Below are 57,671 nucleotides of genomic sequence, written 5' to 3'. Positions count from 1 at the left end.
CCCGTAATTTCAAAATTCGGGAATTTAACCAACTAGCACAAGCATTAGATCAAATGGTAGAAAGGCTCAAAGATTGGGCTGAAGAATTAGAAATTGCTTGGAAAGAAGCTAAATCAGCCAATCAAATTAAAAGTCAATTTTTAGCAACAACTTCCCATGAATTAAGAAACCCACTTAATATTATTATTAATTGTATTCGTCTAGTACGTGATGGTTTATGTGATAACAGAGAAGAAGAATTAGAATTTCTCAAAAAGGCCGATGATACGGCAATTCATTTATTAGGTATAATCAATGACTTATTGGATATTTCTAAAATAGAATCTGGTAAACTTTCCGTCATTATAGTACCTCTAGATTTACGTCAATTATTATTAGAGGTAATTAACTTACAATCACTTAACATCCAATCTAAAAGACTGCAATTAATTTGTAATATAGGTGATCAACCCATCCCAATTAAAGCTGATATATTAAAACTCAAACAAGTGCTAATTAATATTATCGGTAATGCTACTAAATTTACAGATGAAGGTAGTATTCAAATTAGTACAAATATTTATCCAAATAATCATCAGCCTTATGTTATAGTGTCCATTAAAGATACGGGAATTGGCATTGATCCGGGAGAACAAGGTAAACTATTTCGTCCCTTTGTCATGGTTGATGGTACAACTACGCGAAAATTTGAAGGAACTGGATTGGGTTTAGCAATTTCTCGTAATTTAATTGAACTGATGGGTGGTAAAATTACTTTGGAGAGTTTGGGTTTAAATCAAGGGACAACAGTAATGATCAAATTACCTTTGATTGCACAATTATTGAATGTTAGGAAAAGATTTAATAAAACTGACAAATTTGATTAAATCTAAACCTAAACTTTTGTTACAGCATCCAAAATTTATCCTTTGCAATATAATCATCTTTGATTTTTAATTTTTAATTCTCATGACTTTACCTAACTGGATTACTTTTTCTCGACTGCTGGGAATACCTTTTTTACTCTACGGTTTATACAATCCTACAAATCAAGCCAAATGGATATGTTTAACTATATTTTTAATTGCAGCCTTAACTGATTGGTTGGATGGATATTTGGCCAGAAAATTGAACCAAATTAGTGAATTAGGTAAATTTCTTGATCCTTTGGTAGATAAATTATTGGTACTTGCACCATTATTAGTGTTAGTAGAATTAGGAAAAATTCCAGCTTGGGCAGTTTTTATAATTTTAGCACGGGAATTAGCGATCGCAGGTTGGCGAGTTAATCAAACTACTATCACTGGTGCAAATATTTGGGGTAAACTGAAAACAGTTAGTCAAATTATTGCCATATCTCTCCTAATTGCTCCCTTATCTCCAATTTGGCAAACTCCTATTTTAATTGCCTTTTGGGTATCGGTAATATTAACGATTATTTCAGGAATAATTTATCTCATTCCTCCAAAAATTAGTGAGTAAAATCAAAGTAGAGCATATTAAATGTCTAGAATAGAAGGCTTTAGAGTTAGAAATTACAGAGTTATTCGTGATATTACCTTGGGGAAATTGTGGAATACACAAAGTGCCAAACCATTAACACCAATGACAGCAGTTATTGGTAAGAATGGCGTGGGAAAAAGCACGATTTTTGACATTTTTGGCTTTCTTGCTGATTGCTTGAAAAATGGAGTAGAAGAAGCTTGTTATGCTCATGGTCGTGGTGGGTTTGAAAAAATTATCTCTCAAGGACAACAGGGAAGTATTGAGTTTGAAATCTATTATAAAGAAGATGGTAATGCCCGACCAATTACTTATGAATTAGCCATAGATATTGACTCATTTCAAAGACCTTATGTAAAAAAAGAGAGACTGAGACAACGCAGAATAGGACAAGGTAAGGGACAACCTTTTTCTTTTTTAATTCTCAATGAGGGCAGAGGAATCGCATGGAAAGGTGAACAACAAGGTAAGCAAGATGATTTTGATGTGTTAGATTTAATGGATAAAATCCAAAGAGGTGAAGCAGAAGAAGAAACTAAAGAAACCGAAGTAGTTGAACTTGATGATCCGCGAAAACTGGGAATTGCTACTTTAGGTTCACTTAAACAACATCCCCGAATTTCTATGTTTAGAAGATTTATTGAAGGGTGGTATTTAAGCTATTTTACACCTGATGCTGCCCGCAGTTTACCTCTAGCCGGACCACAAAAGCATTTGAATATTCATGGAGATAATTTAGGTAATGTAGTTCAATTTATGGAAAGAGAACATCCCAAAAAGTTTCAATCCATACTGGAAAAAATAGCGAATAAAATTCCCGGTGTCAATAAGATTAGCACTTACCCAAGTCCAGATGGAAGACTGCTTTTGTGTTTCAACGACAAGGGATTTCAAGACCCATTTTATTCTCAACAAATGTCAGATGGTACACTCAAAGTATTTGCCTATCTTCTGATGTTAGAAGACCCTTCACCACCACCATTTTTGTGCATCGAAGAACCGGAAAATGGACTTTATCATAAACTTTTAGAAACCCTAGCCAGAGAATTTCGAGAACACACTAGAGGTCAGAAAGGTGGGTCACAAATATTTGTGACAACACATCAACCATATTTTGTAGATGCTCTTGAACCTGAAGAAGTTTGGGTATTAGAAAAGGGTGAGGATGGATTTGCTAAAATTAAGCGGGCTAGTGAAGATCCTCTGATAAATAATCTTGTTTCTGAGGGTTTGCCCCTGGGTGGACTTTGGTACAGTGACTACTTGGACGCAAGGTGAATATATGCACTTTGAGATATTAGTTGAGGATATTTCTGGCAAAACTACTCTTGATATTCTTGTTCCAAAAATTATTAACCCCGAACAACACACATTTAATATTCATGCTTACAAAGGAATAGGGCATATTCCTAAAAATCTTACATCTAATTCTGATCCCAAAAAACGAATTTTGCTCGACCAATTACCGCGACTTATTCAAGGCTATGGTAAAACATTTGCCAGTTATCCCCCTAGTTATCATGCTGTTCTGATCATTATTTGCGATCTTGATTACCGATGTTTGAGTGTTTTTCGCAAAGAATTACTGAATATTGTAGACTCTTGTGAACCTAAACCAAAGACACAATTTTGTATTGCTATTGAGGAAGGAGAAGCATGGTATTTAGGTGATTTAGCAGCAGTAAAGACGGCTTATCCAAATGCCAAACTAGCAACCCTAAATTCTTATGCTAATGATGATATTTGTGGCACATGGGAGAAGTTAGCCGACGCAGTATATCCTGGTGGTTGTCAAAAGTTGTCTAAACTTCCTTATCAGGTAATTGGTAAAGAGAAGACAACTTGGGCTGAAAAGATATCTCCTCTAATGGATATTGATAATAATCAATCACCAAGCTTTTGTTATTTTCGAGATCAGCTTCGACGTTTAAGTGAGCAGTAAAGCAAAAAATGGCAATAAAAAACCCTGGCGAAACTGACCAGGGTTAATTAGGAGAAAATTTGAATGACGATTAGATACAAATACCGAAGCGGGAAATTTTAGCTAACCCCCAAGGTAATTAGAACTATAGAAGTTAAAAATAATATTGCTACTACACCTTGAAAGGCATAGGTTCTTTGTTGCGCTTTTGTAGGAAATTCTGCGTAGTAAAGTTTGGGTTCTTTGGCATAGTTGTTAAGAATGCCTTTTTCATCACTGGTGGTATACATAATGTTTTTTCTTGGGTTTGTTACTTTATGTAAACTAATATAACAATATCTTTACAAAGTGTCAATAGAACTTGACAAAAAAATAATTGATGCTAGAAGTAAGTGCTGCTTACCTGGAAGCACCAGAAAAAATCTCGGTGACAGCAGCCATAAAAAAACCCACCTGCGTGGGTTTCCAGTGGAAACTTAGCAAAGGTGGTTGAAAATCAATGAAATTGAAAATTTAGCTACAAACTGTTTTAGCACTTTACAACTTGTTTGTGAACTGCTTGTGACTTTACCCATAACTTTGCCGTCAACAACACTATAACCCTCATTCTTGCGTCAGCTAATTTTGGATGAAATTGACAGCATTGTTAAAATTAAATCAACTAACCCAGAGCCAAACTGACCCCAAGCAACTGCAAACCGTAGGAGATAACGAACCATGATCGCAGCCAAAGACAACGCCCCTCACCTCACTCCAGAAGAATATTTCACTTGGGAAGAACAGCAACTAGAAAAACACGAACTGATCGACGGTCAAGTTTACGCCATGACTGGCGGTAGCGTTAATCATAGCCGCATTGCAATTCGATTTGCGACTATGGTTGATACCCATTTAGACGCTAGTAGTTGCATAATAGGTAACTCTGACCTGAGAGTTAATATTGTTGGCACAAATAACTACACTTATCCCGATATTAGCGTCACCTGCGATGATCGTGATAAAACCACAACCCAATATATTATCTACCCCTGCTTAATCATTGAAGTTCTCTCAAAAACTACCGAAGCCTACGACAGAGGCGGCAAATTCAGAATGTATCAAAATAACCCAGTCTTGAAAGATTACCTGTTGGTTAGTTCCACTGCGATGGAAATAGATTTGTATCACAAAAATGATGCAGGACAATGGATGATTATTAACTATGGAGAAGGTGACACCATTGAACTAAAAAGCATCAATCTCAGCTTCCCCATTGAACAAATCTATCGCGGTTTAAATCTTGAACCAGAGAATGGGAAATAATAAAAGCATTACCTAACTAGGGCTTGCTGAATAAACACCGTGACAAATCAATGACTTGAGGGGGATAGAAGATGAATAGGTGCAAGAAAAAGAGTTAAAACGGGTAAAAACCCTTGCATAAAAGTCTACTAAGATATATAGAAAAGCGCAAAAATAAGAAACAGCAGCCATAAAAAAACCCACCTGCGCGGGTTTCCAGTATAAAGTTAGCAAAGGTGGGTGAAAATCAATGAAATTGAAAATTTAGCTACAAAACGTTTTAGCAGTTCACAAACGAGTTGTAAACTGCTATCAAAACGGGATTGTGTTTTTATAAATGGGCAGTACCAGACTCGAACTGATGACATCCTGCTTGTAAGGCAGGCGCTCTACCAACTGAGCTAACCGCCCGTTTTTCTCACTCAATTAATATAGCATAGCCTTTGAAAATTTTGCAAGTCTTTTGAGAAAATTTTTTTTGGAGATTGGGAAAGGCTGATGTGAACGGGATTGAGCTATACTAATTCAGGGTTTTACTGTTAATTTGATATTTTTAATTTTCTAAGATGCCCTCTGGTCAAACGCACGATCGCATTACTATCTGGTCTATGCCTGTTGTAGCGGGTATAACATTGATTTCCACTCACAGCAGTAATATGACTTTGTTAGTGGCGGGTGGGTTTATGTTTGGGGGGCTGATGTTTGGTCCCGATTTGGATATTTACTCCCGTCAATTTCAGCGTTGGGGTTTTCTGCGGTGGATTTGGCTACCTTATCAAAAAAGTCTGCGCCATCGGTCTTTTTTATCTCACGGTCCGATTATTGGTACAACATTAAGAGTGGTGTATCTGACAACTTTTTTGGCATTGGTGGCCATTGTGCTGGTGATGATTTTCACCAAGTTGGGAAATGTGGCTTGGAACTGGGGGGAAGTGTGGGGAACTGTGGGGAAGACCATCTATATATATTATGGAGAATTTTTTGCCCTATTTCTCGGTTGCGAACTCGGTGCAATGAGCCATTCTTGTAGTGATTGGACTGTTTCTGGTTATAAACGCTTTCAAAAACAGGGTATTCAAGGTTTACTCCCCCGTGGCAAAATTAAAAAACGTAAAGTTAGCCCCAGTCGTCGCAGTGTCAAAAAGCGGTAAAAATATGGAAGTTAATCAGACTTTAGCGGCATTACAAGAGTTAATAAATGTAGTAGCGAAATTGCGATCGCCTGAAGGTTGTCCTTGGGACTTGGCACAAACCCCATCAAGTCTAACTCCCTATATAATTGAAGAGGCTTATGAGGTAGTAGACGCAATTCAAACTGGGGATAAAAAGGCTATTTCTGAAGAATTAGGTGATTTATTATTACAAGTAGTATTACAGGCGCAAATTGCCAGTGAAGCGGGTGATTTTTCTCTGCAAGAAGTAGCTGAGGGTATTTCTCAAAAGTTAATACGCCGTCATCCTCATGTATTTGCTGATGTTACCGTGGCCAGTATGGAAGAGGTACACAAAAATTGGGAAACGATTAAAGCAGCAGAAAAAGGAGAAACTGTAGAAGAGCAAAAACTCAGTCATAAATTAAATCGTTATCGTCGTAGCCTTCCCCCCTTAAATGCGGCCATGAAGATATCTGAAAAAGCTGCTCAGGTTGGTTTTGAGTGGAATAATGTAGATGAAGTTTGGGGCAAATTTCATGAAGAGTTAGGGGAATTTCAACAGGCTTTAGCTGAAGAAACCAAAGAAAGACAAGAATCCGAATTAGGTGATTTACTATTTGCCATTATTCAAATTGCCAGATGGCATAAACTTGATCCTAGTGCGGGTTTACAAGGGACAAGTCAGCGATTTATTCAACGATTGCAAAAAATGGAGGATGTGATTGAACGTCCGTTGACAGATTATAGTTTAGAAGAATTAGAAGCCCTGTGGCAACAGGCTAAAGCCCAACTTGGTCATTAGACATCAGGTGAATTTAAATATTCTAGGACTTACGCACAAGTCACGGAATAATGAACCACGTTCGCGGAGCGTCCCGTCAGGGATAGGAACGAAGAGAACGAAGAAAAGAGGGTTTGAGAGATATTTTGCGTAAGTCCTGATATTAATACATCAATATTTTGCTCCATTTCCATAAGGCTACTGAAAAACTTTAAAATAATTTTATTTTTGATAATTTTATTTTTTATTTGCTATTTCAGAGGTTTATCGCTACATATCCGGCTATCAAGGTGCGGTAAACTAACAAAAGCAGTTTTTCACCTCAGAACAATGACAGCAAATAGTCCCACGATTTTGGCTTTAGACTTTGATGGAGTGGTTTGCGATGGACTAATTGAATATTTTGAGGTAGCATGGCGTACCTACTGTCAAATTTGGTCGCCGGTTGACGATACACTACCAGATGATTTAGCTTTGAGATTCTATCGCTTACGTCCTGTAATTGAAACGGGTTGGGAAATGCCTATTTTAATTAAAGCTTTAATTGCAGGTTTTTCTGATGCTCAAATCCTGCAATCATGGACAACTATTACCGCCGAAATTTTAGTAGCAAATAACTTAGAAGCAAAAGCAGTTTCTACACAATTAGATAATTTGCGAGATGAATGGATTGAGAAAGATTTAGATGGTTGGTTAAGTCTACATAGATTTTATCCTGGTGTCATTGAAAGACTGAAAATAACTCTTGAGACTGAAGTTCAGTTATATATTGTCACTACTAAAGAAGGGCGATTTGTCAAGCAATTGTTACAACAAGAAGGAGTTAATTTACCATCAGAAAATATTTTTGGTAAAGAAGTAAAACGCCCAAAATATGTAACTTTGCGGGAATTAATCAAGAAAGCAAATACCCAAACTGTTAATTTATGGTTTGTTGAAGATAGACTAAAAACTTTACAATTAGTGCAACAACAATCAGACTTAAATCATGTAAAACTTTTTCTCGCAGATTGGGGTTATAATACTCAATTAGAACGGGAAGCAGGAAAAAATGATTCCCGCATTCAACTAATCTCACTTTCTCATTTTACTTACGATTTTGCAACCTGGTTATAATTTAACCAATATCTAGCTCCCCGACTTCTTAGACAAATCTGGGAGCTTATTAATAAGATCAATTACCTCTTGATAATTACTGATTCTTTTTTGTTTTTGAAATAAGTTAGCTGCTACTTTTAAATCGCTAATTGCTCCCTGTTTATCACCTAAAGCATTGCGAGTAATGCCTCGATTTTGGTAAGCTTCAGGAAAGTTAGGATTAAGCTTTAATGCTTGGTTAAAATCTCTAATAGCTCCTGGGAAATCTCCCAAATCATGACGGGTAAATCCCCGATGATTATAAACACCCGCATAATTAGGATTTAGGCTAATTGCTTGATTATAATCTAAAATCGCTCCTTTTAAATCTCCCAATTTATAGCGAGATATTCCTCGTTTATAGTAAACTTCAGCAAAATCAGGACGTAACTTTAAAGCTTGATTATATTCTTCAATTGCTCCTTTGATATCTCCTGATGTATGGCGGTTAATTCCTCTATGAAAATAGATGATAGCCTCTTTTTTATCAGCTTGTGCTAACAGCGATGATTTGATTCTATAATCGGAAATATTTGCCGAATTTTTAGCAGTCACTTGGGGGCTATATAAGATAGTTCCTAGTATCAGAGTTGTAATTGTTAATTTCCATTTTTTCATTACGCTATTCTTCCAATTATGAGCAAAAAGTGCCAGGTTTTTGGGTAGTAACGGCTTAAAAATCAGCATTTTTCCTGTAAATATAGGAAAATTTGCTCCCAACAGATCACCTCAACCCTTGCCTTTTCTCTGTCCTCACAGATAACTTTTATAGCTAAGTAAGTTGGCATTAAAAATTCAATCCATGTAACGAAATGTAAAATCTATAAATACATTGAAAATCAATCATTCCACGGTTTTTACAAAACTAGGAATTACCCAACTGGCACATTGGTAAACTGCGTCAAACCGCACAAATCTGGCAAATAAACGGATTTTTGATATCTGATGCACCCTACAATAGATTTTTGGTGTGACACTTGTGTAAGTCCTATGAAAAACAAGAATGGTTAGTTGAAGAAATAAACCCGTAAGTTGAATTTCTGGATTTCTGGATTTCTAGATTCCCGCACCGTCAAAAAATTCCTGAATCTTTTTATCTCGGAGATTACAGAAATTATGTTCTTTTGGTAACTCATTTTTTTGCGGTAATTTACCAATTAAAACCGGAGTTTTCCCAGGATTTTGGAGGGATTCAATTTGGGCTTCTAGTGCTTCAATCCGGTCAACTAAAGCGCGAATTACTTGGGCTTCTGAGTCTGGTAAATTACTATGTTCTAGAGGTGCAACCCGCACTCCAGAACGGTAAATAATGCGCCCAGGGACACCGACAACTGTACAACTAGATGGTACATTTCTCAACACCACTGAACCAGCACCAATACGGACATTATCACCAATTTCGATATTTCCTAAAACTTTTGCACCAGCGCCAACCACAACATTTTCACCTAATGTCGGGTGACGTTTACCGCTTTCTTTACCTGTTCCCCCCAGAGTGACACCTTGATAAATCAGCGCGTAGTTGCCGATAATGGCTGTTTCACCAATCACTACGCCCATTCCGTGGTCAATAAATACGCCTTGACCAATTACTGCCCCGGGGTGAATTTCAATACCAGTTAAAAACCGAGCGATATGAGAAATCAAGCGGGGGAAAAAAGGAATACCAAAACTACGCAACCTGTGTGCAAAGCGGTGGAAAATTAACGCTTGCAACCCAGGATAGCAGAATAAAACCTCCAACCAATTCCGGGCTGCGGGGTCACGTTCAAAGATAATACGAAAATCGGCACGGAGTCTAGAGAACATTGATATAGTACCCTTAGATAGCACAACAAGCCACTCTCCCATATTATCTTGATTTGGTGATTAGAGATGGGCTAGTTGTTAACAGGACTTATGCAACTGGGACGAGCAATGGCTTCCGCGGGCGCAGCTAAGGGATACGTAGTACGCAGTAAATAATTTAATGCTTTATATTGATAGTCTAGATCAAATTTACTATGTCATGATTATTAAAAATTATATTTTTGCTAATTAAAAACAACAATAATTGCATCTTGATTGAATAACTAAAGATTCCTGATCTTACCCCCACTTTTTCAGCCAGCCCTAATTACCAAGTTGGATCACTAAAAAGATGTATGGTTAATTTCTCTTTTCTCGGTGGTACTGCGCTAATACAAGCCCGGACGATTTCTCCATTATCTAATTCTACGGTACAAGCGTGACAAGTTCCCATCAGACAACCCGTAGGAATTGATACTCCAGCCCGTTCTGCTACATCTAATAACGATTCTCCTACTTCAGCATTAACGATCACATAATCTGGTAAAAAAGTAATTTGCATAATCATTTCTCAGTTTTACAGCAGCTTTCAGCCTACCACATCAACAATATCTTTACCAAATGGCAAAACGATTAGTTGACCTTTTCTAGTCAGGACTTACCCAACGGGCACATTAGTAAGGTGCATCAAACCGCACAAATCTGGCAAATAAAAGAACTATGGCGTTATCGTTTGACGTTAAAAGATAGTAAATTTTTAGAAATGTTTGAGTTTTTTAAAATAGAATCTGGACAAGTATAAATACATGGGTTTCCGCTCTTATGAGGTACTTCATTTGCCCCCTCCTCAATCCCCCCGCTGCGGGGGAAGAAAAGGATAAACTTTTGATATTGGAGGGGGTTGGGGCTGGGGTTCTTGTACCTCATAACATCGGGAAGTGCTGTAATTAAATATAGTTTTCATTAGCAAAAAAAGAACAGAGAATTAATCAAACGCTGGGATCATGCACCCCATCATCCTGAAATTGTAACCTATCCTCATCATGTACATAATGGTTCTGAAGACAGTGTCGCCGCAAGCCTTTCACTGTGCCAGTTGCGTACGTCCTGTAGACCTAATTCTTTAAAAAAAGTAACATAAATGCTCTGATTACTCACTTTTAAGGTAAGATGAGTTTAGTTGTGTAAAAAATATCCACTTTACAATAAAACTTAATAATAAGAACCTACAATTATCCCCAAAAATCAATGTTAGATTTCAACACCTTAGCTGAGTTTTCCCGCAACAACTGTATAGGTATTTGTGCCTTTCTTGTCCCAGCCAATATCCTGACAACCTTATTAACGATTATCCTCACGTTCCTAAATCGTCCCCTTGGTCAAGTATGGATATCTACAGGATTAGCCTGTTTATTTGCCAGTGTCATGGTGCTGCACGTTTATACTTGGTTTATGATTGGTGTGGTCATGACACCAACTTATATCTTATTGTCCCTAGCAGTTACTTGTTTATTGACTAATCTTTTACTAATTATCTGGCGCAGAAATTCTCTACAATTGTTTTCTCTTCATAAATAACTTCAACAAAAGTCAAAATTTCAGTAATACCAAAAACTGGATATTTGGCTTTTTTTATTAACAGTCAGAATAGTACCTAAAAATATAAATTACTATTCTGACTATTTTTGATAGCTATTAGTTAACAGCTATTTTTTTACTTTTACCAACGATAACCGTAGTAATTACGGTGATAGTAACCGTGATGAGAATAACAACCATAATAACCTCCACCAACAACGGTTTTTACTTCCTCGGTAACTAGTTCATCAAGAAAACTAGTAGCATCATTAAATAAATCATAACCGACAGGAACTAATGCAGATATTTGGATATTAGCCATGATAATTACTCCTTGATTTGATAAATTGTCTTGACAAAAGACAAATGAGATTAGACTTGCTATGGACTAACCTTATTTCTGATTCTTCCCAAAATAATTGATAAATTCAAGGCTTTGACCTCAATAGATAAGACTTAATTCAACTATTTTTGTCTAGTTATTCATGGTAATTAGCAGTTAAAAATGTTTGTTAATTGACAGTTTTTGATACTTACCAGGAACATATTTTAGAGATGTTTCATGCAACATCTCTACAAAAGATGTCATTTTTATTGTGGATTAGATCTACGGAAAATACCGACTTAATTAAGTTTATTTTGTCTAAAGTACATGAGATAGACAACATATCTAAACCCAATATTCAATTGTCTTTAATTCGTAAATTCTGCCCGTAATTGATTGACAACTCGATCTAATCCCACAGAATGGGCAGCTTTGAATAATAAGCAATCTCCTGTTTGCATAAATGTTTTTAATCTTGTTACCAAATCAGCATGAGTGCTAAAACATTCACAAAATATATTATCAGCACTATTAGCAATAATTTCCGCATCTTGACCATCAACTAATACTAATAACCCATCAAGATGCAAATTTTTGACCATTTCTCCGACTTTTTGATGTAGTTCTGCGGATCTTTCTCCTAATTCTTTCATAGCCCCTAAAACCGCAATTTTCCGCTTTCCTGGTGTGTCAGCTAACAACTGTAAAGCGGCTAACATGGCTTCTGGGGCGGCATTATAGGTTTCATCTAAAATCACGATATCATGAGGTAAAGTGAAGCGTTGACTTCTACCTGTGGGCATATTTACCATGATACCAGATTGTAATAATTGCCAATCAATTTCTAATACCTGAGCTACGGCTAAAGCTGCTAAAAAATTACTAGCATTATGACGACCAGGTAAAGGCAAAGGTAGACCCATTCCAGCAATTTCTACAGTTTCATTATTAATTAATTTTCCTTGAATATCACCACCAGAAAAGCCATAACTAATAACTTTTCCCTGCCAAAATTTCGCGGCCATTTCCATTAATAATGGATTATCATAATTAAGAATGGCGGTACTATGATCTGGCATTGTCGCTAATAATTCACATTTAGCTTCAGCAATTGCTACTTCTGAACCAAGTAATTCAATATGGGCTGTTCCCACATTAGTAATTACCCCAATTGTCGGTTTAGTAATTTCTGTGAGTTCGGCAATTTGTCCCCTACCCCGCATAGCCATTTCTATGACTGCAAAATCATCTTCTTTCGTCAATTCTAAAAGAGTTTTGGGAACACCTATTTCATTATTAAAATTACCATAGGTTTTATGGACTTTTCCTTTTGTAGCCAAAACTGCGGAAATTAGTTCTTTAGTAGTGGTTTTACCTACTGAACCAGTAATACCAATTACGGGAATAGAAAAGCTTTCCCGCCACCATTGAGCAATTTGCTGGTATGCTTTTAAAGTATCTTTAACCCGCAAAACTGGAAACCCCGGATTTTCATAGCCATAATCAACTATAGCCAATATAGCCCTTTTAGCGATCGCTGTGGGGACAAAATCATGTCCGTCAAACTTTTCCCCTCGCAAAGCCAAAAAGACTTCACCCGGTTGCAAAATGCGGGTATCTGTTTGTATTCCAATAGCCAACTGAGCTAAACTAGATACAGATACATTCACAGGTTCAGCTATAAGAACTTCAACCAGTTGAGAGATAGTGGCAGAGACTGACATACTGATAAACGATAAGGTATTTTAAAGGTAATAACCTTATCATTTTTTGTGTCGCGTTGTCATTGAAGATTTATTTTTGTGAAGTTCTATACATTAAACTGGTTTAGATGATTTGTAATACGTATTACTGTTGAAGTCAAGAATCTATCTCTTGTTTAGTTTTGGTGATTAGGTAATCTCTTTTTCTTCAACAGTAGTATTTTCTGGAACTGATTAAATCATTTTTATTGTTCCGTTGTTTTGATATTCTATTGTTGGATAATCTGGCTAATTTCTGCCAAACTTAAATTTAAAACTTGTGCGATACAGACAACTTTTTCAGCAAGCCCTATTTATCAAACCCTCCAAAACTTGTTGTAAATCACTCGTCAACTCAGCCACACATTGTCTAGCAGCAACTCGACTACTTTTATAAACAGGATAACGTTCAGAAACAGAAATTGGTTCACCCACAGTTATCTTCACCTGCTGCTTACCCAATTGGGGACGATTTAAGGTCATATTTCCCTTAATTTTATTAACCATATCCCATAAAAGTAAAGTCATTTCTGCAAATCTTTCCACCGTTGGTTTTTCGCGGATATAAGTTCCAGAAACAGCTACAAAACTCTCAACTAATCTCATGTGCCACATCCGAAAATTTGCTTCTTCAGCAACTCTATCTCCTAAATTTTTCTCAATAGTTGATAATAATTTAATATCCTTAAAATCTTCCCTAAATATGTAATTCCAACCGGCTTGTTCTACCCGTCTACATCTATCATTCCAATGACCTCTAGATGGTAAATCAAAATATTGTTCTGCAATAAATAAAGCAATATTCATCACAGATTGTAAGCGATAAGCTAAAGCCTCATTTCTATCTGTAATTTCCCCATTGGTAATTTTTTCATCTGGTAATTTTTGATGATAGAACTTAGTGTAAAATTGCTCCATTATCCCTAACAAATGTTCAGCTAAACTTAATAATCGGGGATAAAGTACAGTAAAAGAAGTGTCTGTTTTTTCCTGATTTATCAATAAACCACTGGCTGCTTCTAATTCAGTTAATAAATTTGCTATATTATCCCAAGGCTCATTCACATAACTATATTTAATCCCAATTGGTAAAATTAAAACTTCCTCTTCTCTTCCGGCTTTTTGTAAATCCTCTACACACCAAAAACCCATCTGGGCTATACCCGGTTCTAAAGGACTAATAATCTCTGATAAACCATTTGTACCACCTTCCGGCGCAGCAGCCATGGGAAACTGACCGTTAATATACAAATCTCGCGCAGAACGCAACCCAGTCCAGTCAGCTTTACCACGTTGAATGGGAGTTCCCCCCAAATGGGAAATGACCCAACCTACATGATCTCCTGCCCAGAGGGGAATGCCCCGATCATAGATAAAATGAGCATGAGGCGGATATTGTAGCTGTATACCCCCAATTCGTGCTACTTTAGGCAAGATTTGGGACAGTAAATAAGTTAAACAAAGCGGGTCTGCTGTTTGCGGATGACGAAATGCTAACATAAACCGGATTTTACCATCCTGAAATCGTTGATAGCAATTGGCTAAAGTTTCAACGTTGTTTGCTTCAATGTTGCTAATGGGTGTTTTCCACTGCATCCAGTTAGGTAAAACTAAATGTACCAATTTTAACAATAAAGGGTTAAAAGCTGGCGGGATAAATTCTAAAGGTGGTTGGGCTTGATACATTGCTTTAGACAAGGTAATGATCTCCTCAAGTTAGATGTAAAACTATTGTTTCGCGCAAAGACGCAAAGGAGCAAGGACGCAAAGAAATAGATTAATTCATTCTGTGGTCTAGGTTGTAAGTCTTTACTACAAAACTTTTTCGACTACATGGAAATATTTTAGACGTAACTGATTTGAAAAATTAGCAAATAAAGGTAAAAAGAATGCGGTTATCACAAATGTTATTTGTTACACTAAGAGATGATCCGGCTGATGCGGAAATCCCTAGCCATAAATTACTACTCCGTGCTGGTTATATCCGTCGCATTGGTAGTGGGGTTTATGCTTATCTTCCCCTAATGTGGCGAGTTTTGCAAAAGGTTTCTCAAATTGTGCGCGAAGAAATGAATGCTACTGGCGCACAAGAATGTTTATTACCGCAGTTACAACCGGCGGAATTATGGCAAGAGTCGGGAAGATGGGATACTTATACTAAGGCTGAAGGAATTATGTTTTCTTTGGTTGATAGAAGAGAACAACAATTAGGATTAGGTCCAACTCATGAGGAAGTAATTACTACTGTGGCCCGTGATATGATTCGTTCATATCGTCAATTACCTCTGCATTTGTATCAAATCCAAACTAAATTTCGTGATGAAATTCGTCCCCGGTTTGGTTTAATGCGCGGACGAGAATTTATTATGAAGGATGGTTATTCTTTCCATGCTGATGAAGAAAGTTTGAAAAAAACTTACCAGGAAATGTACACTGCTTATAGTAATATGTTGCGGCGTTCTGGTTTAGCTTTTCGGGCTGTGGAAGCTGATTCTGGGGCTATTGGTGGTTCTGGTTCGACGGAGTTTATGGTGTTAGCAGATGCAGGAGAAGATGAGGTTTTATATACTGAAGATGGTAAATATGCAGCCAATGTTGAAAAAGCGGTTTCTTTACCAGCGGAAGCGGAAATTTCACCTTTTACAAGTTACGAAAAACGGGAAACTCCCCTGACTGATACTATTGAAAAACTTTGTAGTTTCTTGAAATGTTCTCCTACTCAAGTGGTCAAAAACGTTTTATATCAAACTGTTTATGATAATGGTTTAACGGTTTTGGTTTTGATTAGTATTCGTGGAGATCAGGAAATTAATGAAGTTAAGTTACAAAATGAATTGACTAAATTAGCTCCTGGATTTGGTGCTAAAACGATTCTGACTTTAACTGTACCAAATGTTGAAGCTCAAGGAACATGGCAAGCTAAATCTTTACCTTTAGGTTATATTGCACCAGATATTAGTGATGATTATATTGCGGTTAATAAACAGGTAAATTCTCAGTTTGTCCGGTTGGTAGATAAAACTGCTGTGGAGTTAAAGAACTTTGTCACTGGTGCTAATACCAGCGGTTTTCACGTGGTTGGTGCAAATTGGTCTGAGCAATTTACATTACCTGCGATAACCGTAGATATTCGTAAGGCAAAATTAGGCGATCGCTCTGTGCATGACCCAAACCAAAGCCTACAAACAGCTAGAGGCATCGAAGCTGGTCATATTTTCCAACTCGGTACAAAATACTCTCAAGCTATGGGTGCAACTTATACCAATGAACAGGGAGAAGAAAAGCCTTTAGTTATGGGTTGTTATGGTGTGGGTGTGTCACGGTTAGCACAATCAGCCGTAGAACAATCCTATGATAAAGATGGCATAATTTGGCCAATAGCGATCGCACCATATCACGCCATTATCACAATTCCTAACATTAAAGATGCCCAACAAATCGCCGTTGCCGAAAAACTTTACACAGAACTTAATCAAGCAGGAGTAGAAACCTTATTAGATGATAGAGATGAACGAGCGGGTGTTAAATTCAAAGATGCGGATTTAATTGGTATTCCCTTCAGAATTGTCACCGGTCGCGCCATTACAAATGGTAAAGTCGAAATAGTCAAACGCGCAACTCGTGAATCTCAAGAAATAGCCATTGAAGAAGTCGTTAATACATTACAACAATGGATTAAGGACGCAATAGCAAGTTAAGACTCAAATCTTGTGGGGTGGACATCTTGCCCGCCATATCAAGTCAAGACTAAAATCTTGTGGGGTGGGCATCTTGCCCGCCCTTTGATAAATATGACGACTTGTGGTAATTTATTTTCATAACCATACAAGTAGTAAGTTTTATGTCAGCAGAATTTTCTACCCCAGACAGTTTATGGATTATTACTGAAGAAGTCGCGGAAACCTCAACGACGACCATTAGCGGTGCTAGAAGTAGTGGTGATACAGGTGGATTATTAGGACGTAAAACTACAGAAGAACAAATAATAGTTACCAAAGAAAAAGACAAATTAGTAATTACTAGGCGTAAAGTTGAAGTCACAAAACTCAAGCAGGAAATGAGAGGATTTATACAAGCTATGCGAGAATGTTTAGATGAAGCAGATGATCCTGACTCTAAAATCCGCCTAGACGAAGTAGAAGTTTCTGTAGAAGTGAATGGAGAAGGACAACTGAGTTTATTCGGAACGGGGGAAAAGTAGGCGGTAAAGGCAGTCTGACTTTTAAATTCAAGCGACAATCATAGATGAAAATGAGTAAGAACTGGGCAATTAGTATTGGCATTAATCAATATGATAACCTGCAACCGATGAATTTTGCTAAACGGGATGCAGAAGCAATGGCCGCTTGGTTTCGGGAAGAAGCCAAATTTGATCAGGTGTTTTTATTTACAGAGGACTCTCCACCTATTAATACCAGTCCACCCATTCCCACTCAACCAACTTACGGACGGTTGCGGCGATTTTTACAAGCACAATTTGAACAACCTCTATTAGAACCAGGGGATAATTTATGGTTCTTTTTTGCTGGTCATGGTATGCGTCATGCTGACAAAGATTATTTAATGCTTGCAGATAGTGATCCTGGTGCTATTGAACATACAGCTATTTCCGTTGAATACATCACCGAAAGATTGCGTCGTAGTCGTGCTGATAATGTAGTTTTGTTATTAGATGCTTGTCGAGAAGAAAGTAGTCGTAGTGGTTTAGGAATAGGTGAACAGAAGCATCAAGGAGTAATTACCTTTTATTCCTGTACTGCTAACCAAAAATCTTGGGAAATTGCCGAATTACAACATGGTTCATTTACATATACACTATTAAAAGGTTTAAGGTTACATCGTGCCACTGTGGAACGATTAGATAGATATCTCAATTCTGCTGTTCCTAAATTAAATATTAAATATCAAAAACCAATTCAAAATCCTTATCTCAAGGCAGAACCGCCATATAAAATACATTATATTTTGTTGGAGCAATCTGCCACTCTTAAAGATGTTGAGACTTTAAAGGTTGAGGCATCTGAAGCTGAAAATGAAGGAAATTTAGATTTAGCAGATCAATTATGGATCAGGGTTTTAAGAGTATCTCGTGCTGATTCAAAAGCAGTAAGGGCTATTAAAAGAATTGCAATTAAAAAGAATAATTCAATAGAAAAACCAGTTCCTTTAAAGGTTAATAATCCTCAATCTATTGGTCTATCTAGAGGTGACGAATACCCACAATTTCTTTTAAAGGAATTTTTTGAAACGGTAACAGTTGACAAAACAGGAAAAATAGTTAATCAAGAGAATCATCAAGCTGCATATTTTAAAGAAGATTTGGGTAATGGTATCACCCTGGATATGGTACAAATCCCTGGTGGTTCTTTTATGATGGGTTCACCAGAATCAGAAAAAGGTCGGAGTCAAGATGAAAGTCCACAACATCAGGTAAATGTACCTGGTTTTTCTATGGGTAAATTTGTTGTAACTCAAGAACAGTACCAACAAATCATGGGTAAAAATCCTTCTTATTTCACTCAAAAAGGAGCAAAACGTCCTGTAGAACAAGTGTCTTGGAATAATGCTGTAGATTTTTGTCAAAAGTTGAGTCAAAAGACAGGACGGGAATATCGTCTACCCAGCGAAGCAGAATGGGAATATGCTTGTCGTGCGGGGACGACTACACCCTTTCATTTTGGGGAAACGATTACAACTGAGTTAGCTAATTATAATGGAACTTACACCTATGCTTCTGAGCCAAAAGGTAAATATCTTCAAGAAACAACAGATGTAGGTAGTTTTCCCCCTAATGCTTTTGGATTATACGATATGCACGGGAATGTCTGGGAATGGTGTCAAGACGATTGGCATGATAATTATTCAAATGCGCCTAAAGATGGTAGTGTTTGGACAAGTCAAAGCGGTATTGCCAAGCTGCTGCGCGGTGGTTCGTGGTACTACGCTCCTTACTATTGCCGTTCTGCTTATCGCAACGACCTCGACCTCCTCTACCTCTACAACAATTTTGGTTTTCGGGTTGTATGTACTGGTGCGGCGAGGACTTAGTAGCCCTTTACACTCTTACGCTTTTGCTCTTTGCTCTTCTTTTCTTTACCCTTCAAAGCGTAGTGGAACGGAGCGATCTAAAAATTTTTTTTGAGGATTATCCTTGGAAACAGAATCTAGTTTAAACTTCAATTCCCGCATTTAGCAATCGTTTCTCCAAATCTGCTAAACGTTGTAAAGCAGCTTCCTTTTCTCGTCGTTCCTGCTCAACCAACTCAAACCCCCACAATAACAAATTACCGTCTTTATCCCACCAGCGCAACCAGTAACCATCACGGTTTTCGCGCTTTCCTGACCACACACCAATAAATAATTCCATCTCCTCTAACCAATAACGGTTATTTTCATCAGGAGAACGTAATTCATATTTTCCCGAATTTTGTAACCGATGTACCTCCAAAATACCCGTACTGGGGTCAAAAATCAGATAATTGGCAACTTTTAAAACTTCTTCATAAAAAAACCATTTACCGGAGGGGAAAGTCCCTATTAGACCCAATAAATCGCCGTTACCAAGATTGCTCCGTGCTAGGATAGTTAAACACGCAGATGGTTATTATTACTTCCTTTCTTAATTTTTTTATCACAAAATGTAACTTTTATTTTTACAGGTATGTGTTTATTTAAGTAAAAACCGATAGAATAGTCTATGTGTTTGAAGTAGGGTGGAGAATGTGAACTAGAATATAACAATATAATTTACGTACATCTATGAGTCAGTGTTTTAACCCCAACTGTCTATACCAAAATCCCCAGAAAACCCGATTTTGTATACATTGTGGGAACGAAATGGTCTTGCAAGAACGCTATCGCGGTGTAGACTTTATTATTGAAAGTGGCTTTGGGAGAACCTTTTTAGCAGTAGACGAACACAAATTAGACACTCCCTGTGTAGTTAAGCAATTTTTACCCCGACAGTCGGGAAGCGCCGCGCTGGAAAAAGCCGCTGAGTTATGCAAACAAGAAGCTTTGCGACTGCGAGATTTAGGTAAACATTCACAAATTCCAGATTTACTCGCATTCTTTCAACAACAAGGAAGACTTTATTTAATTCAGGAATTTATCACAGGTCAAAATTTGTTAAATGAATTAAAACAAAAAGGAAAATTCAGCGAATCAGAAGTAAAAAATATATTAACTGAATTATTGCCTGTTTTACAATTTATTCATGACAACCAAGTTATTCACGGAGATATTAAACCAGAAAATATCATTAGAAGTTCCCAAAATGGTGCTTTATTTTTAGTTAATTTTGGAGTCTCCGATGAACTATGTGAAAGTGTTATCGCCAAAGTTGGTACAATTACAGGTACACCTGGATATGCACCACCAGAACAATTTCGTGGGATAGTTTTTCCTACTAGCGATCTTTACAGTTTAGCTGTAACTTGTATTCACTTATTAACGGGACATTTACAAAAATCTGACGGTTCTAATTTACTGCTTGACTCCACAAAAATCCAGTGGGTATGGAAAAACTATGCCTCTGTGAGTCATGAGTTAGAAATAATTTTAGATAAAATGTTGGAAGACTTACCTATTAATCGCTTTCAGTCAGCAACAGCAGTCCTTTCAGCATTGCAAACGCGGAAATTTACACCAGCAATTACTCCCCCACCAGCAAAACCACTAATTACCCAAAAGGAAGATTTAGGAAATGGTGTAATTTTGGAAATGGTCGCTATTCCTGGAGGAACATTTCTCATGGGTTCACCCCCAGGAGAGGGATATGATTGGGAAAAACCCCAACATCAAGTTACAGTTCCACCATTCTACATGGGGAAATACCCTGTTACTCAAGCCCAATGGGAAAAAGTGGCAGATTTACCAAAAGTGAAGATTGATTTAAATCCCAAACCTTCACGCTTCCAAGGTGCAAATCTCCCAGTTGAATGTGTATCATGGTTTGATGCAGTGGAATTTTGTGCTAGAATAAGCAGGGGTACAGGTAAAACATATCGCTTGCCCAGTGAAGCAGAATGGGAATATGCCTGTAGAGCCAATACCACAACCCCCTATTACTTCGGTAACACTATCACCACGGATTTAGTAAATCATTATGGTAAATATAAACAAACCACAGATGTAGGAAACTTTCCCCAAAATGCTTTTGGTTTGTATGATATGCACGGGAACGTGTGGGAGTGGTGTGAAGATTGCTGGCATGAAAATTATATAAATGCACCTAATAACGGTAGTGCTTGGGTTAGCGATGAAAATCTGCGAATTATGCGTGGTGGTTCTTGGATTCTTTACCCTAGACGTTGTCGTTCTGCTTATCGTCTTAACGTCTCCCCCAGCTATAGCTACAAAGATTTCGGGTTTCGGTTGGTAGTTTCCGGCACAGGGTGACTGTTGACTGTTGACTGTTGACCGATTTACATACCACATTTTACTGGATTATATGGATTACAATTTAAATCTTTTTTCAAGAAACCATGGGATTTAGATAAAGAAAAAAGTGACGGACTCGAAAAGATAACTCTACAATTGAACTGGAGGGGTAAGACTAACAATGGCAGTTTACGTACACATCAAAGCCAAAAATGAGAATCAGGAATATGACCTCTGTAACCAGGCTAATTATCTGACAAATACTATTTCAGTCCTCAGCCAAGTAGGTTTTATATATGAATGACCAACAAAGAACTAATGGTATTTCTTCCGGTGTGGTAGCAGCCGTTTCCGCAGTGGTGGTAGCGGTAAGCGGTGGAGTAGCTTGGTTTTCTTCTCACAGTTCCAATACCCCCACACCTACCAACTCCTCGGAAATCATTAAACAACCAGTCAACCAATCAACTAGCCAACAGGGTAATGAACAAACTGCTAGTATATATTGGCTCAGGTCTAAGGAAAATCGTTTTGATTTAGTTCCCCAACCTCTGAAAATTGCTGCTACCCAACCCAACCAAGTTTTAGAAACAGCTTTTAAAACTTTATTAGCCGGACCTCCTCAAGGAACAGACTCTACTACTATTCCCCAGGGGACTCAACTACTGGGACTCAAAGCAGAAAATAATGATGTTCACGTCAACTTATCTGAAAACTTTACCACTGGTGGCGGTAGCACTTCCATGATCGGACGGATTGGACAAGTTGTATATACTGCTACTAGTTTAAACCCTCAAGCTAAAGTTTACATTGAAGTCAACGGTAAACCCTTGGAGGTTTTAGGTGGTGAAGGTGTGGAATTAGAACAACCACTCACCCGTGAAAGTTTTCAGAAAAATTATCCCCTTTAGTCAGTTTCCCTGTAACCTGTAACCTGTAACCTGTAACCTGTAACCTGTTCCCTGTTCCCTGTTCCCTGTTCCCTATTTAATACTTAATCAGGGTTAATTCTCATCAAAGGTTGACCATATTCTACTGGTTCACCATTTTGAACTAAAATTTCCATCACCTGTCCAGAGACTTCGGCTTCAATTTCGTTCATAAGCTTCATTGCTTCAATAATACACACACTTTGACCAGATTTGACGCGATCGCCCACTTCCACAAAGGGACTTTCCCCAGGTGCTGGAGCGCGGTAAAATGTACCCACCATAGGAGATAATACGTCAACCAACTTTTGATTAATGGGTGAAGGAGAAGCAGCAGGTTGAATTATGGAATTATCCACAACTTTATTTATGACCATTTCTGGTGAAGTTGTAGATACCAACTGGGTTACGCCGGCACTAACTACATTACTAATTGGTACTTGGCCATTATTGCTGAAACTGATAGCTTTGCGTACCGTTAATTCAAACTCATTATTTTTGAGTGTAACTTCCGCAATATCAGTTTGAGCAATAGTTACCAGTAGTTGACGGATTTCATTAAAGTCTAATGTCACAATTATTTTACCTCGACCTAACTGTTAAATTAAAATTCTAAGTAGGGCAGGGATTTAATCCCTCTATAAAAAAGGGATTGAAATCATTAGTACCAATTTGGGTTTTAGTCCTCACTATTCCCAGTTGGTATCAAAAAAGTAGGAAAATTATTCCCTGCCTAAATACTTATCTTCTCTGGTATCAATCTTGATGCGCTCCCCTTGAGCAATAAACAAGGGAACCATGATAGTTGCTCCAGTTTCTAGAATTGCAGGCTTAGTACCACCTGTAGCAGTATCACCCTTAACACCAGGATCTGTTTGCACAATTTCCAAAACTACAGAATTAGGTAGTTCAACTTCTAGCACCTGTTCGCCCCAGCGAATCACATTCACTTCCATACCATCTTTGAGGTACTTGACGCGATCGCCAATTTGCGCTGAAGTTAATCTACCTTCTTCATAAGTCTCCATATCCATAAAGATAAACTCATCACCTTCTTTATAGGTATGTTGCATCGTTACCTTTTCCAGGGTAGCCTGGGGGACAGTTTCCCCAGCCCGAAAAGTTTTTTCTAATTGTTTCCCACTTTGGACATTTTTCAGGGTTGTCCGCACGAAAGCAGAACCCTTACCTGGCTTAACATGAAGAAAATCTATCACGCGCCAGACCGAACCATCTAATACAATTGAAACACCAGGTCGAAAGTCGTTACTAGAGATCATGAAACTTTCAAATTTTGCAAGACAATCGGCATTCATTGTACCCTTCTAGGGTCATTAATGGTTAGTCATTCGGGAAGAGGTCATGGGTCATGGGTAAATTCTCCCCCGCAACTCCTGTGCTTCACCTGATTCTTTTGCTTCCCCACTGTCTTCAATCTTCAGACTCCCAATGTGGGAAGATAATCAATAAGTTACTTCCAATCAACACTTTGATACTAAAGAAAGAGAAATTTGATGTTGAACTTATTAAAGTCCTGGGTGAAGAACAGCCTAAAGGTAATATTGCTATTAACAATACTTTTAGGCATAAGTACGGCTGGGTGGACTCCCACTAGTAACGCCGGCTTACCAGCGGGAAACGCAATTACCGACGGAAAGGCTTTGTTACGCTATGCACTCCCGATAGATAATCAACCTGTACGTAAACTACAAGCCTCTTTAGAAGACATTTCTAACCAACTGCGAGCGAATAAGCGGTGGAGCGCGGTTAATAATGATCTCAAGCAAGCATCGCGGATACTCGATAAACCTTCCCAAATATTAGCAAGTATTCCGGAAGAACGCCAACCTCAAGCCGAAGCTTGGGTTACTGAATTGAAATCTGGGATCACACAACTGCAAGAAGTAGTTAAAACTAAGCGAAAAGAAGCAGTTCTTGAGGGAAGAGCCAAATTACTTGATCTTGTCAGCTTGTTAGAAGAATCAATGGTGACAAAATTTCCCTTTGAAGTTCCTGCTGAATACAGTAATTTACCCCAACTCAAAGGACGCGCTACCATTGCTTTCAAAACTAACAAAGGCGATCTTACCGTAGTGGTAGATGGCTATAGCGCCCCTGTCACCGCTGGTAATTTTGTAGATTTAGTACAACGCGGTTTTTATAACGGTTTAGAATTTACCCGTTCGGAAGAATCTTACTTTTTACAAACTGGAGATCCTGTTGGTCAAGAAGTTGGTTTTATTGACCCTCAAACTGGCAAATATCGGGCTATTCCTTTAGAGATTTTAGTCCAAGGTGAAAAAGAACCAACCTACGGTATTACTCTTGAAGAATCTGGACGTTATTTAGATATGCCAGTTTTACCTTTTTCTTCTTTTGGTGCTTTAGTGATGGCCCGGCCAGAAAATGAACCTAATGGTGGTTCTTCTCAGATTTTCTTCTTTCTGTTTGAACCTGAACTTACCCCCGCAGGACGTAATCTTTTAGATGGTCGTTATGCTGTGTTTGGTTATCTTACCAAGGGTCAAGAGGTTTTAGATAAACTCAAAGCTGGTGACAAAATTGAATCTGCGACTGTTATTCAAGGCGGAGAAAATTTAGTTCAGCCGCAAGCAGTTTCATAGGAGATTAAAATCAAAAGGTAGGGATGTTTGAATTTGATTAAACATCTCTACTTTCTCAAAGTGACTCTAGCTCTTTCCGCTTGCGGTTAGTAGTAATAACGTCTTTGAATTAATTTTTGAGTCTATCCATTATTTTCCTTAATTTAGCTAGAACGTTGTTTTCTAAACTTGTAGACCAACGATATTTATAGCTGTTATGCTGGTATATACTAACCTTTTCCTTGAGGTTTTCTATATATTGGATCAGTTCTGCCAAATCTTTGACTACAGCATATTGTCCTTGTACTGTCACATAGGCGTTTGTGTCTATTCTTTTGATGTCGCTCATTCGGGAAACTAAAAAGACAACTGTTTTTTAATATACTCTAATTGGAACATGAATTGGCATAACTAGCTGATGATAATCATAACGTCGTTTAATGCGAGTAATACCTGATTGTTCTTGTGGGTTGAGTTGGGGTAAATCTGTCAACCATTCATTAAAAAAGTTTTCATCTTCTGCTTGGTGTAAGTTACAACGAGTTTGTAAATCACTCAAGCTTTTAATGGTGTCTGTAATACCAACTGTAGAAACCATTTCTGTTACCTTGAAAAAAATCTTAAATTTTTAGGGTAGCCGACCACTATTTACACTATCATTACCAATCACCAATAATTAACGATTATCCCACTGCCGCGCTGCATCTTCCACAGCTTGATCTACAGTTTTTTGTCCTAACATTGCTGCTTGTAAATTTTCGTAAATTGCCTTTTGCAAAACTTTAAAATCTTTCAGTCTTGGGGTTAATACTTCAGCCTGTTGTAATTGTGTAGCACTAATTACCCTTCCTTTTTCCAGTGTCGTGGCATTAGGGGGAACTTCCTTAAAGTAAGTATCAGACAAAGCTTTAATTGTCGAAGGTAGAACATTAGCAGCTTTAGCAAAGGCTAATTGATTTTGATTATTGGTAACAAATAATGCGAATCTAACAGCAGCATCGGGGTATTTACTATCACGAGGAATGACAATATTCATTATTGCGACATTTTTCTTACCCGTATCACCAGTAATTTGAGGTGCTATGGCAGAAGATTGAGCAACCTTGGGGGAATTATTAGCAATGGTTTTGAGAAATTCAGGTCCAGAAGCTAAAAAAGCCGTTTCTCCCGATTGGTATAAATCTATAGCATGACGATGTCCTTGGGTTAGAGATTCTTTTGGTAATAAACCTTTTTTATACAAATTTACCCAATACTGAAAAGCAGCCTTTCCTTGAGGGGTATTAAAACCGGCTTTACCGTCAGCATTAACTAAAGTGACTCCCATTTGCACCAAAGATTCCAACACCTCACCAGAGTCTTGGGGGACAAAAGTGGCAAAGAAAGCGTACTTACCAGTTTTATCTTTAATTTGTTGTGCCATTTGTCCTAATTCTGTATAAGTGGCAGGTGGTTTTGTAATACCCGCTTCTTTTAGTAAATCTGTGTTATAAATAGTCAGTCGCGTGGTAAGATACCAGGGAATGCCAAAACTTTTGCTATTAAGGGTACTTGCTTGCCAAATATTTGGTAAATAGGAGGATCGGACTTGACTGGAAACTTTAGTATCTAAATCTAACCAAGCATTTTTTCCCGCTAGTTGGGAGGCAAAGTCTGGATTAAGATTAACAACATCAGGTGGCGTTTTTGCTGACACTGCGGTTAAAACCTTGTTCTCCATAGCAGACCAAGGTACATCTACCCATTTGACTTTGATACTTGGGTTTTGTGATTCAAATGTCCTAATTAGACTTTGAAAGTAGTTGCTAAATTGGGGTTGGAGTTGCATTGTCCAAAACTCAATCGTGGTAGTTCCAGAAGCAGCAGGCCTTGAATCATTACCCATACCACAACTAACAAGCCAACTAGTAAATAAGCCTACTAATACCCAACAAACAAGTTGTTTAAATTTTTGCAATCGAATCATTTCAGTATGTGTTAGTATTTTGAGAGTTGATACAAGTAAAAGGGTGACAGATAATTATAGAGATTATAGGACATATCAATGGGAATAATGGGAATAATAGGAATAACGGGTAATGGGCAATTGGTAAAGATTTTTGTCGGACAACGAACAACGGACCAACTTATTTTTATTTAGCAAGCGGGTAAGACTGTGGTGGAGGCCTTCACTAATTTTTTTAGTAAATCCAATCAAGCTATTGGGATTGAACTAGCACCGGAACGGGTGAACTTAGTACAACTACGCAAACAACGTCACGGATTAAAACTAGCATCTTTAACGACAGTATCAGTACCAGAAGGTATATTTGCCGATGGACAAATTACTGACTCTTCAGCCATGTCCGAAATTATTAGGCAAGCAATTGTCGAGAGCAAAACTAGAGCTTCTCGTGTTGCTACTTGTATACCAGGACGAAATGCTATTTTGCGTCTAGTGAATGTACCGGCAGAGTTAAATGACGAAGAGTTGCGGGTTATGATCTTAAACTATGAAGCGGATTTATATTTACCCTACCCCCGGGAAGAAGCTGATGTTGATTATCAAAAACTTGAATACTTTATAGATGAGGATGGTCTTGAAAAAGTACGGGTTTTGTTAGTGGCTACTCGTAAAGATGTCACCCAGACCTATTTGGATACTTTTGAAAAAGCAGGATTAACTGTTGATATCCTGGAAATTAAGAGTTTTGCCCTAATTCGGACTATTCGTGATCAGTTGCGGCTATTGGAAGCGACAGAAGCAGCGGTGTTAGTTGATATTGAGTTTGATAATACAGAAATTGCTATCATCATTAATGGTGTGCCAGAATTTTCCCGCACAGTACCTATCGGTACATATCAAATTAAAACTGCGATGTCAAAGGCTATGAACTTGCCGATATCACGAGATATGGATATGTTGGACAGTATTATTATCCCGGCAAATTCAACGGCAATTGATACTAATCCTGGTATAGATTCTATACTGGAAGTTCTCGGAGAATTAGCTGATGAATTGAGTCGCACTATTTCTTTTTACCTCAATCAACGTGAAAACTTACAAGTCGTGCAAATTCTCTTAGCAGGTCCAGGAGGAGGAATACAAAATATTGATGAGTTTTTTGCTGAAAAAATGGGTTTACCAACTATGCAAATAGATCCGATTGCTTGTTTGTCTTTAAATGTGGACATGGAAAAATATCCTTTAATTAAACGTCCTGGGTTGAGTATTGTCATGGGTCTAGGACTGCGGGGAATACAATAAATAAAATGTATAGTCTAGATATTAACTTTCTTAAACACCGTCCAGAATATCGGCTAAAAACTAAAGCGAAGTTTAATAAACTATCGTCTCAAATAGGGAATTTTACTCCAATTTATGTAGGGCTTGCAGTAGGTTTAGCATTCCCGGTTTTGGTGTTTGTTGGTTTTTTATTCTTGCAAGAAAAAATCCCTAAAGTAAGAAAAGATATAGGAAAACTGGAGGATCAAAGCAAGAGTTTAGATGGGACAATAGCCAAAATTCGCCAAATTAAAGCAGAAACAACCAATATTAATAATCAAACAAAAGCTTTTGCATCAGTGTTCTATAAAATACATTCTTGGTCAGCAATATTACATGAATTTAGCGATCGCATTCCCCCCAATGTACAAATTGAAACTATTAAGCAAATTACCGCTAACACAAGTCCTAATAGTCCAGCGGGACTATTAGAAATTTCTGGTTTTGCTGTTTCCTATGCTGCTGTTAACGATTTTCTCCTGAGTCTGGGACAATCTAAATTTTTGAATCCCCAGGAAATTAAAATTATCACAACTGAGTTAGTAGATGCACCAACGGTAGCAGGTTTCCTTCCTCCCGTCGCTACAAGATCTGAAGTAAAAATTAAACCTATTCAAATAGTTAAATATACTATTAAAACAGGGTTGAGTAACGTACCTGCATCTGATTTAATTCCAGAATTAGAAAAAAAAGGAACAATCGGATTAGTGGATAGACTTCGTCACATTCAAAAACTAGGAGTAGTTAACAAATGACGCTTAGTGGAGGGTTAAATTTCGCAAAAGAAGGCAAGAAGGCTGAAAATTCTGCACCTGTTGTCTTTGGTATCACCTTAACACCACCAATAATTGGTAGTGTATTTGCAGGTTTAGGTGTTTTAGGTGCATTTTATATGCTGGTTAATATGGTAATGCCCGCTGTGGAAAGTTATAAAGAACAGGAAACTAAACGTGATCAACTACAAATAGAAATTCAGCAAAAGCAAACCCAAGCTAAACAAATAGGTAAAATAAAAGCAGATTTAGCAACAGCAAAAGAACAACAAAAACAAATCTTAGCTTTATTTGCGGATAAAAAAAGTTTGGATACCCTACTACTAGATACCAGTCGCTTAATAGATTCTAGCAATACCAAGGTTTTTGGTAGTTCTATTCAAGCCAAAATGAAGAAATTTGCCCCCACTTCTGAAAATGCTGAAGTAGTTACAGATAGTAGTTTTGGGGCAGAAATTAACAATAAACTGAAACGCACTATCATCAAAGTAGAAATTGAGGGTAATTTTCTACAAACCCAATCAATTATACGGAATATTGAGCGACTACAACCTTTATTGTTAGTCAAAAACTACGAATCAAAATTGTCACCACCTGAGATTTCAACAGATAAAAATAACCCCGTGCCAATTAATACTGGTAAACTAATTACATCTTTTGAATTAGAGGCTTTAATTCCACTCACTTCCGAAGAAGAAGCAGCCTTAGCACCCCAACCAGCAGCAGCTAATACACCAAAAAAATAACCTTTGAGAGAATGTTTGAAAAGTCTAATTTATTACAGGGGTTTCCGCTCTTATGAGGTACTTCCTAAGCCCCCTCCTCGCACCCCCCTCAATCCCCCCGCAGCGGGGGGAAGAAAAGGATAAACTTTTGATATTGGAGGGGGTTGGGGGTGGGGTTCTTGTACCTCATAACATCGGGAAGTGCTGTATTTTTCCTGAGTCCACGCAGTCCGACTTTATTCGTGTATTAGCGATTTATAATCGCAATATACTCTTAAAACAACTTCAGAGAAAAGTATGTTTCGCGCCAAAGCGCAAAAGTTGATATCTTGAATTTTATTTTAAGTGAGCAGTAAATTATGAAACAGTCTGATTATCGTTTTTTCGTACCTGGTGCAGCAGCTTGTATTCTCTTAGCAGCCCAGCCGGTTTTAGCACAAATAACACAAGTTACTGATGTTCAACTTAATCCCATTCAGGGGGGAATTAGTGTCATTTTAAGAACTGGTACTAAAAATAGCCCCCAAGTATTAAGCACTAAAAAGGGTAAATCCTTAGTTGCGAATATAGTTAATGCTCAATTGCGTTTACCTAAAGGTGGTAATTTCCGTCAAGAAAACCCCGCACCAGGAATCGCTGTGATTGAGATTAAGCAATTAGATACTAATAATATGCAGGTGATAGTCATTGGTACGGATAATGCACCAAATATTCAGCCTGTCAACCGCAGGGATAATAATATTACTTTAGGCTTTACTACTACTGTCGCAAATTCAACAACATCAAATTCTACCAATTCCACAGATAAACCAGGTCAACAGCCGGAGGTTCTAGTTCCTAACCCCCAAGTTACAATTGACGGGAAAATTACCCAAACCCCAAATCCTGGTCAAGCTTATAAGCAAAGTCCTGTTTTTTTACCTAAAGCTGTGGCCCCACCTGTAGGAGATATTACTCAGTCTAATATTGATACATCTCCTGTGGTGATTAATTTAGGTACAAAAGAACGAGTTCGGCGCTTGGTGTTGCGTGATGCACCTGTAAGAGAAGTTTTATCTTTATTAGCTCGTGCTGCTGGGCTGAATTTGGCTTATATAGGTGATGATGACGATAAAGATCAAAAAACACCTGCTCCCTCTACAGGTGATAATAAAAATGAAACCGAAACTAAAATATATCAAAAAATCTCTTTAGATGTAGAAAACGAAGCTGTGCAGGATGTTTTTAATTACGTCCTGCGTTTGAGTGGTTTGGAAGCTAACCGCAGTGGACGGACAATTTTTGTTGGGCCTAAATTACCTAACTCCACCCGTGATGTCGTAATGCGTAATCTCCGACTAAATCAAGCAGATGTTAAGGTAGTAGCTAGTTTTCTAGTCAGATTAGGTGCTGAAAGTGCTTTAAATCCTCAAGTACAGACTACTCGAACAACTATCAAAAATTTATCAGAAGAAGGAGGGGAGTCTAGTACATCAGGTGAAAACACTGAAAAAAAGGAAAATACTGAAACTAAAACAGAGACTGAAATTAAAGCTGAACGTATTGTGTTTAAAGACTCAGTTCCTTTGCTTAGAGGTTTACAAGTATTAGGAGACGAAAGAACTAATACTCTCACCTTGATTGGTAGTCCTAAATTGGTGGAGATGGCAGTATCTCAATTAACACAGCTTGATATCCGTCGTCGTCAAGTGGTGGTGAATGTCAAAATTATTGATGTCAACCTGACAGGTAGTCAAGATTACAATACCAGTTTTTCTTTTGGGGTTGGTAACAACTTCTTTGTTAATGATGGTGGTGCAGCATCTTTAAATTTTGGTGGTTCTCGACCAGCTAATTCTAATGAAGTAAACAATACTGTGACTGAAACACCAGTTACAAATAATCCACTTCAGACTGGACTTGTTGTGAACTCTGCTGCTGGTATTAATCGAGATCCCACAGTTGCAGGAAACAAAACGGGAGGTATACCAACTTTATACCAATTCCCTAGACGGCTTCTTACGAGTTTACAAGCTCAAGTTACCAAGGGCAACGCTAAGATTCTCACAGATCCTACCTTAATTGTCCAAGAAGGACAAACTGCCGATGTACAACTAACTCAGCAAGTTGTCGGAGACATAACAACAACTATAACGGATACTCCTGGAGGTTCTAGAGAAGTGAGAAATTCCTCAAAAGAGCTAGTCGGGTTGACTCTTAGTGTCAAAATTGAACGGATTGATGATAATGGCTTTGTGTCTCTACAAGTTGCTCCAAACGTTAAGTCTCCTGTTGGTACGGCAGATATAGGTAATGGAAAAATCATTTTAGTTTCTAATCGCTCCCTTACTTCTGGTACAATTCGCCTCCGAGATACTCAAACGCTTATTCTTTCCGGTATTATTCAGGATGAAGATCGAACAAGTGTTTCTAAATTACCTATTTTGGGTGATATTCCCCTGCTGGGTGCGCTGTTTAGGAAAACAAACAAAGTGAACGAACGTAGAGAAGTAATTATTTTACTGACACCGCAAATAATGGATGATTCCCAGAATTCTGGCTATGGTTATAATTATACACCCAGTCCCACAGCGCGGGAAATGTTGGAACGTCAGGGGGTGAAGTTGCAACCGCGTTAGTTAGTTTTTGGTGATTGTTTCAACGTAAAAAAGTATTAGGGAACACCAAAAAATAAATTACCCAATTTTGTGGGACGGGTATCCTGCCCGTCCTTGATGATTAGCGGGCAAGACTTGTACTGAGCTTGTCGAAGTATGCCCGCACCACAAGAAATTTTCGGGTATTTTTTTAATTGGAAGTGCCTTAGTAGTTGGAGATGGTAAACTACAGCGATTTCCAATCATATAAGGTACATCTTAGCCCCCTCCTCGCACCCCCTCAATCCCTCCGCTGAGGGGGGAAGAAAAGGATAAACTTTTGATATTGGAGGGGGTTGGGGCTGGGGTTCTTGTTCCCGGTTTGATGACAATTTGCTGTAGGTCAATTAATAGCCCAAACTTTAGCTTTAACTGGTTGTGAATTATTGGTAGTCGAAAACATACCACTCCAGGTACAGAGGTAACAGAGAAATCAGGGTTTGAGAGATATTTTGCATAAGTCCTGAATATCCTGAATATATAGATATTTTAGGAATAGAAAGTTATAATCTTCCATTAGGAGACTTCCAATTAAAAAAATACCCAAAAATTTCTTGTGGTGCAGGCCGAAAAGCCCGCTAATAATACAAGGATTGCTGGATGCCCATCCTACAAGATTGGATAGCGAGGCGCTGCTACAAGCAGTTCATCTTTTTTGTGGACTTCTTTAGATACATAATGCCAATGCAAATCATTTAGCGTTTATCTGTCCGGTTTTATCAGAAAACGCCGTAATACCCCATCCCTCTACAGGGTGGGGAGGTAAGGCGGGTAAAAATTAACACCATTCAAACGATATTAAGCACGGCTTAATCGTGAGAGAGGCTAGTTTCATTTTTACCAATCTTAGAGGTTGGTGGATTTCCTCAGGAATGTTAGACTCAAAATAGGTCTAAGAACTTTCGGGTCAACCAATAATTTTAGGTTTGGAATTAGACATTTTTACCAAAATGGGTGTATAATCAGTAATTTGATTGGAATATAACACTTATAAACGAGCCATTCACCCGTCTGTATAATATGACCAACGACATAGATCTGATTAAACGTCTTGGACCTAGTGCGATGGATCAGATCATGCTTTATCTAGCCTTCAGTGCCATGCGTACAAGTGGCCACAGGCATGGAGCATTTTTAGATGCAGCCGCCACAGCAGCCAAGTGTGCAATTTACATGACCTATCTAGAACAGGGACAAAACCTGCGAATGACTGGGCATTTACACCACCTTGAGCCGAAACGAGTTAAAATCATCGTCGAAGAGGTAAGACAGGCTTTAACTGAGGGCAAACTGCTAAAAATGCTGGGTTCCCAAGAACCCCGCTATCTGATTCAACTTCCTTATGTCTGGATGGAAAAATATCCTTGGCAACCTGGAAGATCCCGCGTTCCGGGTACGAGTCTAACCAGTGAAGAGAAAAAACAAATTGAGCAAAAGCTGCCCAAGAATCTTCCTGATGCTAAGTTAGTCACCTCATTTGAATTTATGGAGTTAATTGACTTTCTCCATAAGCGATCGCAGGAGGACTTACCCCCTAATCACCAGATGCCCTTGAGTGAAGCATTAGCAGAACATATCAAGCGTCGTCTACTGTATTCAGGAACGGTAACACGCATTGATTCTCCCTGGGGGATGCCCTTTTATGCTCTGACTCGTCCTTTTTATGCTCCTGCTGATGATCAAGAGCGCACATACACCATGGTAGAGGATACGGCTCGGTATTTCCGCATGATGAAATATTGGGCAGATCGTAAACCAAACACGATGCGGGCTGTGGAGGAACTGGATATTCCGGTTGATCAAATCGAGCAAGCAGTAGGCGAATTAGACGAAGTCATTCGTTCTTGGGGAGATAAATATCACCAAGAGGGAGGAGTACCAATGATCTTACAAATGGTTTTTGGTAATAAGGATGAATAGAAAACACAATTTTTATGTTACTTAGTTGGGGCTGGCTTGTGTCCCGCCCTATAGTTATCAATCTATTTACTCGCGGGAGTTGATGGGCGTGGCTAGTTTTACTGATACCTATGAATTTGCGGAAAAAATTGCCGTATTAGGTTTAAATAACAAAAATCTAGTCAGAAGACAATTTACCTATAAAATGTCTATCATGATTGGGAACTATGTCATAATAGTAGGTCTGAATAAAATTTTAGAAGGATTAAATTAAGGAAACTCATGTCCCGATATAGAGGACCCCGCCTCAGAATTGTCCGCCGTTTAGGCGAATTACCAGGCTTAACTCGAAAGAGTGCTAGACGCGCTTATCCCCCAGGACAACATGGCCAAAACCGTAAAAAGCGATCTGAGTATGCTATCCGTTTAGAGGAAAAGCAAAAACTCCGCATGAACTATGGTTTGACCGAAAAACAAATGCTGCGCTATGTCCGTAAAGCTAGACGAGTAGCTGGTTCTACTGGACAGGTATTACTGCAATTGTTAGAAATGCGCTTGGATAATACAGTTTTCCGTATGGGTATGGCTCCGACAATCCCCGCTGCCCGTCAATTGGTGAATCATGGTCACGTAACTGTTAATGGTAGAGTAGTAAATATTGCCAGCTATCAATGCCGTGCCGGTGAAGAAGTTGCTGTAAGAAACAGAGAAGCTTCTAAGAAGTTAGTGGAAGCTAACCTGCAATATCCCGGTTTAGCTAATCTTCCTAGTCATTTAGAGTTTGATAAAACTAAGTTGGCTGGTAAGGTCAATAGTATAATTGAACGGGAATGGGTAGCGCTACAAGTTAATGAACTACTCGTGGTGGAATACTACTCACGTCAAGCCTAGAACAATTTTGGATTTTGGATTGACGATTTTGGATTGGAATTGTTTTTCTTTACATCTAAAATCCAAAATCTAAAACAGGACTTACCATCATAATACCCTAAATCGTAGTGAGGACTTTAGTCCTCTCTTCGAGACTCTAAGCGAACTAACCACCAATCTGGGACATAGTACGGGCATAAGTGCCGAGAGTACCAGAGTCGCGTTGTTTAAAGTTTATTTCTGATTTGATATTTAAAATTTGTCTCACTTGTGTTTGTAGGTCTGTGGTACTAATACCAGCGCGTAAAGATGATTTTAAGTTAATTTGACCGGTTTCATTTAGTAAGCAGGGACGTAGCCAACCGTCGGCGCTAAGACGCATCCGGTTACAGCGATCGCAAAAACATTCTGACATTTGGCTAATAAATCCTAGTGTGCCTTTAGCGCCGGGAATTTGAAATATATCAGCAGGTCCGTTACCACAAATCTGGGATTCTGTCAAGCCCCAACGCTCATAAATGGACTGACGTAAATCTGCTGAAGATACCCAACCGCGATCGCTAAATAGGTCTGAGTTACCAATAGGCATAAATTCAATAAATCTAACGTGCCATTGTTTATCAATAGTTAAAGCAGCCAAATCTAAAATTTCATGGTCATTAACGCCGGGAATTACCACTACATTTAATTTTAACGGGTTAAATCCCACCCTATAAGCAGTTTGGATACCTTCCCACACTTGTTGCCAGCGTCCACGTCCATGATTACCGACAATTTCTGCAAATATATGTGGATCTAGAGAATCTAAACTAATATTAATTCTTTTTAAACCTGCATCATAGAGATTTTGGGCTATGGGAGCGAGTAAAAACCCGTTTGTCGTCATTGCTAAGTCTTCCGTTTGGGGAAGATGAGCAATTTTCTCAACTAAATCAACTACATGAGGACGGAGTAAAGGTTCACCACCAGTTAAACGAAAGCGGGTAAAACCAACGGGGATAAATACTTCTTGAATGAGGGTAAGCAGTTCCTCATCAGTTAATAATTGCTGTTTGACAATATAGTCCAGTTCTGCGCCTTCTGGCATACAGTATTGACAACGAAAATTGCAACGATCAATTAAACTGATGCGGAGGTAGTCCACCTTGTTTATAGTTGCGCTGGTTGTCATATTTAAGGGTTATCTCTAACTATGTTTTTTTGGTAACTATGCCGATAACTTCTAGTGAAATTATCGTTTAATTTGCTTAGGAAAGTCAGGAACTAACAAAGATTGTGATAGTTCACCTTGTTCATTATAGAATTTTATTTGACCTTGTTCATTACATAACCATACTTCAATGGCTTGAGATTCTAAATATAATTTTTTCTTAAATTCCATTTCCTCAAAGGTATTACCAGTGGATTTAACTTCTATACAAATTTCTGGGGCTATAGAAGCTGATATTTCATCTTGAATTTGATCAAATCTTTGGTCTGAACACCAAACTACATCAGCAACTTTAACTCCATCTGATGTGTTAATTGCACATTCTGGCATCGCTTCTCCAGTATTCATTAAAGATTCTAATAAACGTTGGATTCTTCCTTGATAAAAAGAGTGTTTAATCTTTACCGGACTCATTACGATTTGTCCCCATTTATTTAATTCAATTTTGAAGGGTAAATCTTGTAATTGTTTATGCTCACAAACTTCTTCCCATCTCATAGTCATTTACCTAGAGTGATCATAACAATATTATCTTAACGGATTTTTTAAAGGAATAAAACAATCAAAGTCATCATTGAATATACAAGAACCTAAACCGAGTCCTGGCTGTCGTAATCCTTTATTTGGCATAGACTGAGGTTCTTTATTAATCTTTACTTCTACCCATTGCAATAACTGTGTGGCCAGTTGAATTTGCTCCTTTTCATCCAGACTTTTGAGAAGATGTTCAGCAAGCATCGCTCTGTATAGAGGAGGTAAGGTTAATACTGCTCCAAAAATTTCATCGTAAGTAATGTTAGCCATACAGAAAACTCCTTACAGAGTGTGATTACTGTATTTTAGCATAAATGCGGTTAATTCACCCTACGGACTAGGGGTGATAATTAAGCGCGTGGCAATATATCCCCATCAGAGATTAACGCAAATGGTAAGTCTCATAAGGGAGAATATGAATTGAAATCAAGCTTCAAAAATATGCTTTAGACAGCTAACCGCAACTGCTGAGGTTGTTGTTGCAATATTAAGTTGATAACTTCTGGACTCCATTTAAGAACTCGACTACTGAAGTCTGCATAATGCTTTGCTTTTTCAGTTGGTTGCCATGGCCAGTTAGGCTTAAGTTTTGTGATGTATCCCATCTGTGCCAGCGTTTCAATGACACGCTGATAAGTCCAGTTTTCTTCAGTCATTTTCCGAAGACGCTTGGCTATCTCTGTAGCCTTGAAATATTTCTTGGAAGGTGCTTGGTTAATGAATCCCAACTTTACCTCGACTGTGATTTCTAGATGTTCGGAAACTCCAAAGTTGCTGATTGCAAAATGAAGTGGTTGCAAATATTCGGTATTTTGTGGCATCATGAAATAGACTCCTCTGTTTTAAACAAAAAAGAAATTGAGTGACTGATATAGACCATCAGTTAAGTTTTGGCAAACAATGTGTCAGCATAAGCTCGTCCAAGCTCTGCTGACATTTAATTTATGGATGTTGAAAAATAAGCCTTTTACACCCACGTTTGAACAGTATACTCTAAACGTGAGTGATTTGCAAATAAAAATATTTATAGTTAGCCATAGTAATATAGAATAGCAACCTATTTTAAGTTTGTCAACATTTTATAAAACAAAAATAAATCCCCGACTTCTCAAAGAAATCGAGGATCTAGGTTTCAATTAATTACCAGAATCTTAAACAGCAGCTAATTCTGGAGTCGGACGCTTACTGTTACGGATATTGGTAATCGCCTCAGCATAATCAGGAGCATTGAAAACAGCCGAACCTGCTACAATAGCATTAGCACCAGCTTCCAAAACTTGCCAAGTATTATTAGCTTTCAGTCCTCCGTCAACTTCAATCCAAGGATCTAAACCGCGTTCATCACACATTTGACGCAATTGGCGAATTTTAGGAACTACGCTAGGAATAAAGCTTTGACCACCGAAACCGGGGTTAACGCTCATAATTAGCACTAAATCGCATAATTCCAGCACATATTCAATTAATTCCAAAGGTGTACCCGGATTAAGTACAACTCCAGCTTTCTTACCGAGTTCTCTGATTTGTCCTAAAGTGCGGTGTAAGTGAGGAGATGCGTTATGTTCAGCATGGACGGATATAATATCAGCACCAGCCTTAGCAAAACCTTCTACATACTTTTCTGGTTCGACAATCATCAGGTGGACATCTAGGGGTTTAGTTGTAACCGGACGAATCGCCTCCACAATCAGAGGACCTATTGTAATATTAGGGACAAAACGTCCGTCCATTACATCAACGTGAATCCAATCTGCTCCCGCTTTGTCTACGGCGCGAATATCGTCACCCAGACGGCTAAAATCTGCTGATAGGATAGATGGAGCAATAACTATGGGCTTTTGAGATGAATTTTGGGTCATGGCTAGTGGGTTTTAAGCGTCTTCGTCTGTAGGTATTGTAACAAAATATGGAGAAATTATTAATTAAGGCCAGAGTAAAAAAGTTTTTTAGTGAAAATTAGGATTTAGAGGCCAGGCGTTAGGAGAAAAAAGAAAAGATAACAATCATATCTTTCTGCTGTCCTATACATTGCTTTTTGCATCTTATCTTTTACTTCTTCCATTTTATCCATTGCCTTACAACTAATATCTTTTATCTCTTGCATTTTAAACATTGCTTTTTGCATCTTATCTGTCACCTCTTGCATCTGACTTAGTAGTTCATGAACAAAAATTGGATAACCTTTTGGGGTTTAAGTTTTTCCTGCTTAACTTTACCAACCTTTGCAGGTATAACAGGAGCAACTTTTTTAGGGAAGAATGGTATTGATGCTTTAAAATTACATCAAGCTCCTTATAATTTAACTGGGCGGAAAATTGCTATTGGTCAAGTAGAAATCGGTCGTCCAGGGATGTTCGGCTGGGACAAAGCCGTATCTAAAAATCGTGCTGTATCTCCAACAGCGGTTTTTCTCCGCAATCTTGTAGCTAAATCAAATTTTAATGTTGAGTCTCATGCCTATAATGTTTCTGCTGTCATGATCAGTCAAGATAAAGCCTTCCCAGGTGTAGCACCAAATGCTAGATTATACTCTTCCGCTGTGGGGTCTATGAGGAAAAATGGTCAACCGGAGGAGTGTTTATCAACGCAACACATCGCTTTACAAAATAGTGGTGATGTTCGAGCTATTAATTTTAGTTTTGGTGAGCCATTAAATCGTGATCTTAGACCAGAAGCTGTTTTAGATGGAAATGCTTTACTGACATTATGTATTGACTGGTCTAGTCGTGTGCATGATGTTGTGTATACTATTGCAGGAAATCAAGGTAAAGGTGGGATTCCCATTCCTACAGACAATTTTAACGCAATTAATGTGGCTTTTTCCTCAGAACGCAACGGAATTTTTGATAAACTTCACGTTTCTAATTTGACTAATAACAGTCAAGAAATAAAAGATCGTTTAACTGGAAAAGAATTTAATATTGCTAATAGAAGAGCAATTAGTTTAGTTGCTCCTGGTACTAATATTCCTTTACTTAATCCTGATGGTAAAATTAATAAATCTACAGGTACTAGTTTTGCTGCACCACAGGTTACTGCTACTGTAGCATTATTGCAAGAGTTTACTGATAGACAATTGCGAAATAAACAACTAAATTGGAGTATTGATGCTCGTCGTCATCAAGTAATGAAAGCTATATTACTTAATGCAGCAGATAAAATTCAAGATAGTGGTGATGGTTTACGGTTAGGAATGACGAGAACATTAGTTGATAAACAAAATCAAGATTGGTTAGTAACGGAAGCTTATCAAGATGTAAAAATTCCTTTAGATGCTCAAATGGGAGCAGGCCATTTAAATGCTTTTCGAGCTTATCAACAATTAAATGGTGGTCAATGGAAAGCTAATGTATCTATACCATCAATTGGTTGGGATTATGATAGAGTTAATGCTAATACTACTCAAGAATATGTTTTTAAAACCGGTTTAAAAGCCAATAGTTTTGTAGCTATTACTTTAAGTTGGGATCGTTTGGTAGAGTTGAATGATAAAAATAATAATCAACAATATGATGTGGGGGAAACATTTAAAGATCAGGGATTAAATAATCTTGATGTTTATTTAGTTAAGGAAAATGGGAAGAATAAAGAAGTTGTTGTGTGTGCTTCTGTAAGTGAAGTAGATAATGTTGAACATATCTTTTGTCCAGTTTCTACTAATGGTAATTATAAAATTCGGGTACAATTTCAGAAGCAGGTTAATGAAGCTGTTCAACCTTATGCTTTAGCTTGGTGGACTGTAGGTGAAAAGTGATCTATGGGACTCCTATTTGATTTTTCAACAGAACTCGGTACATACTGAAATTCTTGTTCCCTGTTCCCTGTTCCCTGTTCCCTAACTCAACCGAAAATTCACAGAATCAAACCGGATTCCTATATTGTTTGATAATTGCAATAATGAACATGAAGTGCTAAAAAACGCGCTATCAGCTATGTTACACTATAAGTATAACTTCAACATACTGCCAAATCAGACAAGTTATGAGTGTTTGTAGCATGAAATAACCAGTAATACCAATAGCAAAGGTAAAAGAACTAACTAGCGGCCAGTTTGGGAAGTGTCCCATCTATCTTGACACCCTAACCATTTATATACTAAGCTACTCAAGTAATTTCATGAAATCACAAATATAAACAACAAAAATGTTAAAGCTATCTGATATATGCTAAATTCATACTATGGTAAATCAGTGTAATTTCCAGTAGTTTCACCCTGAAACCATATTCCAGCCAGGTTGATGACCAACCACCAATGACTAATGACTATAATTTTAACCAATGACGACGGTATTGATGCACCGGGTATTGCAGCTTTACTGAAAGCCGTAAGCGGTAAATATGACAGGACTAAACTGATTATTGCTGCACCACAATTACATCAATCAGGCTGTGGACATCAAGTTACTACCCATCAGCCAATTAACGTCGAACGTCGTTCTGATTTGGAGTATGCAATAGGGGGAACTCCTGCTGATTGTATCCGAGTTGCCATATCACATATTGTGAAAGATGTCAATTACGTAATCTCAGGTATTAATGCTGGTGGAAACTTAGGAGTTGATGCGTATATTTCCGGTACTGTCGCTGCTGTTAGAGAAGCAGCAATACACGGTATCCCAGGAATTGCTGTTTCTCACTATCGTCGCGGCAATCTCGATTATAATTGGGATGCGGCCACTAAATGGACTTCCAAATTATTAGAGAATTTAATTCAACTTCCTCTAGAACCCGGATGTTTTTGGAATGTTAATTTACCCCATTTGTCACCGGAGGCGCCATTTCCAGAGGTGATATTTTGTCAACCTTGTACAAAACCTTTACCTGTTAATTATCGCATACAGGATAATGATTTTTACTACATAGGAGAATACGGAAACCGAGAGCGAACTCCTAATAGTGATGTTGATATATGTTTTTCTGGAAAAATTGCGGTGACAAAGTTAAGAGTTTAACATTAACTTTTAACATCAACTGTGGTAATTATTCATCTGAATTTTGCAGTAAAGATAGGAGTCCATCTAAAGTTTGTGACAGTTGAGTGATTTGTCGTATTGACTCTTTGTGAGAGTCTGCCAGACTTTGAACAGCGTCACACAAGGAAAAAATCTGATAACTTTGCTGCTGTACTTGTTTTCCTTGAATTTCTAGTTGTAAACTCAGGGAATCTACTCTTTGACCAAGACGTTCAATTGTTTCAGTTGTAGACAGTACAGCGTCTCCAATTTGTTCAACAATAGATTCTAAGCGACTGAATTTGGCCTCTACTCCAATTGCAATCATTTCTGGTTTGCTCCAATTTTGAGAAAAAATCATTACAGTGATATTCCTATATATTCAGCCAACAGTAATAATCATCAGCATTATCAAGAGAATGTTTGGGAAGTGAACAATTTTACTTAAAACACCTCTTTCCAGACTTTCCTCTTACCCATGCTTTACCCTCCGGGGAGTTGCTTGAGAGGTTTTCATAACCTTGTTGGACCTAGCAGAATTTAGGAGTCAGAAGGGGAGGGGGAGGGACAACTGACACATTAGACGTAATAAATCTGCTTTTCTTTTTTTATGAGAGGGTTGGGGGTGGTGGTAAGTACCACTTACCTAAGAAGGAAGGAGCTTACTAAATTTATAGAATAGGTTGAAAACACCCCCTAACAGGTAAATTAATGGGTAACATTTGATTAACCTTAGATTAACTTTAGATTATGGCAAAAATTGGTCTGATTAGTAAGGTAAGTGCTAATTATTTTCAAAATCAAGTAATTTTAGTTTAATGGAGTAGTTCTTCTACAAGATGTTGATTCCATAAAGTCCTGTAAAGTCCGGGCTGTTCCACCAGTTCTGAGTGATTACCGCTTTGGACAATTCTACCGTGATCCATGACTAAAATTCGGTTAGCAGTGGCCGCTGCGGAAAGTTGGTGAGTAATGAAAATCACAGTTTTTCTTTTTGTACCTGTGGAGAGATTAGCCAGAATTTGTGTAGCAGTTTGATTATCTACACTGGAAAGGGCATCATCTAAAAGCAAAATTGGGGCATCAATTAGCATGGCTCTTGCTAAAGCTGTGCGTTGTCGTTGTCCACCAGAAAGAGTAATACCGCGCTCTCCGACGATGGTTTCGTATTTTTTGGGAAATTTACCGATTTCTGAATCAATTTGCGCCATTTTGCCCGCATAAATGACATTTTCTTCTGGGGCTAGGGGGTCGCCATAACGGATATTATTTTTGATGGTGGTACTGAATAAAAAGCTATCTTGAGGTACGTAAGCGATGGCTTTTCTTAAATCACTCACAGCGAGTTGAGTAATATCCCAGCCATCTAAAAATAATTGTCCGGGCTGAATATCCAATAATCTAGGGATAGCATTGGCGAAAGTTGATTTTCCGCAACCTACAGGACCGATAATGGCGACTATTTCCCCAGGGGCAATAGTAAAATTGAGATGGTCTAAAGCTGGGGTATTAGCGCCAGGGTAAGTGTAATTAAAATTTACTGCTGTTAGTTCTCCTTGGATATTACTGATTTCAATATGTTGACTATTAGCTGTGTCTTGAATTTTGGGGGTTACACTGAGAATAGTCTCTAATCGGTCAATACTAACTTCACCTCGTTGATAAGCAGTAATGGTAAATCCTAATAAAGCCGTGGGGAAAACTAAACGCTCTACATAAATTAGTAGCGCTAAAAAATCCCCAATTGCTAGAGAACCAGTAGATATTCGTGCTGTACCTAACCAGATGATTATTAAAGAACTGAGACTAGCTAAACCACCAATGAGAGGAAATAGAGTATTGCGAGTTTTAGCTAATTGCAGATTAGCAGTTAATAGCTGTTGATTTTCCCGATTAAAAGCTTGACGCTCATTTTCTTCTTGGGCGTAAATTTTAATGAGAGTAATACCGCTAATATCCTCCCGGACAAGTTCACTGATATTTGCAAGTTTTTCCTGAACAGCGGTTTGTTCGTCACGCAGGCGATCGCTAAAAAAATGCACCACGAGAAACATGAGAGGATAAACTGCTAATGATGCCAATGTCAGGTCTACACTCAAGGATAACATGACTGGTAATGTTAGAGCGTAGGCGAACATGGTATTTGCCAAACTCAAAACAGCAAAGCCTAATAATCGTCGAATATTATCTACATCACTAGTAGCGCGGCTAATTAAGTCCCCAGGGGTATTAAACGTAAAATAAGCAGGTTCTAATCGGAGTAAATGTGCAAAAATTCGCTGTTTGAGGTCAAATTCCACCTGTCTTCCCACACCAAATATCCAAATACGGGAAGCCATTCGTACTATCCACATAGCGGAACTCAGTAGAGAAATAATCACTACATAATGTACCACCTGGTGAAAACTCAAATTTGTTGAATTTGAAAGTGTATCTACTCCAGAACTAATTAACAAAGGAATATATACCCCCAGTGCATTGACGACTAATAAGGCGATAATGCCTGATATAGTTTCCCGCCAATAGGGACGTAGATAATTAGCGATTTTAGCAAGTCTGTGCGATTTGGCCATGCCAGCAATTAATGATTAGTGATTAATCTGTTTCCACCTTGATCTCCTAAACCAAGTCATATTTTAAACATGATCACGAGCGACCACGCAAGAAAACATAAATTTGGTTGAGATAACTTTCCCATACTTGGGTAGTAAGTTGCAGAGTTTCTGCACTAGGAACAAAATCCTCTACCCGTAACCCACGACTTCTGATTTCTTGGGGATTTTGGAGTAGATAGGAGGGAAGGTTCCTATTCATACTATTAAAAGCTATAATGGGGGAATTGATCTCTTGCTGATGCAGGATAATATTTTGCTGAATATCTGAGGTACTAGGACTAGTATTGACTGGAGCTAAGGCTACTAAAGCAGATGAAGAAGATTGATAATTGAGATTAGTACCATCAACTGTAGCAATTGGTGATCTAACTAAGAAATAAGCGATCGCAGGTGTACTCGATAGAAATAAAATACCTAAAGCCCATCCTAGTAAGTAACCGCCCGGTTTGTCTATGCCACCTCCTTTAATTTTTTGAGCAGCGAAACACAACATTAAAACCGAAGCTCCCAAGGGCTTGAGAGGAAAGGATATAACCCGCCATAAAGAAGATACTGCTAGTTCATTAGGATTAAAAAAAGCCAAAGCTAAGACAACAATTACCAGTCCTAAAATGAATCTACCGACAAAAGTTGCTGTGGGATAGAATCTTTGAAACAAGGAGTAGGCGACAACACCAATTAAGAGCCATAGCAAAACCCGGCTTAACAACTGAAACATAAGTAAGTTAACTCTCTAATTTTTTAGGGACGGAAGCCCATAGGCTACAGATAGTGGATTAATTTTATCGTCAAGCTGACTTAAAAATACCCCATACCTGATGCCCAAAGATTACCGTCGTAGTGATTTTAGTGCAATTTTTTGACACTGGGTGTATTATTACCAATTTTTCTGAAGGAATTTTGGGAAAAATATCCGTATATGAGGCTTGGATAGTGTTACTAATGTCTAGTAATAGTGTAAGTGAGAAATGTATTTATTTTTATAAACTTACTTAGTTGATAATATCTATCTAATTACATACAAATATAATCAGACCTTTGATGGAAGGTCTTAAACATAAAAATATCTAATATGAACGTATTAGAACAGAACAGTTAGAAACTAAAAATTCCACTTTACCAGGTTCTAATGTTGAGAATAATCAATTGAACTTAATCGCTTAATGGGTAGTCAATGACATCAAACAATAAAGACTTTAAACCCAGAAATAAGCTAATAAATTGGAGAGGAAAAAATTATGACTCTTTTAAAAATCAAAGACTTTGATCCAAATTATCGTGATAGTTTTGAAGGTAAAGATATCAAAGGCATGGGTGTCTATGTTAGTGTAGATGAAAAGATTGGTACAGTCAGTGACATTTTAGTAGATGAAAAAGGACATTTTCGGTATTTTGTTGTTGATTTAGGCCTATGGATTTTCGGTAAAAAAGTTTTATTACCAGTTGGTCGTTCACGAATTGATCATACCTCGGAACGGATTTATACAGTAGGAATGACCAAGCAACAAGCGGAGAATTTACCTGAATTTAACGAACACAAAGAAATTGATTATAACTATGAAGAACAAGTAAGAGGAGTATATCGTTCGGAAGCATTCTTAGAAAGTTCTGGTGCTATGGATACAGCCTCCTCTAGAACTGCTGGAGCTACCATGGTAGCGCCTATAGCCTCACCTCAGAAGTCTGGTAATGGCAATGGCTATGACTATCAACAAGAACCGGCTTTATATGCCCTGAATGAGCAAGATCATCAAACATTCAAACTATATCAAGAAAGATTAATTGCCAATAAAATCCGCACGAAGACGGGAGAAGTTATTGTTGGTAAACATACAGAAACAGAAAAAGCGCGGGTATCTGTACCAATAGATAAAGAACGAGTTGTGATTGAAAAAATAACTCCTACAAATGCGGGAGAAGCAGTTACTTTAGGTGCTGATAGCTTTGGGACAACAGAAGTGACTCATATAAATGTTTATGAAGAAACTGCGGACATTCATAAAGAAGCCTTCTTACGTGAAGAAGTCAGAGTTGATAAAGTTGTAGATCACGAAACCATTGAAGCCGAAGAAACTCTGCGTCGAGAAGAGTTAGATATTAACACCCAAGAACATCCGAATGTGGAAAGGAGATAAAACCTAGATTTCACATCATTTGATATCAATTAATTAATTTTCATCATTTTCTATCAGGAGCAGATTATGAGTATGCAAAATAGAGCCAAGGCAACTGCTAAAAACATTGAAGGTAAGATTCAAGAAGCAGTAGGTGATGTAACTGGAGATCCGAAAACTCAAGCAGAAGGTAAAGAAAAACAAGCAGAAGCCAAAATTCGCCACACAGTTGAAGATGTAAAAGATGAAGCCAAAAAACTGATTGACTAGCATAAATAGGCAGGGCGGGGGTTTTCCCTGATTACCTGCCACTTATTCACTTTTTGAAAGGAGAAAAAAATGACTTTGATTTCTCATAAACGAGCGGTAGGAGTGTTTTCTAGTCACCAACAGGCAGAGAATGCTCTGAGTGAATTGCGAGATAACGGATTTGCTATGAATCAGGTATCTGTAATTGCCAAAGACAACGAAGAGTTGAGTCAGAGTTACCGGATTGGTGACACACGGATTAGAGACGTAACCGAAACTACTCATGTTGACGAAGGAGCGAAAACTGGATTGGAAGCAGGAGGAGTAGTTGGGGGACTAACCGGTTTGCTGGTGGGGTTAGGAACTCTAGCTATCCCTGGAGTCGGTCCAGTAATGTTAGCCGGGGCTGCCGCTACGGCGATCGCTACAACCCTAGCTGGTGGCGTAATTGGGGCAGCAGTTGGGGGGTTACTTGGTGGACTGGTGGGTTTAGGAATTCCTGAACACCGGGCCCAGGTCTATCACGATTATGTAGTCAATGGCAATTATTTGGTGATTGTAGATGGTACAGAGGCGGAAATCCTGCGGGCAGAAACGATTCTCAAGAATAGAGGAGTGCGTGAATGGGAAGTTTACAATTCCCCAGCGACTAGTCGTTATACCGATACTGCTGTCTCTCGTTTCTAATGTACAGCTACAGAATGTTTTTGAATTTCCCCACCGGAAAGAACCCAGTTTTAAAGGGTAATAACGGGACAGTCAAGGATTTGAACCATGAAAAAAATTATGCCTTTAGTTCTCAGCGGCATTCTACTTCTGGGAACTGTTGCCTGCGACAATAAGGCTAAAACTAGTAGCAGTGCGCCCAATTCGACTGAGGAAACTGGTGAAGTTCCCACAGATAAAACAGTTCAAAGTAACCAAAAAGATGCAACTAGCAAAGTCCGTCGAGATCAGCTTAATGCAGATATTCGCGCCCGTGAGGAACGCTATAACATGACTGGGAGAAGTGTAGACCGGGCTAATGCTGATCTTGCCAATGAAGTGCGCTCTAAGTTGGAAGCCAATATTCCCTCTGGTCAATTAACAGTTACTTCTAAAAATGGGGAAGTTGTCGTGGCTGGAACTGTACAAACTCAAGAACAATTGAATAAAATTGATCCTCTTGCTAAGGAAATCAGAGGCGTTAAAAGTGTGAAAGTTGCAGTCAAAATTGTCCCGGCTGTACCAAATTGACCGTGATAACGCCTTTAATAAATTAATTACCAACCTATAAATGAGGGAACAAAATTCAATGATATTAGTTCAAGCATTTCGCAAATTTTTTCTCACCATTACTTTAGTTTTATTGTTGGTAACTTTCACAGCTTTTGCTGCTGAGGATAGTTTGGCTACAACTTTGTTGACTCAACCAAATAGCCTAACTCAAATTGCAAGCATGAATCGAGTGGAAGCAACAACTAAGAACATTGAAGGTAAAATCCAGGAAGCTATTGGTAATGTTAGAGGAAACAAAAAGGATCAATTTATGGGAAAAGCAAAACAGGTGGAAAGCAAGGTTCGTAATGCAGTTGAAGATATAAAAGATGGGAGTTGGAAGCAAAAATCAAAGCCAGTCACAAAAAATATTGAAGCTAAAACCGAAAAGGCAATAGATAATAGTATTGTTAATCCTAATTACCTACCTGGGGGAAAAACTAAGGATACAGAAAGCGAATCTCGTAACCCTGCAGATAAAATGAAAGATGAAATCCGCAATACCTTTAAGTAGTTCTTAATTAAGATCTATAGTTTGGGTTAACCTATGTTACCCAACAATTTTAGGATTTGGTTGGGTTGCTCGCGCTGTCGCAGCACCCAGCCTCCAGTTATTTTTAACATTAATTACAGATGATGGTCTGATAATTACCACTCAAAGATTCTAAATCCTGTACCGCAAAGGAGGGATTTATGGTATTGGATCAAGCCTTTACACCCCTATCCTGTAGAGGGATGGGGTATTATGGCGTTTTCTGATAAATTAATTACTAAGGCAGAATGAACCCATATTTCTTGAAGACAGCCTTAGATTTGTCACCAGATAAAAATTGGGAAAATTCTTTAGCAGCATCAACATTTTTACTGCGTTTAATAACTACTAATGGGTAAATAATGGCAGAGTGGTATTTTTCATCTGCTGTAACTACAATTTTTACCTGATTAGAGATTTTGGCATCAGTTATATATACTAAACCTGCATCAGCATTACCACTTTCTACAGATGCTAAAACTTGACGCACGTTATTAGCAAATACCAGTTTTGATTTAACTTCTGTCCAAATTTTCAATTTTTCTAATACTTGTTGTGCGTATTGTCCTGCGGGTACGCTTCTCGGTTCACCAATGGCGATTTTTTTGACTTTGGTATCTTTAAGATTGTAGAAACTGGTGATACCAATAGCATTTTTAGGTACGACTAAAACTAGCCGATTTTTACCGATAATATTCCTTGTACCAGCAACCACAAGTCCTTTTTGTTCTAAAGCATCTACTTGTTTTTTAGCCGCAGATATGAAAATATCCGCAGGCGCACCTTGTTCAATTTGTTGCTGTAATGCCCCAGAAGATCCGAAATTATAACTAATATTGACCTTTGGTTGGCTTTGTTGGTAAAGAGGTTTAATTTCTTCCAGTGCCTCTTTTAAACTAGCCGCAGCGGATACCAGTAAGCTGGTATTGGATTGTGCTGCAACAGGGGAAGGAGTAACAGTTGGTAAGCCAATTGCTAGTAGTAAAGTAGCTAGTGCTGTAGTTATTAACACTAGTATTTTTCTTCTTTTGATTGGCAAACTGGACTGAGAGAGATTTTTACTCATGGAATTGACACTGGGTATACTTTTACCAAAATTACCATGATTTGTAGCAAAATAGATGATAGATGAAAGTTAAAAATTCTATTTCTCAAACTCTTCCTCTTTGCGGCTCTGGGTGAGACAAATTCATACTTGCATTCACCCACCAACGCCAATTTAATTATGAAATACAACTGTCAGTAAGGGTAAAAAAGCTAATAGAAAAATATGCAAAGATTGCAATTGCGTTTCTGATCTTGGTTCAGTAGGTGTTAATAAAGCCTCAATTCTTTGTTCTAAGCGATCGCAAGCACCCAAAGCGGCACAGCATACATCGGACGTGATTGGGTTATTACTGACGACCAATAACAAGGATTCTGCCAATACTAACGGATCTACTTGAGATGCGGCGTAACTATCAGCCCGTAACTCACGCAAAACTAACAACTCTTGCCATAAAGGTTCTGTATTGGGCAACCAGGCGGTACAAGAACGCATCCAACCCAGCCAAAAGAACCAGAACGTATCCCTATATTGATAATGCCCTTGTTCGTGGGCTAAAACGCTTTCTAGATGGAGTGGGGAAAGGGTTTCTAGTAATCCCTTACTGACGACTAACTCCGGTTGCCAAAAACCAATTTGTCCCGCAAATAAAGCCCCTGTTTGTAGGATTCGGATCTGTTTACCATTCAGATTCACTTGGGGACATTCACGAGCGGATTTAATTGCCTTCCAGCCACTCAAAACAAGTTTAAGGCCTAAGATGTTAAAAAATCCCAGAAAAATTAATGCTAGGATATAACTAAAAGGATTGGTATACATTCCACCCATTTTCCCCTGTGTACCCATGCAGACTACAGCGGTAACTGTCATGAATATCAGTAAAGGAGGAAAGAGGAATAAAAATAGGGTTTTTTGCCATCTTAAATGCCAATTACCTTGGGGTATATTACCAGAGGATCTTAACCAGTAAGCAACGGTAACAGCGGTGATAATCATGAGTAAGTGCATAATATTACTTTTCTCCTCTGGCTTCCCGTGCGGCTTGAATGCGTTTTGCGATCGCTTCTATCTGGTCAGTAGCAACTTGATCTAGACTATCAGCAAATGCGGCAATTATATCAGGATTTCCTACTGCTAAAAATCGCTGTAATTGATCATGGGCTTTAATCACCTCTGCTTGTTGTTTAGTTAACAATGGCCTCCAATAAAAGGCTTTTCCTTGTTTATCACAAGCTAACCAGCCTTTTTCCGTGAGACGACGGAGAACTGTAGTGACTGAGGTATAAGCCAATTCACGATCTGGATCTGCTAAAATGCGATCATGCACATCTTTAACTGTTGCTGAACCTAGTTCCCACACGATACCGAGAATTTCTGCTTCTAGTGGACCTACTGATAATTGTTTGGGGCGATAATCGGGTAAGGGAGCCATGTTGACAATTTTGGATAATGTTAGATGTTTTCTCTATTTTATTTAAAATACAGCAATTATCGAGAAAGTCCAAATACGTACCATTTTTCCCGACTGAGAAAAAAACCAATACCATCACTCTTAGTACAAGTTAAACCGATTTTTTGAGATACACACTTAAAACCATCTTCATTCCAATTACTTCCATAGTTTAAAACAGGTTTATTTTTATCAGCAATAGTATCACTAATACACAAAATTTCTGGTCTACCCCTCCCAGGTAATAAAAAACCTTGTCCCCACTCAAATTCACAATATCCAGGGTAGGGTTGAGGAGGTTTGGGTTTTAGTGAACTACTGATTTCACAGCGTAAAATATTTATTTCTCCTGGTACTCCTGGTATTAATTCACAAAAAATATTACCACTAGGGGACTGAAAACCTTTTGGTGCTGCTAGACTTACCTGTGGGAATAAAGTCACCATTGTACCTGTCAGAAGTAACGCCACTAATTTCTTAATTTGTCTGTACATGATTTTAAATATCCGGTTATGATAATTTGACGTGAGAATATATAGACAGTATATCATAAGTATTGAAAGTCAAGAATTTCACATACCCGATTTCTTAAAGAAGTCGGGTATCTTGATAAAGATAATAAATAAATGGCAAAATGCCGTTATTTTTTCTTTGAGTTGATATAGAATTGGGGAAATTGACCAAAATACATCCTTTGTTCTTTTCTATATTTGAGAAAGGTAAATTCTACATTTTCAAGTTACGTAAATTACTAATTGCTACTATTCAATCTCGATTTATATATATTATTAGACTATATATATTTTATCATGCAGATGCGCTATAGAAATTATGATCTGCTGTCTAAATCCTGACTGTTTAAATCCCCAAAATCCAGATAATTATCAACTTTGTCAAAATTGTCAAACTCCTCTAGTAACACTTTTGAGAAATCGGTTTCGTGTTACCCGGTTACTTTCTAATGAGGGGGGGTTTGGAAGAACTTATATCGCTGAAGATATTGATAAGTTAAACGAATTATGTGTAATTAAACAATTAGCTCCAAAATTTCAAGGTACTTGGTCACAAAAAAAAGCAATTCAGTTATTTTCAGAGGAAGCAAAGCGATTACAACAATTAGGAGAACACCCGCAAATCCCAACTTTAATAGCTTATTTTGAACAGAATAATTGTTTATATTTAGTTCAGCAATTTATTGATGGTCAAAATCTACTAGATGAATTAAATTCCCGAAAGGTTTATAGAGACTGGGATATTCAGTCTATTTTATTAGATTTATTACCAGTTATTAAATTTGTACATCAACATGGGGTAATTCATCGTGATATTAAACCAGAAAATATTATTCGTCGTCAATGTGATGGAAGATTGACACTAATTGATTTTGGTTCTTCTAAAGATTTGACAGCCAGAGTACAGCGAAAAAATGGTACTTCTATTGGTTCCCATGGCTATTCTCCCATTGAACAAATTAGAGACGGAAAAGCATATCCCGCCAGCGATTTATTTAGTTTAGGTGCTACTTGTTTTCATTTACTAACGGGGATTTCTCCTTTTAAATTATGGATGGAATATGGCTATAGTTGGGTAGGAAATTGGCAGCATTATTTACGCTCTTCTCTAACTAAAGAATTAGTAGAAATCATGGATAAGCTACTACAAAAAGAAATACAATATCGCTATCAATCTGTTGATGAAGTCATGGGAGATTTGATGAAAAAACATACTCTTATGCTCCCAGAAGCAAATAGTAAAATTAAGAAATTACCTAGTAAGTATTCTCAGATAAATTACACGAAAAAATTTTTATTGCGAAATTTGATTTTTCTGTTTGGGTTAATTATTTTTTTCACTTTGGGAGAGTTTTGTTATCGAGAATTTCGTAAGTTAAACTCTGATTTTTCTTTTAATTTGAATCAACACCAGAAAACTGAAAAATATTTGTCTTTGGTAAATACTTTTTCTGGACATAAAAGTAAGGTTTTATCTGTGGTGATGAATCCAGATGGTAAACTGATTATTAGCGGTGGTGATTGTCAGGAAAATGATAATACTAAATGTTATGGTAATCTGAAATTATGGGATGTGATCACCGGTAAAGAAATTACTAGTCTGGAAGGACATTCCCAAAATGTCAACGCATTAGCTATCTCTGCTGATGGTAAAATTTTAGTTAGTGGTAGTGATGATCAAACTATCAAAATTTGGAATTTACAAACAAATCAATTAATTCACACTTTAACTGATCATACTGATGCAATTCATAGTTTAGCTATTACTGCTGATGGAAAAACTTTAGTTAGTGCTAGTGATGATCAAACTATCAAGGTCTGGGATTTAATCACAGGTGAGTTAATTCGCACTTTAACCGCTCATAAATCTTGGGTACGTTCTGTAGATATTAGTCCCAATGGTGTAACTTTGGCAAGTGGTAGTTTTGATAAAACTATAAAATTATGGAATATTCATCAACAACAACCAATTCAGACTTTAACTACTAGTTCACAAACGGTCATAGCTGTGGCTTTTAGTCCCGATGGTAAAATTTTAGCAAGTTCTAGCCGCGATCGCACTCTGAAATTATGGAACTTACAAACTTTAACACCAATTTGGACTATCAGGTTAGCCGGTAATAATATTAACACTATTGCTTTTAGTCCCAATGGTAAAATTTTAGCCAGTGCTGGACGGAATACCTTAAATGAGAAAAGCTATCACACTATTAAGCTATGGAATGTGTCCACAGGGGAGGAAATAACTACGCAGACAGTACATAATAATAGTATTACTTCTTTGTCCTTTAGTGCTGACAGTAAATTTTTAGTTAGTGGTAGTGAAGATAACTTAATTAAACTTTGGCAGGTTTCTCCGTAAACAATGACAAAAATTTTTCAAATTGATTAGTATACAATGAGTTGGGGTAGAAAACTCTATCTAATTCAATTCTCTATTTTTTCTTCATGAATTTAGTCTGGGAAAGATTGACTTTATCTTCCTTACCACTTAAAGAATATCTGTCTAGCAGTTACCTACATCGTTTGCTGGTGGGGTCGTTGCTTTCTTGGCGACAAAGTAGTATTCTCATCCAGTGGGGAGATATGATTGCTGTGGGCTTACTTAGCATCATTTATACTCTTACACCCTTTGTTTCTAGCACTTTAATCGGTTTATTACTACTGGCTTGTGTTGGTTTATGGTTGCTGTTAACTTTATCTGAAGAAGTTACATCGGCCAATGCTGCTTCCTTCACTCCCATTCATCTGCTAGTATTGTTATATTGGGGTATTGCTGCGGTAGCTACAGCTTTATCACCAGTAAAAAAGGCCGCTTTGAGTGATTTACAAACCTTAACTCTTTATTTGTTGTTATTTGCCCTCTGTGCTAGAGTATTAAGAATACCTCGGTTTCGCTCATGGTTGATTACCCTTTATTTGCACATATCCCTCATTGTCAGTGTCTATGGAATACGACAATGGTTTTTTGGTGCGAAGGCTTTAGCTACTTGGGTTGACCCAGAATCTCCCTTAGCTAAGACTACCAGAGTTTACAGTTATTTGGGTAATCCTAATTTACTGGCAGGATATCTTTTACCGGCTGTAATTTTCAGCTTTGTCGCTATTTTTGCCTGGCCAGGTTGGATAAGAAAGAGTTTAGCACTAACGATGTTTATTGTCAATAGTGTAACTCTAATTCTTACCTTTAGTCGGGGGGGCTGGATTGGTTTATTGGTGGGATTATTGACGGTTACAATATTACTGATTTTTGTTTTTGGTGACTCCACCGTTGAGAATTTATGGGGTATAAAAATATCACCCCAGATGATGTTAATATGGCGGAATTGGTCCTTACCAATATTCCTGGGGAGTGTGGTTGGGATATTAGCAATAGGAATGATCTTTGTTGAACCTTTTCGGGAACGAGTTATCAGTATATTCGCTGACAGAAAAGATAGTAGTAATAACTTTCGCAAAAATGTCTGGGATTCCGTATTTCAAATGATCCGCGATCGCCCGATTATTGGTATTGGACCGGGTCACAATTCTTTTAATAATGTTTATCCCCTCTATCAAAGACCTCGTTTTACGGCTTTGAGTGCCTATTCTGTATTTTTAGAAACAATCGTCGAAACTGGTTTTTTAGGTTTTACTTGTTTTCTGTGGTTAATAGTCGTGACTGTTAATACAGGATTTTCCCAGATACGACAATTAAGACAGAGTGAAAATACTCAAGTATTTTGGTTAATTGGGGCGATCGCTGTTATTGTAGGTATACTATCTCATGGACTAGTTGATACAGTATTCTATCGTCCTGAAGTCAATACCCTCTGGTGGTTTACTGTAGCCTTAGTTGCCAGCTTTTGGCGACCTTTAACACTTTCTAAGAAGTAAAAATACTTAAATAATTTTTCAGCTTATTGGTTGAAAAAAATACCCATAAGTTGCCTGTGGTGCGGGCATCTTGCCCGCTAAAAAAACACCCCACCTATAATCTGTCTTTCTCCCTCTTTTTACTGAGAGAGAGTTCGGCAGGAGTGTCCTTTAAAACCTCTTCATTGCCCTTTGCATACTCCGTTGATCATCCCGACGTTTAATACTTTCCCGTTTATCATGTAGCTTTTTACCCCTACCCAGGGCAATAACTACCTTTACCCAACCCCGTTTGAGGTACATTTTCAACGGGACTAGGGTTAAACCCTCCTGTTCTACCTTACCAATTAGCTTACGCAGTTCTTGCTTATGGAGTAGTAACTTGCGTGTTCGTCTTGGTTCGTGATTAAAATATGCACCGCTGGAAGTATAAGGAGAAATATGTACATTAATTAACCATGCTTCACCGTCACGAATTAAAGCATAACCATCTTGGAGATTGGCTTTACCTCCACGAATTGATTTTACCTCAGTTCCCGTCAATTCGATTCCCGCTTCATAGGTTTCTAGGATTTCATACCGAAACCGCGCTTGACGATTATCACAAATTGTTTTGTAACCTTCACTCTGTTTATCACTCATTGACAATCTTCTTAAGTTTTCATAAATAAGCCTAAAAATTTTTTAGACTAACTTTTTTATTTGAGTTGCATCATGTATATTTCGCGCAGAGGCGCAAAGAAGCAAAGCCGCCAAGTTTGAGATTTTGATACCTTCCATGGTATAGCCATATTTTCTTGGTTTCGTACTTTAGGCTATCAGCAACATCCTTTTGTTCATTGTAGTTCATACAGAACATTCAAGTTTTGTCAAGCATTTCTAAAAATTTAAGATTTTCTTTATAAATTCTTGACCAAGGGGACATTAACAGGTATTTTTATCATAGTATGAAGAGTATGAAGAATAAGATAACTATTCTTGCCTGTGTCTATTGATATTTCTCATGGTGGCACATTACTCAGTTAAAAAAATTATAGGGGTGTACTGTCCATGCCCTTGACTATTCTAATCGCAGATGACGACATAGGTACTCGTTTAGCCATTAGTGATTATCTTGATCTATCCGGTTATCATGTAATTACTGCTGATAATGGTATTGATGCTTTGAATACGCTAGAAAAGTATCATCCTGATTTGCTAGTGACAGATATTATGATGCCACTAATGAATGGTTATGAGTTGGTGCGTCGTGTTCGTCAATTATCCGCGTTTCGCTTATTACCTGTAATTTTATTAACAGCGAGAACTAAAATCCAAGAACGAATTTTGGGGTATCAATCTGGTTGTGATTTGTATCTGCCTAAGCCTTTTGAATTGGAAGAATTAGCCGCTGCTATTCGCAATTTATTAGAGCGATCGCAAATTATCCAATCTCAATGTCGTTTTATTTACCAAGATAATAACCGTAATTTAACTTATACAAAGGCAGAGAATGGTCATATTTCTGTATCTACTCAGGTTCAGATATCTCAAGTATTGACACCGTTAACTGTGAGGGAAAAGGAGGTTTTAGACCTTTTAACCCATGGTTTTTCTAATGTGGAAATTGGTAATCATTTACATTTAAGTCCGCGTACAGTGGAGAAATATGTGAGTAGTTTATTGAGAAAAACTGAAACCAGTAATCGTGCTGAATTGGTTAGGTTTGCGATCAAACATGATTTAGTAGAATAGGATTTTTGCTCAAGTTGACATTTTTAGTCTGGTAATATTCAGTGAAATTGAGTATTTTGAGGGTGCGTTAGTAAGTCCATAGCGCACCAAAATATAACCGGACTAAAATTTACAAATAGACTCTGGTTTCAGGGGACATTGTTTAGAGGTAAGTGGATTTCCCCCAAGGGAAAGAGAAGTCAAATTAGTCAGATTAGACAAAGGTTTGATATCGCTGATTTTATTTTTTCCAAGGTCAAGAGAAGTCAAATTAGTCAGATTAGACAAAGGTTTGATATCGCTGATTTGATTTTCCCCAAGGTAAAGAAAAGTCAAATTAGTCAGATTAGACAAAGGTTTGATAT

Annotated in this window: 58 protein-coding genes, 1 tRNA gene and 4 pseudogenes (1 of these 63 running past the window's edge); 33 read left to right on the top strand and 30 right to left on the bottom strand. The window is 37.9% G+C overall.

Annotated features, from left to right (window positions below; all coding sequences use genetic code 11):
* The 4 genes from H6G25_RS16450 to H6G25_RS16435 form a co-directional block, all read left to right on the top strand.
* On the top strand, positions 1-866 hold the final stretch of the coding sequence (locus tag H6G25_RS16450) for an ATP-binding protein (RefSeq protein WP_190393417.1). 1,024 nt of this gene lie to the left of the window's left edge; only the last 866 of its 1,890 coding nucleotides appear in the window; its start codon lies off the left edge, out of view; the stop codon is at positions 864-866.
* An 82-nt stretch (positions 867-948) separates the two neighbouring features.
* Positions 949-1,461, top strand: a complete 513-nt coding sequence (pgsA, locus tag H6G25_RS16445) for a CDP-diacylglycerol--glycerol-3-phosphate 3-phosphatidyltransferase (protein WP_190393416.1) — start codon at positions 949-951, stop codon at positions 1,459-1,461.
* Between the two features lie 21 nt (positions 1,462-1,482).
* A complete protein-coding gene (locus tag H6G25_RS16440) occupies positions 1,483-2,760 on the top strand; it encodes an AAA family ATPase (RefSeq protein ID WP_190393415.1) in 1,278 nt (425 codons plus the stop codon).
* The gene (locus tag H6G25_RS16435) at positions 2,738-3,424 is read left to right on the top strand and encodes a hypothetical protein (RefSeq protein WP_347239206.1); all 687 of its coding nucleotides are present in this window, start codon (positions 2,738-2,740) and stop codon (positions 3,422-3,424) included. Before H6G25_RS16440 ends, H6G25_RS16435 begins: the two co-directional genes overlap by 23 nt.
* A 98-nt stretch (positions 3,425-3,522) precedes the next feature.
* On the opposite strand, the gene H6G25_RS16430 is transcribed toward H6G25_RS16435, so the two are convergent.
* Positions 3,523-3,693, bottom strand: coding sequence for a ssl1498 family light-harvesting-like protein (locus H6G25_RS16430; RefSeq protein ID WP_035367945.1), 171 nt, complete (start codon positions 3,691-3,693; stop codon positions 3,523-3,525).
* A 427-nt stretch (positions 3,694-4,120) separates the two neighbouring features.
* On the opposite strand from H6G25_RS16430, the gene H6G25_RS16425 reads away from it, so the two are divergent.
* Positions 4,121-4,705, top strand: coding sequence for a Uma2 family endonuclease (locus H6G25_RS16425; protein WP_190393414.1), 585 nt, complete (start codon positions 4,121-4,123; stop codon positions 4,703-4,705).
* Positions 4,706-5,022: 317 nt separating this feature from the next.
* Here H6G25_RS16425 and H6G25_RS16420 read toward each other — a convergent pair.
* Positions 5,023-5,095, bottom strand: a tRNA-Val gene (locus tag H6G25_RS16420).
* Positions 5,096-5,250: 155 nt separating this feature from the next.
* On the opposite strand from H6G25_RS16420, the gene H6G25_RS16415 reads away from it, so the two are divergent.
* The 3 genes from H6G25_RS16415 (at position 5,251) to H6G25_RS16405 (ending at position 7,735) form a co-directional block, all read left to right on the top strand.
* Positions 5,251-5,835, top strand: a complete 585-nt coding sequence (locus H6G25_RS16415; protein ID WP_190393413.1) for a metal-binding protein — start codon at positions 5,251-5,253, stop codon at positions 5,833-5,835.
* 4 nt (positions 5,836-5,839) lie between these two features.
* Positions 5,840-6,640 (top strand): nucleoside triphosphate pyrophosphohydrolase, encoded by an 801-nt coding sequence (gene mazG / locus H6G25_RS16410; protein WP_190393412.1) that lies wholly within the window; start codon positions 5,840-5,842, stop codon positions 6,638-6,640.
* A gap of 309 nt (positions 6,641-6,949) precedes the next feature.
* On the top strand, positions 6,950-7,735 hold the full coding sequence (locus tag H6G25_RS16405; RefSeq protein ID WP_190393411.1) for an HAD hydrolase-like protein: 786 nt from the start codon (positions 6,950-6,952) through the stop codon (positions 7,733-7,735).
* Between the two features lie 12 nt (positions 7,736-7,747).
* Here the strand turns inward: H6G25_RS16405 and H6G25_RS16400 are convergent, their stop codons facing one another.
* From H6G25_RS16400 to H6G25_RS16390, 3 genes are all read right to left on the bottom strand, one after another.
* Positions 7,748-8,443, bottom strand: coding sequence for a tetratricopeptide repeat protein (locus H6G25_RS16400; protein WP_242034996.1), 696 nt, complete (start codon positions 8,441-8,443; stop codon positions 7,748-7,750).
* 369 nt (positions 8,444-8,812) lie between these two features.
* Positions 8,813-9,565 (bottom strand): serine O-acetyltransferase, encoded by a 753-nt coding sequence (gene cysE / locus H6G25_RS16395; protein ID WP_190393410.1) that lies wholly within the window; start codon positions 9,563-9,565, stop codon positions 8,813-8,815.
* Positions 9,566-9,872: 307 nt separating this feature from the next.
* On the bottom strand, positions 9,873-10,112 hold the full coding sequence (locus H6G25_RS16390; protein ID WP_190393409.1) for a 2Fe-2S iron-sulfur cluster-binding protein: 240 nt from the start codon (positions 10,110-10,112) through the stop codon (positions 9,873-9,875).
* Positions 10,113-10,526: 414 nt separating this feature from the next.
* Between H6G25_RS16390 and H6G25_RS21315 the strand changes: the two are divergent.
* Both H6G25_RS21315 and H6G25_RS16385 read left to right on the top strand, forming a co-directional pair.
* Positions 10,527-10,685, top strand: a pseudogene (locus tag H6G25_RS21315) (DUF6516 family protein); the annotation flags it as partial.
* 107 nt (positions 10,686-10,792) lie between these two features.
* Complete coding sequence (locus tag H6G25_RS16385; RefSeq protein ID WP_190393408.1) at positions 10,793-11,122, top strand: hypothetical protein; 330 nt, start codon at positions 10,793-10,795, stop codon at positions 11,120-11,122.
* Between the two features lie 142 nt (positions 11,123-11,264).
* Here H6G25_RS16385 and H6G25_RS16380 read toward each other — a convergent pair whose 3' ends face one another.
* From H6G25_RS16380 to H6G25_RS16370, 3 genes are all read right to left on the bottom strand, one after another.
* Complete coding sequence (locus tag H6G25_RS16380) at positions 11,265-11,444, bottom strand: hypothetical protein (protein WP_190393407.1); 180 nt, start codon at positions 11,442-11,444, stop codon at positions 11,265-11,267.
* A 371-nt stretch (positions 11,445-11,815) separates the two neighbouring features.
* Positions 11,816-13,171: a UDP-N-acetylmuramoyl-tripeptide--D-alanyl-D-alanine ligase gene (murF, locus tag H6G25_RS16375; protein ID WP_190393406.1), complete on the bottom strand. Its 1,356-nt coding sequence runs from the start codon at positions 13,169-13,171 to the stop codon at positions 11,816-11,818.
* A gap of 318 nt (positions 13,172-13,489) precedes the next feature.
* Positions 13,490-14,887: a 1-acyl-sn-glycerol-3-phosphate acyltransferase gene (locus H6G25_RS16370; protein WP_190393405.1), complete on the bottom strand. Its 1,398-nt coding sequence runs from the start codon at positions 14,885-14,887 to the stop codon at positions 13,490-13,492.
* Between the two features lie 191 nt (positions 14,888-15,078).
* Here H6G25_RS16370 and proS point away from each other — a divergent pair, with 191 nt between their 5' ends.
* From proS to H6G25_RS16355, 3 genes are all read left to right on the top strand, one after another.
* Positions 15,079-16,887: a proline--tRNA ligase gene (gene proS / locus H6G25_RS16365; protein WP_190393404.1), complete on the top strand. Its 1,809-nt coding sequence runs from the start codon at positions 15,079-15,081 to the stop codon at positions 16,885-16,887.
* 143 nt (positions 16,888-17,030) lie between these two features.
* Entirely contained in the window at positions 17,031-17,390 is a 360-nt protein-coding gene (locus H6G25_RS16360; RefSeq protein ID WP_242034995.1) for a hypothetical protein, read from the top strand.
* Positions 17,391-17,440: 50 nt separating this feature from the next.
* The gene (locus H6G25_RS16355) at positions 17,441-19,237 is read left to right on the top strand and encodes an SUMF1/EgtB/PvdO family nonheme iron enzyme (protein WP_190393403.1); all 1,797 of its coding nucleotides are present in this window, start codon (positions 17,441-17,443) and stop codon (positions 19,235-19,237) included.
* A gap of 121 nt (positions 19,238-19,358) precedes the next feature.
* Here H6G25_RS16355 and H6G25_RS16350 read toward each other — a convergent pair.
* A pseudogene (locus tag H6G25_RS16350) lies at positions 19,359-19,721 on the bottom strand (Uma2 family endonuclease); the annotation flags it as partial.
* Between the two features lie 305 nt (positions 19,722-20,026).
* On the opposite strand from H6G25_RS16350, the gene H6G25_RS16345 reads away from it, so the two are divergent.
* Both H6G25_RS16345 and H6G25_RS16340 read left to right on the top strand, forming a co-directional pair.
* The gene (locus H6G25_RS16345; protein WP_242034994.1) at positions 20,027-21,589 is read left to right on the top strand and encodes a bifunctional serine/threonine-protein kinase/formylglycine-generating enzyme family protein; all 1,563 of its coding nucleotides are present in this window, start codon (positions 20,027-20,029) and stop codon (positions 21,587-21,589) included.
* A 278-nt stretch (positions 21,590-21,867) separates the two neighbouring features.
* Positions 21,868-22,479 (top strand): GerMN domain-containing protein, encoded by a 612-nt coding sequence (locus H6G25_RS16340; protein WP_190393401.1) that lies wholly within the window; start codon positions 21,868-21,870, stop codon positions 22,477-22,479.
* An 83-nt stretch (positions 22,480-22,562) separates the two neighbouring features.
* Here the strand turns inward: H6G25_RS16340 and accB are convergent, their stop codons facing one another.
* Positions 22,563-23,072: an acetyl-CoA carboxylase biotin carboxyl carrier protein gene (accB, locus tag H6G25_RS16335; protein WP_190393400.1), complete on the bottom strand. Its 510-nt coding sequence runs from the start codon at positions 23,070-23,072 to the stop codon at positions 22,563-22,565.
* Positions 23,073-23,219: 147 nt separating this feature from the next.
* Positions 23,220-23,777: an elongation factor P gene (efp, locus tag H6G25_RS16330; RefSeq protein ID WP_190393421.1), complete on the bottom strand. Its 558-nt coding sequence runs from the start codon at positions 23,775-23,777 to the stop codon at positions 23,220-23,222.
* Positions 23,778-24,011: 234 nt separating this feature from the next.
* Here efp and H6G25_RS16325 point away from each other — a divergent pair, with 234 nt between their 5' ends.
* On the top strand, positions 24,012-25,121 hold the full coding sequence (locus H6G25_RS16325; protein ID WP_190393399.1) for a peptidylprolyl isomerase: 1,110 nt from the start codon (positions 24,012-24,014) through the stop codon (positions 25,119-25,121).
* Between the two features lie 109 nt (positions 25,122-25,230).
* On the opposite strand, the gene H6G25_RS16320 is transcribed toward H6G25_RS16325, so the two are convergent.
* The 3 genes from H6G25_RS16320 to H6G25_RS16310 all read right to left on the bottom strand — a co-directional run bounded on the left by H6G25_RS16320 (position 25,231) and on the right by H6G25_RS16310 (position 27,066).
* On the bottom strand, positions 25,231-25,449 hold the full coding sequence (locus H6G25_RS16320; RefSeq protein WP_190393398.1) for a hypothetical protein: 219 nt from the start codon (positions 25,447-25,449) through the stop codon (positions 25,231-25,233).
* Positions 25,450-25,476: 27 nt separating this feature from the next.
* Complete coding sequence (locus tag H6G25_RS16315; RefSeq protein WP_242034993.1) at positions 25,477-25,698, bottom strand: hypothetical protein; 222 nt, start codon at positions 25,696-25,698, stop codon at positions 25,477-25,479.
* A 78-nt stretch (positions 25,699-25,776) separates the two neighbouring features.
* Positions 25,777-27,066, bottom strand: a complete 1,290-nt coding sequence (locus H6G25_RS16310) for a sugar ABC transporter substrate-binding protein (protein ID WP_190393397.1) — start codon at positions 27,064-27,066, stop codon at positions 25,777-25,779.
* Positions 27,067-27,255: 189 nt separating this feature from the next.
* On the opposite strand from H6G25_RS16310, the gene pilM reads away from it, so the two are divergent.
* The 7 genes from pilM to rpsD all read left to right on the top strand — a co-directional run bounded on the left by pilM (position 27,256) and on the right by rpsD (position 35,289).
* Entirely contained in the window at positions 27,256-28,347 is a 1,092-nt protein-coding gene (gene pilM, locus H6G25_RS16305; RefSeq protein ID WP_190393396.1) for a type IV pilus assembly protein PilM, read from the top strand.
* A gap of 5 nt (positions 28,348-28,352) precedes the next feature.
* Positions 28,353-29,120: a PilN domain-containing protein gene (locus tag H6G25_RS16300; protein WP_190393395.1), complete on the top strand. Its 768-nt coding sequence runs from the start codon at positions 28,353-28,355 to the stop codon at positions 29,118-29,120.
* Positions 29,117-29,884: a pilus assembly protein PilO gene (locus tag H6G25_RS16295; protein WP_190393394.1), complete on the top strand. Its 768-nt coding sequence runs from the start codon at positions 29,117-29,119 to the stop codon at positions 29,882-29,884. Before H6G25_RS16300 ends, H6G25_RS16295 begins: the two co-directional genes overlap by 4 nt.
* Before the next feature lie 338 nt (positions 29,885-30,222).
* Positions 30,223-32,481: a type IV pilus secretin family protein gene (locus tag H6G25_RS16290; RefSeq protein ID WP_190393393.1), complete on the top strand. Its 2,259-nt coding sequence runs from the start codon at positions 30,223-30,225 to the stop codon at positions 32,479-32,481.
* Positions 32,482-33,519: 1,038 nt separating this feature from the next.
* Complete coding sequence (gene hetR / locus H6G25_RS16285) at positions 33,520-34,419, top strand: heterocyst differentiation master regulator HetR (protein WP_190393392.1); 900 nt, start codon at positions 33,520-33,522, stop codon at positions 34,417-34,419.
* An 88-nt stretch (positions 34,420-34,507) separates the two neighbouring features.
* Positions 34,508-34,672, top strand: a complete 165-nt coding sequence (locus H6G25_RS16280; RefSeq protein ID WP_190393391.1) for a hypothetical protein — start codon at positions 34,508-34,510, stop codon at positions 34,670-34,672.
* 8 nt (positions 34,673-34,680) lie between these two features.
* Positions 34,681-35,289 carry a 30S ribosomal protein S4 gene (gene rpsD / locus H6G25_RS16275; RefSeq protein WP_028082312.1) on the top strand — a complete coding sequence of 203 codons (609 nt, stop codon included), beginning with the start codon at positions 34,681-34,683 and terminating at the stop codon, positions 35,287-35,289.
* A 145-nt stretch (positions 35,290-35,434) separates the two neighbouring features.
* Here rpsD and moaA read toward each other — a convergent pair whose 3' ends face one another.
* From moaA to H6G25_RS16245, 6 genes are all read right to left on the bottom strand, one after another.
* Positions 35,435-36,421 (bottom strand): GTP 3',8-cyclase MoaA, encoded by a 987-nt coding sequence (moaA, locus tag H6G25_RS16270; RefSeq protein ID WP_190393420.1) that lies wholly within the window; start codon positions 36,419-36,421, stop codon positions 35,435-35,437.
* 78 nt (positions 36,422-36,499) lie between these two features.
* Positions 36,500-36,976 carry a Uma2 family endonuclease gene (locus tag H6G25_RS16265; protein WP_190393390.1) on the bottom strand — a complete coding sequence of 159 codons (477 nt, stop codon included), beginning with the start codon at positions 36,974-36,976 and terminating at the stop codon, positions 36,500-36,502.
* Positions 36,977-37,006: 30 nt separating this feature from the next.
* Entirely contained in the window at positions 37,007-37,282 is a 276-nt protein-coding gene (locus H6G25_RS16260) for a hypothetical protein (RefSeq protein WP_190393389.1), read from the bottom strand.
* 176 nt (positions 37,283-37,458) lie between these two features.
* The gene (locus H6G25_RS16255) at positions 37,459-37,836 is read right to left on the bottom strand and encodes a hypothetical protein (RefSeq protein WP_190393388.1); all 378 of its coding nucleotides are present in this window, start codon (positions 37,834-37,836) and stop codon (positions 37,459-37,461) included.
* A gap of 327 nt (positions 37,837-38,163) precedes the next feature.
* On the bottom strand, positions 38,164-38,871 hold the full coding sequence (gene rpe, locus H6G25_RS16250) for a ribulose-phosphate 3-epimerase (RefSeq protein ID WP_028091345.1): 708 nt from the start codon (positions 38,869-38,871) through the stop codon (positions 38,164-38,166).
* 104 nt (positions 38,872-38,975) lie between these two features.
* Positions 38,976-39,137 carry a hypothetical protein gene (locus H6G25_RS16245; protein WP_190393387.1) on the bottom strand — a complete coding sequence of 54 codons (162 nt, stop codon included), beginning with the start codon at positions 39,135-39,137 and terminating at the stop codon, positions 38,976-38,978.
* 36 nt (positions 39,138-39,173) lie between these two features.
* On the opposite strand from H6G25_RS16245, the gene H6G25_RS16240 reads away from it, so the two are divergent.
* Both H6G25_RS16240 and surE read left to right on the top strand, forming a co-directional pair.
* Positions 39,174-40,766, top strand: a complete 1,593-nt coding sequence (locus H6G25_RS16240) for a S8 family serine peptidase (protein WP_190393386.1) — start codon at positions 39,174-39,176, stop codon at positions 40,764-40,766.
* Between the two features lie 505 nt (positions 40,767-41,271).
* Positions 41,272-41,964 (top strand): 5'/3'-nucleotidase SurE, encoded by a 693-nt coding sequence (gene surE / locus H6G25_RS16235; protein WP_190393385.1) that lies wholly within the window; start codon positions 41,272-41,274, stop codon positions 41,962-41,964.
* A 28-nt stretch (positions 41,965-41,992) separates the two neighbouring features.
* Here surE and H6G25_RS16230 read toward each other — a convergent pair whose 3' ends face one another.
* The 3 genes from H6G25_RS16230 to H6G25_RS16220 form a co-directional block, all read right to left on the bottom strand.
* Positions 41,993-42,292, bottom strand: a complete 300-nt coding sequence (locus H6G25_RS16230) for a hypothetical protein (protein ID WP_190393384.1) — start codon at positions 42,290-42,292, stop codon at positions 41,993-41,995.
* A 487-nt stretch (positions 42,293-42,779) separates the two neighbouring features.
* On the bottom strand, positions 42,780-44,537 hold the full coding sequence (locus tag H6G25_RS16225) for an ABC transporter ATP-binding protein (protein WP_190393383.1): 1,758 nt from the start codon (positions 44,535-44,537) through the stop codon (positions 42,780-42,782).
* Positions 44,538-44,610: 73 nt separating this feature from the next.
* Positions 44,611-45,297, bottom strand: a complete 687-nt coding sequence (locus H6G25_RS16220) for a hypothetical protein (protein WP_190393382.1) — start codon at positions 45,295-45,297, stop codon at positions 44,611-44,613.
* Between the two features lie 520 nt (positions 45,298-45,817).
* Here H6G25_RS16220 and H6G25_RS16215 point away from each other — a divergent pair.
* The 5 genes and pseudogenes from H6G25_RS16215 to H6G25_RS21310 all read left to right on the top strand — a co-directional run.
* A complete protein-coding gene (locus tag H6G25_RS16215; protein WP_190393381.1) occupies positions 45,818-46,714 on the top strand; it encodes a DUF2382 domain-containing protein in 897 nt (298 codons plus the stop codon).
* A gap of 66 nt (positions 46,715-46,780) precedes the next feature.
* Positions 46,781-46,963, top strand: coding sequence for a CsbD family protein (locus tag H6G25_RS16210; RefSeq protein WP_190393380.1), 183 nt, complete (start codon positions 46,781-46,783; stop codon positions 46,961-46,963).
* A 69-nt stretch (positions 46,964-47,032) separates the two neighbouring features.
* Complete coding sequence (locus tag H6G25_RS16205) at positions 47,033-47,629, top strand: general stress protein (RefSeq protein ID WP_190393379.1); 597 nt, start codon at positions 47,033-47,035, stop codon at positions 47,627-47,629.
* An 87-nt stretch (positions 47,630-47,716) separates the two neighbouring features.
* Positions 47,717-48,178 carry a BON domain-containing protein gene (locus tag H6G25_RS16200; RefSeq protein ID WP_190393378.1) on the top strand — a complete coding sequence of 154 codons (462 nt, stop codon included), beginning with the start codon at positions 47,717-47,719 and terminating at the stop codon, positions 48,176-48,178.
* 193 nt (positions 48,179-48,371) lie between these two features.
* Positions 48,372-48,530 (top strand): annotated as a pseudogene (locus H6G25_RS21310) (CsbD family protein); the annotation flags it as partial.
* Positions 48,531-48,828: 298 nt separating this feature from the next.
* Here the strand turns inward: H6G25_RS21310 and H6G25_RS21305 are convergent.
* From H6G25_RS21305 to H6G25_RS16175, 5 genes and pseudogenes are all read right to left on the bottom strand, one after another.
* A pseudogene (locus H6G25_RS21305) lies at positions 48,829-48,927 on the bottom strand (magnesium protoporphyrin IX methyltransferase); the annotation flags it as partial.
* Positions 48,928-48,969: 42 nt separating this feature from the next.
* The gene (gene modA / locus H6G25_RS16190) at positions 48,970-49,764 is read right to left on the bottom strand and encodes a molybdate ABC transporter substrate-binding protein (protein ID WP_190393419.1); all 795 of its coding nucleotides are present in this window, start codon (positions 49,762-49,764) and stop codon (positions 48,970-48,972) included.
* 186 nt (positions 49,765-49,950) lie between these two features.
* Positions 49,951-50,784 (bottom strand): M56 family metallopeptidase, encoded by an 834-nt coding sequence (locus tag H6G25_RS16185; RefSeq protein ID WP_190393376.1) that lies wholly within the window; start codon positions 50,782-50,784, stop codon positions 49,951-49,953.
* A gap of 4 nt (positions 50,785-50,788) precedes the next feature.
* Positions 50,789-51,208 (bottom strand): BlaI/MecI/CopY family transcriptional regulator, encoded by a 420-nt coding sequence (locus tag H6G25_RS16180; RefSeq protein ID WP_190393375.1) that lies wholly within the window; start codon positions 51,206-51,208, stop codon positions 50,789-50,791.
* A 56-nt stretch (positions 51,209-51,264) separates the two neighbouring features.
* A complete protein-coding gene (locus H6G25_RS16175) occupies positions 51,265-51,720 on the bottom strand; it encodes a DUF6636 domain-containing protein (protein ID WP_190393374.1) in 456 nt (151 codons plus the stop codon).
* 337 nt (positions 51,721-52,057) lie between these two features.
* Between H6G25_RS16175 and H6G25_RS16170 the strand changes: the two genes are divergently transcribed.
* Positions 52,058-54,100 carry a serine/threonine-protein kinase gene (locus H6G25_RS16170; RefSeq protein ID WP_190393373.1) on the top strand — a complete coding sequence of 681 codons (2,043 nt, stop codon included), beginning with the start codon at positions 52,058-52,060 and terminating at the stop codon, positions 54,098-54,100.
* A gap of 86 nt (positions 54,101-54,186) precedes the next feature.
* Positions 54,187-55,614: an IctB family putative bicarbonate transporter gene (locus H6G25_RS16165; protein WP_190393372.1), complete on the top strand. Its 1,428-nt coding sequence runs from the start codon at positions 54,187-54,189 to the stop codon at positions 55,612-55,614.
* A 150-nt stretch (positions 55,615-55,764) separates the two neighbouring features.
* On the opposite strand, the gene smpB is transcribed toward H6G25_RS16165, so the two are convergent.
* On the bottom strand, positions 55,765-56,235 hold the full coding sequence (smpB, locus tag H6G25_RS16160; protein ID WP_028083409.1) for an SsrA-binding protein SmpB: 471 nt from the start codon (positions 56,233-56,235) through the stop codon (positions 55,765-55,767).
* Between the two features lie 408 nt (positions 56,236-56,643).
* Here smpB and H6G25_RS16155 point away from each other — a divergent pair, with 408 nt between their 5' ends.
* Positions 56,644-57,327, top strand: a complete 684-nt coding sequence (locus H6G25_RS16155; protein WP_190393371.1) for a response regulator transcription factor — start codon at positions 56,644-56,646, stop codon at positions 57,325-57,327.
* Positions 57,328-57,429: 102 nt separating this feature from the next.
* Here H6G25_RS16155 and H6G25_RS16150 read toward each other — a convergent pair.
* A partial coding sequence (locus H6G25_RS16150) for a leucine-rich repeat domain-containing protein (RefSeq protein WP_190393370.1) occupies positions 57,430-57,671 on the bottom strand: 242 nt, incomplete at its 5' end.

Origin of the sequence: Dolichospermum sp. FACHB-1091 (assembly GCF_014697585.1) — a bacterium.
Lineage (GTDB): Bacteria > Cyanobacteriota > Cyanobacteriia > Cyanobacteriales > Nostocaceae > Dolichospermum.
The sequence above is the reverse complement of the archived record's forward strand: the minus strand, read 5'-3'. Positions and strand labels throughout refer to the sequence as shown.

Excerpts from the sequence above, each read along its gene's own strand:
- pgsA (WP_190393416.1), top strand. The coding sequence starts at position 949 with ATGACTTTACCTAACTGGATTACTTTTTCTCGACTGCTGGGAATACCT.
- H6G25_RS16440 (WP_190393415.1), top strand. The coding sequence starts at position 1,483 with ATGTCTAGAATAGAAGGCTTTAGAGTTAGAAATTACAGAGTTATTCGT.
- H6G25_RS16430 (WP_035367945.1), bottom strand. The coding sequence starts at position 3,693 with ATGTATACCACCAGTGATGAAAAAGGCATTCTTAACAACTATGCCAAA.
- H6G25_RS16425 (WP_190393414.1), top strand. The coding sequence starts at position 4,121 with ATGATCGCAGCCAAAGACAACGCCCCTCACCTCACTCCAGAAGAATAT.
- H6G25_RS16415 (WP_190393413.1), top strand. The coding sequence starts at position 5,251 with ATGCCCTCTGGTCAAACGCACGATCGCATTACTATCTGGTCTATGCCT.
- mazG (WP_190393412.1), top strand. The coding sequence starts at position 5,840 with ATGGAAGTTAATCAGACTTTAGCGGCATTACAAGAGTTAATAAATGTA.
- H6G25_RS16405 (WP_190393411.1), top strand. The coding sequence starts at position 6,950 with ATGACAGCAAATAGTCCCACGATTTTGGCTTTAGACTTTGATGGAGTG.
- H6G25_RS16400 (WP_242034996.1), bottom strand. The coding sequence starts at position 8,443 with ATGCTGATTTTTAAGCCGTTACTACCCAAAAACCTGGCACTTTTTGCT.
- cysE (WP_190393410.1), bottom strand. The coding sequence starts at position 9,565 with ATGTTCTCTAGACTCCGTGCCGATTTTCGTATTATCTTTGAACGTGAC.
- H6G25_RS16390 (WP_190393409.1), bottom strand. The coding sequence starts at position 10,112 with ATGATTATGCAAATTACTTTTTTACCAGATTATGTGATCGTTAATGCT.
- H6G25_RS16385 (WP_190393408.1), top strand. The coding sequence starts at position 10,793 with ATGTTAGATTTCAACACCTTAGCTGAGTTTTCCCGCAACAACTGTATA.
- H6G25_RS16380 (WP_190393407.1), bottom strand. The coding sequence starts at position 11,444 with ATGGCTAATATCCAAATATCTGCATTAGTTCCTGTCGGTTATGATTTA.
- murF (WP_190393406.1), bottom strand. The coding sequence starts at position 13,171 with ATGTCAGTCTCTGCCACTATCTCTCAACTGGTTGAAGTTCTTATAGCT.
- proS (WP_190393404.1), top strand. The coding sequence starts at position 15,079 with ATGCGGTTATCACAAATGTTATTTGTTACACTAAGAGATGATCCGGCT.
- H6G25_RS16360 (WP_242034995.1), top strand. The coding sequence starts at position 17,031 with ATGTCAGCAGAATTTTCTACCCCAGACAGTTTATGGATTATTACTGAA.
- H6G25_RS16355 (WP_190393403.1), top strand. The coding sequence starts at position 17,441 with ATGAGTAAGAACTGGGCAATTAGTATTGGCATTAATCAATATGATAAC.
- H6G25_RS16345 (WP_242034994.1), top strand. The coding sequence starts at position 20,027 with ATGGTCTTGCAAGAACGCTATCGCGGTGTAGACTTTATTATTGAAAGT.
- H6G25_RS16340 (WP_190393401.1), top strand. The coding sequence starts at position 21,868 with ATGAATGACCAACAAAGAACTAATGGTATTTCTTCCGGTGTGGTAGCA.
- efp (WP_190393421.1), bottom strand. The coding sequence starts at position 23,777 with ATGATCTCTAGTAACGACTTTCGACCTGGTGTTTCAATTGTATTAGAT.
- H6G25_RS16325 (WP_190393399.1), top strand. The coding sequence starts at position 24,012 with ATGTTGAACTTATTAAAGTCCTGGGTGAAGAACAGCCTAAAGGTAATA.
- H6G25_RS16320 (WP_190393398.1), bottom strand. The coding sequence starts at position 25,449 with ATGAGCGACATCAAAAGAATAGACACAAACGCCTATGTGACAGTACAA.
- H6G25_RS16315 (WP_242034993.1), bottom strand. The coding sequence starts at position 25,698 with ATGGTTTCTACAGTTGGTATTACAGACACCATTAAAAGCTTGAGTGAT.
- H6G25_RS16310 (WP_190393397.1), bottom strand. The coding sequence starts at position 27,066 with ATGATTCGATTGCAAAAATTTAAACAACTTGTTTGTTGGGTATTAGTA.
- H6G25_RS16300 (WP_190393395.1), top strand. The coding sequence starts at position 28,353 with ATGTATAGTCTAGATATTAACTTTCTTAAACACCGTCCAGAATATCGG.
- H6G25_RS16295 (WP_190393394.1), top strand. The coding sequence starts at position 29,117 with ATGACGCTTAGTGGAGGGTTAAATTTCGCAAAAGAAGGCAAGAAGGCT.
- H6G25_RS16290 (WP_190393393.1), top strand. The coding sequence starts at position 30,223 with ATGAAACAGTCTGATTATCGTTTTTTCGTACCTGGTGCAGCAGCTTGT.
- hetR (WP_190393392.1), top strand. The coding sequence starts at position 33,520 with ATGACCAACGACATAGATCTGATTAAACGTCTTGGACCTAGTGCGATG.
- rpsD (WP_028082312.1), top strand. The coding sequence starts at position 34,681 with ATGTCCCGATATAGAGGACCCCGCCTCAGAATTGTCCGCCGTTTAGGC.
- H6G25_RS16265 (WP_190393390.1), bottom strand. The coding sequence starts at position 36,976 with ATGAGATGGGAAGAAGTTTGTGAGCATAAACAATTACAAGATTTACCC.
- H6G25_RS16260 (WP_190393389.1), bottom strand. The coding sequence starts at position 37,282 with ATGGCTAACATTACTTACGATGAAATTTTTGGAGCAGTATTAACCTTA.
- H6G25_RS16255 (WP_190393388.1), bottom strand. The coding sequence starts at position 37,836 with ATGATGCCACAAAATACCGAATATTTGCAACCACTTCATTTTGCAATC.
- rpe (WP_028091345.1), bottom strand. The coding sequence starts at position 38,871 with ATGACCCAAAATTCATCTCAAAAGCCCATAGTTATTGCTCCATCTATC.
- H6G25_RS16245 (WP_190393387.1), bottom strand. The coding sequence starts at position 39,137 with ATGCAAAAAGCAATGTTTAAAATGCAAGAGATAAAAGATATTAGTTGT.
- H6G25_RS16240 (WP_190393386.1), top strand. The coding sequence starts at position 39,174 with ATGAACAAAAATTGGATAACCTTTTGGGGTTTAAGTTTTTCCTGCTTA.
- surE (WP_190393385.1), top strand. The coding sequence starts at position 41,272 with ATGACTATAATTTTAACCAATGACGACGGTATTGATGCACCGGGTATT.
- H6G25_RS16230 (WP_190393384.1), bottom strand. The coding sequence starts at position 42,292 with ATGATTGCAATTGGAGTAGAGGCCAAATTCAGTCGCTTAGAATCTATT.
- H6G25_RS16225 (WP_190393383.1), bottom strand. The coding sequence starts at position 44,537 with ATGGCCAAATCGCACAGACTTGCTAAAATCGCTAATTATCTACGTCCC.
- H6G25_RS16220 (WP_190393382.1), bottom strand. The coding sequence starts at position 45,297 with ATGTTTCAGTTGTTAAGCCGGGTTTTGCTATGGCTCTTAATTGGTGTT.
- H6G25_RS16215 (WP_190393381.1), top strand. The coding sequence starts at position 45,818 with ATGACTCTTTTAAAAATCAAAGACTTTGATCCAAATTATCGTGATAGT.
- H6G25_RS16210 (WP_190393380.1), top strand. The coding sequence starts at position 46,781 with ATGAGTATGCAAAATAGAGCCAAGGCAACTGCTAAAAACATTGAAGGT.
- H6G25_RS16205 (WP_190393379.1), top strand. The coding sequence starts at position 47,033 with ATGACTTTGATTTCTCATAAACGAGCGGTAGGAGTGTTTTCTAGTCAC.
- H6G25_RS16200 (WP_190393378.1), top strand. The coding sequence starts at position 47,717 with ATGAAAAAAATTATGCCTTTAGTTCTCAGCGGCATTCTACTTCTGGGA.
- H6G25_RS16185 (WP_190393376.1), bottom strand. The coding sequence starts at position 50,784 with ATGCACTTACTCATGATTATCACCGCTGTTACCGTTGCTTACTGGTTA.
- H6G25_RS16180 (WP_190393375.1), bottom strand. The coding sequence starts at position 51,208 with ATGGCTCCCTTACCCGATTATCGCCCCAAACAATTATCAGTAGGTCCA.
- H6G25_RS16175 (WP_190393374.1), bottom strand. The coding sequence starts at position 51,720 with ATGTACAGACAAATTAAGAAATTAGTGGCGTTACTTCTGACAGGTACA.
- H6G25_RS16170 (WP_190393373.1), top strand. The coding sequence starts at position 52,058 with ATGATCTGCTGTCTAAATCCTGACTGTTTAAATCCCCAAAATCCAGAT.
- H6G25_RS16165 (WP_190393372.1), top strand. The coding sequence starts at position 54,187 with ATGAATTTAGTCTGGGAAAGATTGACTTTATCTTCCTTACCACTTAAA.
- smpB (WP_028083409.1), bottom strand. The coding sequence starts at position 56,235 with ATGAGTGATAAACAGAGTGAAGGTTACAAAACAATTTGTGATAATCGT.
- H6G25_RS16155 (WP_190393371.1), top strand. The coding sequence starts at position 56,644 with ATGCCCTTGACTATTCTAATCGCAGATGACGACATAGGTACTCGTTTA.